Genomic DNA, 57,671 nt, shown 5'->3' with positions numbered 1-57,671 from the left:
AACCGCGACAGCACCGCGTCCAGGTAGTCGCTGGTCCGGACGAGCGTGTAGTCCACCCCCATCCGCGAGCAGCCGCGGCGAACCTCCGTCAGGTACTCTTCCAACACTTCCAGGTAGCCTTCCCGCAGCGCCTTCGGGTCGCATAGTAGGTTCGGCAGCTCCTCCATCCCCTCGAACCGCGTCATCCCGCCGAACGGGAACGTCAGTTCGTCGTCGTCCATCACGTGGAACACCATCACGTCGTGCCGCCGATGGCGGAGCATCTCCAGCCCCTTGAAGATCGGCTCGCGGTCGGTCAGCAGGTCCGAGAACAGGACGACGAGGCCCCGCGACGGCGTGCTCTCGGCGATCCGCCGCATCGCCTTCAGCACGTCCGTCTTCTCCCGCGGCCGGCTCAGGTCGAGCGTCTTCGCCACGGCGTCGATCTGGTTCTGGGCGCTGCGGGCGGGGATGACTTGGTTCACGTCCCAGCCGTAGCTGACGAGGCCGACCGAGTCCTGCTGCTTCACCGTCAGGTACGCCAGGCACGCGGCGGCGGTGCAGGCGTACTCGTACTTGTTCATCGCCCCGTTGCCGTAGACCATCGACTCGCTCGTGTCCACGACGAGCGTGCAGCGGAGGTTCGTTTCCGCCTCAAACTGCTTGAGGTAGAACCGGTCGGACCGGGACCAGACCTTCCAGTCGATGTGCCGGATGTCGTCGCCGGGGACGTACTCCCGGTGCTGGACGAACGCGACCGACTGGCCGAAGAACGGACTTTTGTGCATCCCGGAGATGAACCCGGACACGGCCTGCTTCGCCCGCAGGTCGAGCTGCGAGATGCGGGCGATGGTCCGCGGGTCCAGGAACCGCCGGGGGTCGTCGTCTTTGGCTGCCATTGTGCCCAACTGTGGAAGGCAAATCACGGGAACCCGACTTCCGAAGTCCGGCTTCGACTTCGGAAGTCCAGGGGAACCAACGCCCTGAACATTGAAAAAAAACGTCACTCCTGTGATCGACTTCCGAAGTCGAAGCCGGACTTCGGAAGTCGGGGGCTTACACCGGCGTGAACATCTTCTTGAACCGCTCGTCCCGCTCGAGTTCGCCCTCCTTGCTCGGCGTCTCCTCGAGAATTTTCGCGATCACCTTGTCCGTCGTGACGCCCTCGGACGCGGCCGTGAAGTTCGTCAGGATGCGGTGCCGCATGACCGGGTGGGCGAGTTTCTGGATGTCCTCGGTCGTGACGTGCGGCCGGCCGTAGAGCAGGGCGCGGGCCTTAGCCGACAGGATCAGGTTCTGCACCGCCCGCGGGCCGGCCCCCCAGGACAGCCACTCCTTGATGAACTTCGGCGACGAGCCTTCGCCCAGCCGCGTCTGCCGGACGAGCGCCAGGGTGTACCGGATGATGTGGTCCGACACCGGAACCTTGCGGACGAGCTGCTGGAGGTCGAGGATTTGCTCGCCGGTCAGTACCGGGGCGATCTCGTCCACCTGGGTCGAGGTCGTCCGCTTCGCGATCTCGAACTCCTCCGCGGCCGTCGGGTAGCCGACGAACACCTTGAACATGAACCGGTCGAGCTGCGCCTCGGGGAGCGGGTACGTCCCTTCCTGCTCGATCGGGTTCTGCGTCGCGAGGACGAAGAACGGGTTGGCGAGCTTGTGCCGCACCCGGCCGACGGAGACTTGCCGCTCCTGCATGGCTTCCAGGAGCGCCGCCTGCGTCCGCGGCGGGGTCCGGTTGATTTCGTCCGCCAGCACCATGTTGGCGAACAGCGGGCCGGGGCGGAACTTCAGGTCCACGCCGCCGGTGACCGGGTTCTTCTCGATGAAGTCCGTCCCGGTGATGTCCGCCGGCATCAGGTCCGGGGTGAACTGGATGCGGCTGAAGTCCAGCGACAGGCACTTCGCCAGCGACGAGATCATGAGCGTCTTCGCGAGGCCCGGCACGCCCTCCAGCATGCAGTGGCCGCGGGTGAACAGGACGATGAGCAGTTGCTCGATGACCTCGTCCTGCCCGACGATGACGCGGCCGAGCTGCCGCTTCAGGTCCTGGTAGGCCGATTGTAGCTTCTTGATGGCCGCGAGGTCGGCGGAGTCCATTTTCACTTCGGTCGGTTCGACGCTCATGGTCACGGGTTCCGGGGTTAGCGGTGGTAAATCGGGAGGACGCCCTTGTCCAACTGGAGGATGGTGAGGTTCACGGCGGTCGCGTACACCTGGCCCGCGCCCCAGCCGTGGCCGGCCCAACTGCCGTCCGCCGCCTGGTTCGCCTTCAGGTAGTCGTACATCGTGTCGCGGTACGCGGACCACTTCCACTGGTCGGCCGCCGCCGCCTTCGGGAACATCTCGGCGTACCGGTCCTCGCCGAGGACGTAGATGGCTTGGGAGAGGTAGTAGTTCTGGTACTCGTCGTGGGCGACGCGGCCGGCGGCGACGGGGATGTTTTCCTTGCAGTACTGGATCCACCGCTTCGCGTACTCGTCGTTGTACTGCCCGGCGCTGAACGCGCACGCGACGGCGGCGGCCGTGATGGCCGGCCGCTCCTGCCCGGCGGCGGCGACGCGGCCGCGGCCGAGGTTGTAGATCAGCCCGCCCCGCGGGGTCGTGCATTTGCGGAGGTACTCGACCGAGTTGTCGATCGTCTTCTTCGGCACGGCTATCCCCGCGTTCCGGGCGGCCCGCAGCCCCTGGAGCTGCGTCACGGTCGTGGACCCTTCGTCGAAGTTGTTCCCCTCGATGGCGCTAACGTACCCCCACCCGCCCTGGTCCGTCTGGGCCTTGCACGAGAAGTCCACCGCCCGCTTCAGAATCTGTTCGAGCTTCTTGCGGCGGTCCTCGTCGTCCTCCTCCCCGTACACGCTCGCCAGGAACAAGAGGCCGTACCCGTGGCAGTGGATGTACGAGTTGTGCGCCCCCCGCTTGCAGAGCAGGCCGTTCGGCTGGGCGTGCGTCGTGAACCACTGCACGGCCTTCACCAGCTGGTCGCTGTACTTCCCCTCGCGGAGGGTGCTGCCCTCCATGAGGAGCGCCATGCCCGCCACGCCGGTCATGGCGCTCGGGTACGCCCCGCCCTGGGCCTCCCAGTGGCCGTCGGCCTGCTGGGTCCGCTTCAGGTACTCGAGCGCCTTCGCCACGACCGGCTCGATGTCCGTCTTGGGCCGCGGGTCGGCGGCGGCGGCCGGGCCGACGGCCAGGGCCGCGAACGCGAGTGCGAGGGTGCGGGTCATGGGGCACCGGGTCGGGGCGGTGAAGGGGCAGGGGTCAGCGGTGGTAAATGGGAAGGACGCCCTTCTCCAGTTGCAGGATGCACAGGTTCACGGACGTGGACATTACCGGGCCGATGTAGCCGCCGGACCAGCTGCCGTCCGCGGCCTGTTGGGACTTCAGGTACTCGTACATCACGTCCCGGTACTTGCTCCACTGCCAGCGGTCGTTCGCGGCCGACTTCGGGAACATCTCGGCATACCGGTCCTCGCCGAGGACGTAGATGGCCTGTGCCAGGTAATAGCTCTGGTACTCGTCGTGCGCCAGCCGGCCGGACGCGATCGGGATGTGTTCCTTGCAGTATTGAATCCACTTCTTGGCGTACTCGTCGTTGTACTGCCCCGAGCTGAACGCGCACGCGACGGCGGCGGCCGTGATCGGCGGCCGCTCCTGGCCAGCCGCGGCGATCCCGCTGCCGGACAGGTTGTAGATGACGCCGCCGCGGGGCGTCGTGCACTTCCGCAGGTACTCGACGGCGTTGTCGATCGTCTTCTTCGGCACGGCGATGCCCGCGTTCCGGGCCGCGCGGAGGGCCTGCAGCTGCGTGATCGTCGTGGAGCCTTCGTCGAAGTTGCCCCCCTCCAGGGCGCTGACGTAGCCCCACCCGCCCTTGTCCGTCTGCGCCTTGCAGGAGAAATCGACGGCCCGCTTGATGACCTGTTCGAGCTTCTTGCGGCGGTCCTCGTCGTCCTCCTCGCCGTACACGCTCGCCAGGAACAAGAGGCCGAACCCGTGGCCGTAGATGTACCGGTCGCGCTCGGCGGCGTTGAGCGGGTTGCCGAGCAGGCCGTTGCCCTGGACGCGGTCGGTGAACCACTTCACCGCCTTCACCAGCTGGTCGCTGTACTTCCCCTCGCGGAGCGTGCTGCCCTCCATGAGCAGGGCCATGCCCGCCATGCCGGACATCGCGCCGGGGTACGCCCCACCCTGCGCCTCCCACCGGCCGTCGGACTGCTGGTTCCGCTTCAGCCACTCCAACCCCTTCTCGACGACCGGCTCGATGTCGAGCTTCTTCTTCGGGTCGTCGGCCGCGGCCGCGAGCGCCGAGAACCCCGCCGGCAGCGACAGCAGGCTCGTCAGAAAGTGGCGGCGTTTCACGCGATCTTCCTCCGCACGGAATCACCCATCCTACGTAGACGACCCACCCGGCAAACTCTCACGTCATTTTTTCGGCACGGCTACCGGCGGCGGAACCGGCGACGCCGGGCCGCTGGTCGGCGTACTCGGCACGGCGGCGTTCACCTTCCGCTCGCCGGCCGGGGCCTTCCCGTCGTCCGGGCTGATCTCCCAGTACATGTCGCCGCGGATGACCTTCGCCGTCGCGTTCTTCGGGTCCGTCACCAGCGAGTAGAAGTACCCGTTCTGGCTGAGGTTCCGGTAGTACCGCAGCCGGCCGTTCGCCTTGTCCAGGACGATGACGCGGTAGATCCACTGGCCCGTGCCGTCGTCCGACTGCATCTGCGTGCCGGCCACGAGGGCGGGCACGTCGGCGAACCGGTCGATCAACAGGTGCTGGTTCAGGAACAGCTTGTCCGTGTACCAGAGGCGGGTGCCGGACGCGCGGTCGAAGCAGTAGACCGCGCCGTTGACCGGCAGGAACTTCAGGTACATGTAGTTGTAGTTCCGCCCGGCGTTGGCGTTCCCGGCCTTGTTCAGCACGAGGTAGAACCGCTCGCCGTCGCCGAGCAGCACCGGCTTCACCAGGTCCTTCGCGTGGTCGGCCGCGTTCCCCTTGTCGATTTGCCCGGCGAACACCGGCTTGCCGGTCTTGATGGCGAGGACCTCGAACGCCCCGTCCGCCTTGATCGCCCCCGTGACTTCGGGCAGGTGCGAGTGCAACACGGCCGCGTCCGCCGGGTACCCCTTCGACCACACGTCCTGGCCGGTCAGCGGGTCGTACAGCCGGAGGTGTCGCTGCTTCTCCTTCACGTCCGTCACGAGGAGGTGGCGGCCGACGAACCGGACGAGCGCGTCGCCGGTCACGAGGCCGCTACAGTCCGGGGCGGTGTCCACCGGCTTGCCGTCCGCCGCCCGGAACGCGCGGGACCGGGTCGGCCGGTTCTCGTTATTCTTCTCGACCACGAAGACGTGCTGCGAGTCGCCGAACACGACGGAATTCGACCCGACGTTGGTGCGGGACCAGAGCTTCGCCCCGGTCATCGGGTCGAGGCCGATGAGGCCGTCCTTCCAGACGACGCAGGCGACGTTCGCCTCCAGCACGGTGGCCCGGCCGACGCCGAGCTTCGTCCCGTCCTGGCCGAGCGGGACCGTCACGTCCATCTCCGGGATCGGGTTGCCGTCGTAGTAGTTGTTCCGGTTCGGGTCGAGCTTCAGGTCGCCGAGCGGGTTGAACTCCCACAGCTGCTTCTTCTCGGCCAGGTCGAAGCAGTGGACCATGAGGCCGGTGTGGACGAGCAGCAAGTTGCCGTGCGCCTGGGCGATCCGGTGCTGCGGCACGCCGGTCTGGGCGTAGAACCGCAGCCGCGGGAACGTCGCCTTCTCCTGGTTCGTCGAGCGGTCGTACACCTTCAGCGCCCACGTCCCGTCGCCGGCGTTGTTCGGCATGAGCATGAGCCGGTGCCGCTGGTAGAACGCGTTGGTTTCCGCCCCGTCCGGCTCGACGGTGATCGTGTTGTACCCGCCGGCCGCGCCACCGCGGACCTCGTTCACCTTCACCCGGTCCGGCGTCGGGATCCGCATCGGCTCCAGGTACGGCAGGAGCCGCTTGTCGGTGAGCAGGTCGTTGAGGAAGTCGGCCCCGGTCTTGCCGTCGCGGATGGAAACGTCCGGGTACTCCTCGCCGAGCTTCGCGTACAGGGCGACGGCGTCGTCCATCATGCCGCGGCGGGTCATCAGCCGGGCGAGCGTCTCAATCGCGCGGGCGACGATCCGCTTCTCCGGCGCGGTCGCCCAGACCTTCAGGAGCAGGGCCTGCGCCTCGCGGGCGTCGTCGTCGTTGTTCGCGGCCAGCTTCTTCTCGGCGAGGGCCAGCTGCGCCTCGCGGCCGACGGCGAAGTGGTCGCCGAACGCCCGGACGAACTCCGCGAGCGCCTTCGGGTCGGCCCCCTTCTGAACGGCCGCCCACTCCTTCGCCACCCGGTCCTCGAGCGGCTTGCGGACGGCCGGGTCGGTGGCTTCCTCGATCATCGCGGAGATTTGCCCCCGCGCCCACACGTCCGGCCGGGTCTGGCCGTTCGTCTCGGACCCGATGGAGATGAGCTGCTTGTTGTCGCCGAGCTTTGAAATCTCGACGTAATGGTCGAACGCCTCGGCCAGCCGCTTCTGCTGTCGCCGGCCGTTGGCCATGAGTTCGAGGAACGTCTTTCTGCGGTTGAACCCCTCGTCGATCTGCTGTTGCTTGACCTTCGGGTCGTCGGAATCGACCTTCACCTCGGTCAGCCCCTTGTACTCGTCGAGGAACGACTCGCCGGCGGTGAAGTCCTTGCGGAGCAGTTCCGTGTAGGCCGCATACAACTTCTCGCGGAGCCGCCGCTGCGCGTCCTCCGGCGGGTTGTTCTTCGCCGCCTCCTTGAAGTCGGCGATGGCGGCGGCGATCTCGCCGTTGTCCATGCTGATCTCGCCGCGGGCGACGAGGCCGACCGGGTCCTTCGGGTTCGCCGCGAGCAGCTTGTCCATCTCCGCCTTCTTCAGCCCGGTGAGCGGGAAGACGGCCAGCTCGAGCGGCGACTGGGCGAGGAGCTGCCCCTCGTGGAAGGCGAGGTTGCCGAGCATGACCGGCGGGCCGTCGGCCTCGGCCTTCTTGCGGTACGCGGCCTTCGCCGTGACCGTCCCCTTCGCGACGTTGATCGCCCAGATTTCCGGCCGGTCGCCGTCCGGGCTGTTGGCCAACGGCAGGTAGTACACGCCGCCCTTGCTGACGACGCCGTGCCCGGCCGGCGTGCCGACGCGGAGGTCCCGCCACGCCATGACGGTGTCCTCCTTGCCGGTCGGCCCGGCCTTCTCGCGGGGCTTGCCGACGAGGTTGATCGCCCGGACGAACTCCTTCCCGACGACGACGACCTTGTCCGCGACCACGCCGCCGACGTACAGGTCGCCCGCCCGCTGGGGTTCGGTCCAGAGGAGGTCGCCGGTCCGGAGGTCGAGGCAGTCGATGCTCTTCGAGTCGAACGCGGTGAACACGACCCGGCCGTTCGAGACGACGGGGGCCGCTGCCCGGTAGTGGTCCGCGGCCAGGGCCGACAGGCCGGTGTTCGGCGGCTGCCCGCCGCGGACGAACCGGCGGCCGCCCATGTTTTCTTGCCCGGCCGCCGGCTGTTCGAGGCTGCGGTACGACCGCGCCCACAGGAGGCTACGGGACATCACGTCCACGGCCACGACGGCGCCGGCGTTCGTCGGGCAGATCATGACGCCCTCGGAGTACGCCAGGTACGAGCACTGGAACCGGCGGACGCTGTCCAGCGGGAGCTTCATGTTCGGCTCGCCGAGCCGTTGCGACCAGACGAGTTCCGGGGCCTTGTCGCTCGGCTTGCCGTTCGGAAGTTGGTAGTGCTTCACCTTGAGCGGGTCGAGGCAGGCCAGCCGCATCCGGCCGTTCTTCTCGAACAGCACGTACAGTTTGCCGTTGACCGGCAGCGGCGGCCCGACGAAGAAGGCGTTGGCCATGAGCAACAGCGGGTTGTCCGTCTTGTCCTCTTCCTCCTCGGTCATGGCCGGGACGGAGACGGCGTTGCCGAGTTGCCACGCGAGGTTGCCGGTGAGCATGTTGAGCGCGACGAGCCGGTTCCCCTCGGCGAACAGCTTGTCCACGCCCATCTGCCCGCCCGCGCCGGGGTTGACCGGCATGAACCCCATGTTCGGGTCGTACACGGCCGGCGGCGACGGGAGGGCCGTGTCGTCCACCGCGTACACGTTCTGCCCGTCGTGCGTCATCGACCCGACGAGCGGGTTGTCGAACAGGATCGTCTTGAGTTTGTGGCTGTCCTTGTACTGCTGGAACCGGGCCTTCGCGTCCGCGTTGTTGTCCGCGGACATGATGGCCGCGAGCGCCCCCTTCGCGTCGGCGTACCAGTACAGGTCGCCGGCCTTCGCCGGCTTGCCGTGGTTGGAGAACCCGTCCTTCGTGACGTAAGCGAAGATGCCGTCGTAGGTCCGCACGAACACGAGGTTCTGGGCGGACACCGGGAAGAAGCCGGGGATGGCGACGACCTGCTGGCTGCCGGTCGCCCGGACGCCCTTGACCACGTCCGTGAGGTTCTGCTGGATCCACGCCGCCCCTTCCTGGAAGTCCTCGGTGCGGGTGGTCATCGACCGGGTGTACGCCGGGTCGAGGAACGGCGCGCCGCCGTCGCCGACGCCGGTGTGCGAGGCGTTCCCCAGCCGCATCGTCACGTAGGCGTCGCCGACCTTGCCGAACAGCGTCTCCGGCGACTTCGCGAGTTCGTCCTTGAGGTCGTCGAACGAGTACGTCCGCCGGCCGATCTTGAGGCCGTCGCGGGGGTACTTCTTCTCCAGTTGGTCGGTCAGCTTCTTCACCTTATCCGCCGACTGCCCGGCCCGCTGGAGCGCGACGATGGCCTTGAACGTGGTGAGCGGGGTGAAGAACTCCTCGGCGTCCTTGCGGTCGAGCAGCCGCTCGAACGAGTACGCGCTCTCGACGTAGTTCCCGCGGTCCAGGTGTAGCCCGGCGAGCAGCAGGGCGGCCTGCGCCCCGGCCTTCGTGTGGAAGTACCGCTGCGACACCTCGGCGAGGACGGTGCGGTCGTAGTTCTTGCCGACGGCGTCGTTGAGCAGGCCGTCGGCCGTGCCGCCGAACGTGAGCTGGTAGAACTGCTTGCCTTCCTGCGGGAACCGGCCGATGAGCCGATTCGCCTCCGCCTTCGCGCTGATCCGCTGGACCTTGCCGTCTTCCGTCTTCGCCTCGTAGAAGGAGTCGCTCTTCGCGTCGAGGACCTGCTGGGCGGCGAAGCAAATCTTGTCCCAGGGGGCCTTCTCCTTCTTCTCCTTGAACTCTTCGAGGTAATCGTTGACGGCCTTGATCATGTTCTTGGCGTCGCGGTCGGACGGGAAGATCATGACTTCCAGCGGCGCGTTCTTCTCCTTCTTGGCCCCCTCCGGCGCGTCGGGCGCGGCAATCGGGGCGACCTGCCCGTGCGACGGCGCGACGGAAACCAGCGCGGCGAGGGCGGCGACCGAGAGCGAGCCGGCGAGGGTGCGGAGCGTGGCCGTGCGCATGGGAGTCATTTCCTGGAGGAACGACTGGTACGGATGATAAAGGTTCCGCCCGTTCGCCAAACAACCCGCGAGGAGAATTCGTGCCGCCGGGAAAACTCACCGCCGTCAGGGTCGGCAGAATCGCCAGAGGTTATCGAGGGGCGTGGGAACCTCACTTGCCATTATGACGAAACGCCGGGCCGTGTCTAACCCGTTCGGGCCGCGGGGCGTCCTATATTACTCAAGTGACACGACCGTTACACGCGGAATGATTCCGAACGCCTCGCAGCCGCGGCCGGTTGCCGTCGCAACGGCGAGCGTCACGGCGTGAGCGTGACGTGTCACGTGCCGGGCCGCGGCCGGATGTCGTGTCTTGTGGAACCCTGAGCGGAAGCGACCGGGGTGGAGCGCCTTCACCCCGTCGCTTCCGCTCAGGGTTCCACGAAGCCGGTCGCCGCGATTCGTAGGCACGTCACGCTCACGCCGTGACGCTCGCCGTTGATGGCCGTGGCAGTTCCCCGCACCGGGAAGCCTCTTGAAAGCAATGAGCACTCAGAACGTAACCCCGCCGACCGCCCGCGAGCCGGGCCGCCCCGTCGCCCGCCGGACCCGCACGTTCCGGCCGAACTACCTGTCGTTCGCCGGAACGTACCAGTGCAACCTGTCGTGCCCGCACTGTTGCGTGCCGATCGAGTGGACCGACCGGCTCGACATCCCGACGGCCCTCCGGTTCCTCGAACAGGCCCACGAAGCCGGGATCGAAGTCCTCGGCTTCACCGGCGGCGAGCCGTTCCTGTACCCGGAGTTCGTGATCGCGCTGACGAAGCGGGCCGCGGAGTTGGGCTTCCGGTTCGACAAGCTCATGTCCAACGGCGTCTGGCACACGGACGCGAAGCACTTGACCCGCGTGCTGACGAAGCTCCGCGAAGCCGGGTTCAGCGGCAAGCTCGGCCTGAGCGTGGACAAGTTCCACGGCATGGACATCGCCAAGCTCGCCGAGTACTGCCGGGTGGCCCGCAAGGTGTTCGCCCGCGACACGATCCTGTCGCTGAGCTACGCGAGCAAGTCGCCGGACAAGGGCCTCGAACCGATCCAGCGGCTGGCGAAGGAACTCGACGCGGTAATCGAGTGGTCGGACCTGTTGAAGCACTACCTGCTGGTCAGCGACGACTTCACGATGACGCTGAACTGGAACCATTTGGCGACGGTCGAGCGGGCCGAGGGCCTCGGCGGGGCCGACCCGTGGGACGGGACGTGGTTCCAGGAGGACTACTGCGAGGGGCCGGGGCAGGCGCTGATCGTGAACCCGAAGGGCGAGGTGAAGCCGTGCTGCGGCTTCGCCAGCGACCTGGACCAGCTCACCATCGGCAACGTCCACACGGACACGGTGGAGGAGATCATCCGCAACGCCCGGAAGCACCCCTACGTCGGCACGGTGTTCCGCAAGGGGCTGACGGCGATCCGCGACGAAATTCTGGCGCGTGACCCGGACGCCCTGCCGGGGGCGACGAGCAACCACTGTTATTTCTGCTGGTATGTCCTGACGCGTGGCCTCGCCGACGGCGTGAACGGCGGCGGCGGCAAGGTCGGGAAGTGGACCGGCGACCGGGCGAACCACACGGGGAAGTTGATTCAGTTGGGAGTCAGGAGGGCTTAGGAGGCCCGACTTCCGAAGTCCGGCTTCGACTTCGGAAGTCGAACCGGCAACGACGCCCCGTCGTTTCGTAGGGTGGGCATTGCCCACCGGTGTCGGAGGCGGTCGCCGACACCGGTGGGCAATGCCCAACTACTTGACTTGGCATCCGTCCCCGCGCGGGATCGACTTCCGAAGTCGAAGCCGGACTTCGGAAGTCTAAGTTCCTCGCCCGCCGCGTTTGGAAGCCGAACTCTGGACGCCCGCGGTCCGTTACGCAAAGCCTCCACGTCGCGTTTAGACGGAGTCGCATCTCAAATCCCCCCGCGATTCAGACGAACCCTCTTGCAATCGGAGGGTTCCCCGATGATTCAATTCCGCTGTTGGTTCTGCAACCGCTACTGGCGAAAGCCCGACGCCGAACGCTTCCGACACTTTACTTGCCCCTGCGGCGAAGAGATTCGCGTCCCCCGACGTACCGGTCGATCGTCCCAGCCGTGGTCGCTGAAGAACTGGCTCGCCCGCTCGACGGTGTACGGCAGCTTCTGCGGCACCATGGGGTTTCTCTTCGGCTACCTGTATTGCATGCGATTCGGCGCGATGATGGCCTCGCCCGTCGGCCTTTGGTTGCTCGGCCTGTTTGTCGGCGTCCCCGCGCTCGTCGGCTTCCTCGGCGGCGAACGGGCCGTCGGGTTCCTGGGCGAGGTGGCGAAATCAATGGCGCGATCGGGAAACACGGGCGGCGGGTGAACGTGACGCCCCCGTCCCGGTCGGGACGCCATCGACAAACATTTCACACTCCGGCAGCGCGTCGAGGAACTGCTTCCCATACGGCTTCGTCAGCACCCGCGGGTCGAACAGCACGACGAGGCCGCGGTCGGTCGCGGTGCGGATCAGGCGGCCGAAGCCCTGCTTCAACTTGATCGCCGCCTGCGGGACCTGGTACGCCATGAACGGGTTGCCGCCGTCCGCCTGGATCGCTTCGAGGCGGGCCTCCGTCAGCGGGCGGTCCGGCACGGCGAACGGCAGCTTCGTGATGACCACGTTCGACAGCGCCTCGCCCCGCACGTCCACCCCCTGCCAGAAGCTGTCCACGCCGAACAGCACCGCCCGCGGCGTCGTGCGGAACTGCTCCAACATCTTCCCGGCCGGCATCCCCTCGCCCTGGCAGAACAGGGCGTACCCGTGCTTCGCCGCCCACGGCCGCAGCCGGTCGGCGGCCCGGTTCAGGAACGTGTAGCTCGTGAACAGCACGAACGCCCGGCCCTCCGTCTTCGCGAGGTACTCCGGCAGCTTCGCGATGACTTGCTCCTCGAACTCCGCGCTCCGCCCGGCCGGGTCCGGCATCGTGTTTTGAAAGAGGTGCAGTTGGACCTGCTTCTTGTAGTCGAACGGGCTGCCGAGTTGCAGCGTGTCGGCGTCGTCCAGGCCGAGTCGGTGCTGGACGTGGGCGAAGCCTTCCTTCCCGCCGGCGCTGAGCGTGGCGCTCGTCAGCACGACGGCGGGAACCTTGTCGTAAAGCTGCTCCTTGAGCGCCTGCCCGACCTCGATGGGGGCGCTGGCGAGCGACACTCGCGGCCGACCCATCGTCGTCTTTACCTCAACCCAGTAGACCTGCCCGCCGAGCGACTGCGCGAGCCACTGGCGGACCGTGTTCGCGAGCGCCGCCAGCCGCGTGGAGCGGCTGGTCAGTTCGATCTTCTCGTCTTCCGCCGACAGCTTGTTCGCGATGGCGGACAGCACGGACGCGAGCTTGTCCAACTCCTCGGATAGCGCGTCCGGCACGATCCCGGCCGTCCGCACGCGGCCGTTCGTGCGGCCTTGCAGTTGGTGCCACTCGTGGACGGAGCCGAAGAACCGCTCGGCCGCCTGCCGGGCGTTGTCGAGTTGCACGAAGCTGGCCGCATCGCCGTGGGCGGCGAGGACGCCGCGGTTGCCGCGCGGCGTGAGGATTTGGTTCAACAGGTACTCGACGCCGCCCTGCGACACCTGCAAGCCCAGGTGGTCGGCCGCCACGTCTTCGAGCGTGTGGGCCTCGTCGAAGATGACGGCTTGGTAGTCCGGGAGCAGCCCCGCTCCCTGCCGCCGCAGCGCGAGGTCGCTGAAGAACAGCGCGTGGTTCACGACGAGCAGGTTCGCCCCGTACACGGCCTTGCGGGCCTTGTAATAGAAGCACTCGGCGTGGTTCGGGCAGACACGGCCGAGGCAGTTGCCGCTCTCGGACTCGACCGAATCCCAGACGCTCGGGAACGGCTGCAACGGCAGGTCGGACCGCGTGCCGTCGGCGGTCTTCCGGGACCACTTGCCGATGGTCTGGAGTTGTTGCACCGCGACCGGGTCGGCGAACAGCGTACCCATCCGCTGCTGCGCCACCTTGAGCCGCCGGAGGCTGACGTAGTTCCCGCGGCCCTTCACCAGGACCGGGCGGAAGTCGAACGGTAGCGCCTGCTGCAGGAACGGGATGTCCTTCTCGATGAGTTGGTTTTGCAGGGCGATGGTGTGCGTCGAGACGACGACGCGGTAGTCCTTGCGGTCCGCGACGGCGGCGACGGCCGGGAGCAGGTACGCGAAGCTCTTGCCGACGCCGGTGCCGGCCTCGACCATCATTTTCTGGTTCTTCTTGAGCGCGGCCGCGACCGCCTCGGCCATCTCGACCTGTTGCGGCCGGGCCTCGAAGTGCGGCATCCGAACCGCGAGGTCGCCGCCGGGGGCGAGTAATTGCGTGAGCTTCATCCGTGGATTGTGGCAAAGACGGGCGGGCGGTGTCCATAGTAGTAGGCACACTCCGTGTGCCGTCTCCTGTCGGTCGCAGCGACTTCCGAGAACTCGCCGACACGCCGAGGAGACGGCACACGGAGTGTGCCTACTACTATGCCGCGGGAAACACCACCCGGAACGTCGTCCCGTGTCGCACGGCGGACTCGATGTTGAGCTGCGCGTGGTGGTGTTCCAGTACCATCGCCACGAACGAGAGGCCCAGGCCCATGCCCGCGCTGTAGCCCTCGTACAGGGCGTTGTCCCGCTTCGTCGTGTAGTGCGGCTGGAGGCACTTCTTGCGAACCTCCTCCGTCATGCCGACGCCGTTGTCGCGGACTTCGAGAATCACGCGCCCTTCGATTCGCTTCACGATGAGGGCAATCTCGCCCTTCCACCCGGCGGCGGCGAGCAGCTTCTGCTTGCGGTCGTCGGATGGGGCGACGCGGGCGTCCTCCCGCAGGTGGTTTCGCATCTCGAACGTCGCGTCGCGGGCGTTGAAAATTAAATTCTCGATCGCCTGCTGAAGGTGCGAACTGTCGCCGGTGATGCAGACTGGTTCCGCCGGCACGTCGGCGGTCAGCTTCAGCTTCCACTTGTCCCGCCCCATGTCCGCCCAGGTGTTGACCGAGTCGCGGACCAGCGCGGCCAGGTCGAGCGTCGTTACCTCGGCGTTCGACGGGTCGCGGCGGACGGTCTTCAATATCTGTTGCAGCCGCTCGGTCACCGTTCCGAGCGTGGACCTCACCTCGTGCAGCATCCCCTCCTGCTCGTTCGACAGCCCATTGACCTCGATGCACCGCGAGAGTAGGTCGTTCGGCCGGACGAGGAGGTTCTTGATGTTGTGCGCGTAGCTGCCGGCCATGATCCCGATGCTGGCGTAGAGCTGCGACTTCATTTCGAGCGTCGTCTTCTCGGCCTCCATCGCCCGCCGTTGCAGGTCGGCGGTTTCGAGTTGCTTACCGAGGAGTTGGGCCTGAAGTTGCGACTGAATCCGGGCGGCCTCGTCCTCGCGGTGCTGGGCCTGGAGCAATTCGATCTCGCGGTGTTCCGCCTCGGCAATCGCCGTCAGCCGGGCGACCTCGCGCTGTCGTTCGCGGCGAAGGAAACGGATGACGAACAAGGCGGCCAACGCCGTAGCAGTCAATAAGAGCGCGCCGGCGAGAAGCGACATCCGCTGCCGCTCCTGTTCCAGCCGTTGCAGCTTGTTAAAGGCGTGCAGCCGGTACTCACAGCGGATCGTGGCGCGGCCGTCGCCGAACGGGGCATATTCCAACACATCCAGCCGGTCGCTGTTCTGTCGCGTGGGCTTCGGCACGGTGGACACCCACGACAGCACGTCACGGTCCGCATTCTTGGACCCGGTCGGCGGGCCGAGATCGACCTCCAGCCGGTAAATCTCTGGGAACAGCGGGAGCTGGTTCACGTAGGCCCGCGTCGGCTCGACGAGCGACCGCATGTGCTCCAGCACTTCCGCCCGCTTCGTCTCCTGGCGGCGGGGGTCGTCCGTGCCGTCCGGGTCGTCGTCGCGGATGCGGACGTACTCCTTCACCAGTTCGGGGAGCGTCTTGCGGAAGTTCCGCGACTCGTCGATCCACTCGCGGATCGTCGCCCGGTCGGCTTCCTCGGACCATGTCGCGCGGTCGTAGAGCAAACTCACGAGCCAGCCGACGAGGACGGCCCACAGCACGACGACCGGTGCGAGGCCGCCCACGTACTTCCACACGGCCCGCTTCGCCGGGAGCGCGATGGCCGCGGTCGTGGAGGGCGAGAGCGTCACGGCCGCACCCCCGTCATCGTCTGACTCAGTGCCCGCGTCCGGACGAGTTGCCACCCGCGGCGGCGGGTGGACCGCCACACTTCGAGAACGCCCTCCGGCAGCCCGGCCTCTTCCCCGTCCTTCGGAAGCACGACGCAGACGTACTCGTTCCGCCCGCCGACGCGGTTGCCGGATTCGTCGAAGATCGCCGGTTGCAGGCCGCGAATCCGCTTCGCCAGGACGTCCCCGCCGGACGCCAGCTCGCCGTCACCGAACGTGCCGCGGGCGAGCGTCTTCACCATGTCCGCGAAGTGCAGCACGTCGTCGGTGCCGTTCGGCGGCTCAAGCCGATAGCCGCCGTCCGGCGTCGGCCCCTCGTCCCACCCGACCGGGTTGTTGTGCGCGAACAGGATGAGCGGCACGGTCAGCGACCGGACCGGCCACGCGAACTCGCCGTCCCGCAGGATGGTGTTCACGCCCATGCCGTCGCCGTTGATCGCGACGACCTTCCGCCCGAGGCCCGGCGACGCCCCGGCGAGCGTCCGGATCAGCCGCCGAGCCGGGGAAGAAACCGTCGGGATGAGCAACAGCGACCGCTGCGGCGGCAGCATGTGCAGTTCCTTGAGCATCGCGTCGGCGACTTCCTCCTCCCGGCGGTTCGGGTTGTAGTATCCGCCGACGCTGAACGGGACCTGCCACCCGGAGAGCGTCGGCGTCGGCTTGGGGCCGGCCGGCGAGTACAGGAGTTCGCGGAACTGGCCGATCAGGTCGGCGGAGTACGGGTCGTCGTCCCAGTCCACGTAGAAGACGGTCGGCTTGATCGGCGGGTCGGCGGCGGCCAGCGCCCCGGACGCGACGGCGAGCTTCACGTCATCGCTGAGGAGTCGGGGCCGGAGCGTCGGCGATTCCCACACGAAGTCGAGGATCGCTTCCGCCATCTGCCGGTTGTTGAAGCAGAACCGAAACGACCGGCCTTCGTAGATGCGGAGCAGGTCCGTCGTCTGGCCGACGGCCGCGTCCTTGTCGTTCGCGTCGTCGAGGCCGGTGTAGACCTTCTCGGCCGTCGCGTTCGTGATGAAGAAGATCGGCCGCTGACCTTTCCACTCCGTCTGCCCGGCGAGGGCGAGGGCCATGTCGCGGGCGCGGTCGCTGCTGCCGCCGCCGATGACGGCCAGCGGCGCGGGTTGCCGCTCGCCGAGGAGCTTGCACCAGTACGCGGGCGGGTGGTCGCCGCTCAGCTTGTACCACCGGAACCGGAGCTTGCCGGGCCGGCCGTGCATCCCGACGACGACCTCCGGCACAGCCGTCGTCTGGTCGAGGAACGCGGCCGAGTCATCGACGGAAACGCCGGGCAGCCCGGCCGCGGCCCGGCGGACACCGGCCACGAACCGCTCCCAGTTCGCGCCGCTGGTGGTGGTGTTGAAGAACGCGATCTCGCGGTCGCCGTCCGGGACCGGCATCGGGGCGGCGTAGTTCGACGGCCCGAGGCCGGGGATGCGGACGCCGTAGACGATCAGCGCCAGCGGCAGGCAGACGACCGCGATCAGGAGCGGCCAACGGAGGCGGTTCATGGAGTATTTGTACTGACACGTCTCGGCACCCGTCATATAGCGGTGGGCTTGCCCACCGTGCGGTTTCGAGTCTTCGAGAAACCGCGTGGGCCTTCCCGTTGCCGGGACGTTCCTCCCATCGCAATCAGGCGTCCGTGGGAGGAAGGCGCACGCGGCCTCGAAGACTCGGCCGCACGGTGGGCAAGCCCGCCGCTATCTGTCAGAACTGTATGTAAATGAACGTCTTCCCGACGCCGGGGCTGAACACGACGACCGCCGCCAGGCACACCGCCGCGTTCGCGACGCGGACCACTTCCCACTCCGCCTTCAGCACCGGCAGCCGCTCGCGGAGTAACTCCCACCCGTGCCCCGCCAGCCCTAGCAGCACCAGTAGCGGCACGACCGCCGGTACGCCGCGCGTTCCGTCCGACACTCCCAGCACGCCCGCGAACATCGCCCCGCCGCCGGCCCACGAGGTCATCCGCACGAGGATCAGCGCCACGAGCAACTGCGCGAACGTCGCCGCCCACGCGAACACGGCCCACACCGCCGACCCGCGCACCCGGTCGGCCCACGGCCTTCCCCTCAGTGCCAGGTCGAACGCCCGGTGGGCGCACACGAGCAGGCCGTTGTAGACGCCGTACACGAACCACGCCCACGTCGCCCCGTGCCAGAGGCCGCACAGGACGAAGATCGCCATCAGGTTCAGGTATGTCCGCGCCGCAGAACCGCGGCTGCCGCCGAGCGGGAAGTACAGGTAGTCGCGGAGCCACGTCGAGAGCGACAGGTGCCACCGCCGCCAGAAGTCGGTGATGTTCGCGGCCAAGTACGGCAGATTGAAGTTCGCCGGCAGCTCGAACCCGAACCACTTCGCCGCGGCCAGGGCCATGTCCGTGTACCCGGAGAAGTCGCAGTAGATTTGCACCGCCCACGCCAGCGCCGCCCACCGGCACGCTGCGGGTGAGAACGCGGCCGGGTCTTCGAACGCGGCCGACACGAACAGTTGGTCGAGCTGGTCCGCGATCACGAGCTTCTTGAACAGCCCGCGGGCGAACAGGAACACACCGTCGCGAACTTGGTCCGCGGTCGGGACCGGCGGCGTGACCAGCTGCGGCAGGAACTCCACCGCCCGCACAATCGGCCCGGCCGCCATCTGCGGGAAAAACGCGACGAACAGCGCGTAGTCGAGGAAGCTGTTCACGGCCTTAATTTGCCGGCGATAAATATCGACCGTGTAGCTGATGCCCTGGAACGTGTGGAAGCTGATGCCGAGGGGCAGCAGGATGTCCCACGCCCGCGGCGGCACGTCGGCGAACAGGCCCCACACGGCCGCCCCGGTGTCCCAGACGAAGACGGTGTACTTGAATGCGAACAACAGGCCGAGGTTCGACACGACGCTGACGATGAGCCACCGCTTCCGCACTCGCTCGTCGGTCGCGGCGTCGATCCGCTTCCCGACGGCGAAATCGACACCGGTGAGCAGCAACAGCACCCACAGGTAGTACGGGCTGCACGCGGCGTAGAAGGCCCAGCTCGCGAGGAGGAGGAAGGCGTACTTCGCCGTCCGGCCGCGGAGCCGGTGGTAGCCCACGAGGACGACGACGAGGAAGATTAGGAACGCCTTGCTGCCGACCGTCACGGGCGAGCCTCCCCGACCTGTGCCCGGACGCGGTTCTCGTCCGTCGTCGGCGGGCGGCCGATTTCGTCCAGCTTCAACTTCAGCCACCGGGAGAACACCGTCGCCCCGGTCGCGTTCAGGTGGATCGTGTCCGCGAACCCGGCGTCCGTGATGCCGACGATGTCCCGGTGGGCGCGGATCACCGTCAGCCCGTGGGCCGCCTCTTCCTCGGCCAGCAACTTCCGGTATTCGGCGAACGCGGTGGCGTACTTCGCCTCCAGGTCGGCCGTCACCGGCACGTCCACCAGCACGAGTGACACCCCGTTGTCACCCGCCCAGCGGATCAGCTTGTGCAGGTACGTCCGGTGCGAGCCGGTCTTGTAGTTGTCGAGGAACTTGAACGGGGACTGCGGGCTGTTGTCCCGCTTCACGGCGTCGTACCGCTGCTCGACGAACCCCTTCGCCGGGGCGTACCCGTCGCCGGTCCGGAGCGCGTCGGCGTAGTCGCGAAGCTCCTTCGCCTCGCGGGCCGAGTCTGTCGTGTCGTCGAACTGGGACGCGGCCCACATCCGTATGCCGTGGCGGTGCCGCCACAGGGACCAGGCGCGAGAGACGCGGGCCGATAGATACTGGCGAACGACCCACGACCGTGAATCCGGCCGCGTCCGCGCCCATTCCACGGCGTCGGAGAACGTCATCAGCGACGCCGGGCCGTGCGGCTCGTGGCGACTGTCATTGAGGTCGCTGGCCGTGATCCCGTAGACGAGGAGCTTCGGCGGCGTCGGGCAGGCGAGCTTCACGGCGTGGTAAAACTCCGACGTGGTCCCGCCGGGCAGCCCGACGGCGTAGGCGTTGAGAAGCGGCTCGCCGTTCCAGTTCGCGCCGACGATCTCGCGCGGCTGAATGCCTTCGCTGACGACGGAGCCGCCGAGGACCACCACGTCCCGCCGCTCTTTCGCGCAGCCCTCCACCCGCGCAGCGTAGTCGTCCGGCGAGTACCGGTCCCACGTGCCGGCCGTCGCGATTACAACGAGATCGAGGACGACGAGGGCGAGCAGGACGCGGAGCGGGCCGCGGAAGCGGCGGGTGGCGGCGGGCATCGCGGACCATCCGTGGCGGTCGATGCGGATTCATTCCGGGCCATAGGATAAGCCGATTCCCGCGAACGGCGGAAGGGCAACCGGCGTAACAGAGTAGTAGGCACACTCCGTGTGCCGTATGCGGCCGGTCGCAGCGGCCCTGATGAACTCCGCGGCGGCCATAGTAGTAGGCACACTCCGTGTGCCGTCTGCTGTCGGCCGCAATCACTCCGTGCCGGTCTCCGCGGCCGGAAGGAAACGGCACACGGAGTGTGCCTACTACTTTGTTTCCGCCGCACCCTTGCTTCCCCCGGACGCGGGGGTAAAAAATCCGTCCTTCCCGAAGCCACCGGAGACTCTGCCGTGTTCCGATACCGCCTCTTGGCGTTCGCCCTGCTCGCCGCGAGCACCACGTTCGTGGTCGCGCAAACCCCGCCGGCCGGGGAGAAGAAGGCCGACCCGCCCAAACCGGAGGAGAAGAAGCCGGCCGAGACGAAACCGGGCACGCCGGCCCCGCCCGCCCCCGCGCCGGCCCCGGCCCCCGCGACGCCCGGCGTGAATGCGGCCAAGTTCGAGACGAAGTTCGAGAAGGACAAGGCGTTCTTCCAGGAGATGACCACGACCGTCACGCAGACGATCAAGGTCCAGGGCGGGTCCGACCTCGTGCAGACGCACGAGCAGACGTTCTTCTTTAAGTGGCTGCCGACGAACTTCGCCAACGACAAGTGGACGGTGAAGCAGACGATCGAAGGCGTGCGGATGAAGATCGACATCGCCGGGAACAAGGTGGAGTACGACTCGACGAACGCGAACGCGGCCGGCGCGGCCGGGAACCCCGGCCTGGCCGACTTCTTCTCGAAGCTCGTCGGCACCGAGTTCATCATCACGTTCGGCAAGGGCATGGTCGTCGAGAAGGTGGACGGCAAGGACGACTTCCTCAAGAAGCTCGGCGGCGTCAACCAGCAGATGGAATCGCTCCTCAAGAAGATGCTGACCGACGAGGCGATGAAGCAGATGACCGACCCGTCGTTCGGGCTGACCGCGGACAAGGAGCAGACGGTCGGTGGCAAGTGGGAGAAGAAGGCCACCATGAACCTCGGCCCCATCGGCTCCTACGACACGGTGACGACGTACACGTACACCGGCAAGAACGCGGCCGGCGTCAACGCGGCCGAGAAGGAACTGGACCGGATCGAGGTCGTGACCGTCATGACGTACAAGGCCCCGGCCGCCGACCAGGGCGAGGGCTTGCTGTTCAAGATCAAGGGCGGCGAGCTGAAGACGGAGCCGTACAAGCCGGGCGAGAAGGCGAACTTCATCTTGTACAACCCGAAGACCGGCCGCGTCGAGCAGTCGAATCTGTCGGTGAAGCTGGTCGGCAAGCTGAACGTGACGATCGGCGGCACGGACACGACGATCGACCTCTACCAGGAGCAGACGACGACCGTGAAGACGAAGGACACGAGCTTCGTCGAGAAGAAGTAAGGGGTCAGGGATAATGTGAAACCGGCGGGCTTGGCCCGCCGGTTTTTTTATAGTAGTAGGCACACTCCGTGTGCCGTCTGCTGTTGGTCGCAGCGACTCGGACGAACTCGCCGCGGCGGTGAAGGGGACGGCACACGGAGAGTGCCTACTACTATGAAAACGCTCGTCCTCGGCTCCGCCGGGCAACTCGGCCGCGACCTGACGCCGCTGCTGCCCGGAGAGGTCGTCGCCGCCACGCGGGCCGACGCCGACTTCGGCACACCCGGCAGCCTCACGGCCCTCGTGCGGCAACACTCGCCGAACCTCGTCGTGAACTGCGCCGCGTACAACCTCGTGGACAAGGCGGAGGCCGAGCCGGACGCCGCGTTCGCCGTGAACGCTTGGGGCGTGCGGGAACTGGCGACGGCCTGCCGCGAGGCGGACGCGAAACTCGTCCACGTCAGCACCGACTACGTATTCGGCCTCAACGCGGCCCGCGCCACGCCGTTCGCCGAGGACGACGCCCCCGGCCCGGTGAGCGTGTACGGACTGAGCAAACTCTGCGGCGAGTACGTCGTGCGGTCCCTGTGCCCGAAGCACCTCGTCGTCCGGACGTGCGGGCTGTACGGCGTCTGGGGCAGCGGCGGCAAGGGCGGGAACTTCGTCGAGACGATGCTCCGGGTCGCCGGGCAGGGGAAGCCGCTGCGGGTGGTCAACGACCAGCTCTGCACGCCGAGCTACACGAAGGACGTGGCCGCGACGATTGCCGCGCTGATCGCCGCGGCCGCGACCGGCCTCTTCCACACGACCAACGCCGGCGGGACGACGTGGCACGACTTGGCGGCCGAGGTTTTCCGACAGGCCGGCGTGTCGGCAAACCTTTCCCCGATTGCCACGGCCGAGCGCAACGACCCGGCGAAGCGGCCGCCGTACAGCGTGCTGTCCTGCGCGAAGCTTACGACCGTCGGCGTCCCGGCCCCGCGGCCGTGGCGGGAGGCCCTGGCCGCGTACCTGACTGAACGGGCGTCCCGTACCGACCGTATCGACGTTCGTGCGTAAATTTTTGACATCTTGTTCACTACCGAGCTTTCGCCCGCCCGGTTGTCGGGTTAGAACCCTTCGCATACGACCGCGTCGCGATTCACACCCGTTCGCCGCGGCCGTCCCTCGCCCACCCCTCTGGAGAGACGTGATGAAAGTTCTGCGAACCCTGTTCGTGGCGGCCGTGGCCCTGACCCTCGCCGGCACGCCGATCCGCGCCCAGGAGGCGGTGAAGCCCGGCCCGGAGCACCAGATGCTCAAGAAGTGGGAAGGGACGTGGGAAACCACGATGAAGATGGCCGGCATGGAGTCCAAAGGGAGTTGCACGTACAAGATGGAACTCGGCGGCCTGTGGCTGGTGAGCAACTTCGAGAGCGACCTGGGCGGGGCGAAGTTCACCGGCAAGGGCCTCGACTCCTACGACCCGGCGAAGAAGAAGTACGTGGGCATCTGGGTGGACAGCTGGTCCACCAGCCCGCTGAACATGGAGGGCACGTTCGACGCGAAGACGAAGACGCTGACGATGACCGGCGACGGCCCCGGCATGGACGGCAAGCCGACGAAGTTCAAGGCCGTCTCCGAGTGGAAGGACGAGGACACGGTGAACTTCAGCATGTACATGGGCGACGGCAAGGAGCCGGGGTTCACCATCACGTACAAGCGGAAGAAGTAAGTTACCGGCTTCCAGTGAAGTCGGGCGGTTCCGTCGGCCCATGCCGACGGGACCGCCCGACTCGACTTTTTGCAGGCTCGAAAGAACGCCGACCCTTCGCCGTTGCTGCCCCGCACGTTCCTGTCTACTCTTCCCTCATCACACCCCGCGGGACGCCTCATGCCGTCGTACCGACCGTTCGCGATCTACCACGAGCACCCCGACTGGTTCCGGCCGCTGTTCGCCGAACTCGACCGCCGCGGCATCCCGCACGTCGCCCTCGACCCGCGGGGCCACCACTACGACCCGGCCGACGACACCGCCCCCTACGGCCTCGTGTTCAACCGCATGAGTCCGTCGGCGTACCTCCGCGGCGGCGTGCAGGGGATGTTTTTCACGCTCAACTTCCTCGCGCATCTGGACCGCCTCGGCGTGCCCGTCGTCAACGGGCTGACCGCGTTCGGGTACGAAATCTCGAAGGCCCGACAGCTGACGCTCCTCGAATCGCTCGGCCTGCCGTACCCGCGGTCGCGGGTCATCAACCACCCGTCGCGGGCGGTCGCGGCGGCGACGGGGCTGCGGTTCCCGGTCGTGGTGAAGGCAAACGTCGGCGGCAGCGGGGCGGGCATCGTTCGCTTCGACACGTCGGAAGACCTGGCCCGTGCCGCGGCCGAGGACCGGCTCGACTTCGGCGTGGACCACACGGCCCTGGTGCAGGAGTACGTCCCGGCCCGCGGCGGGCACATCACGCGGGTCGAGACGCTCGGCGGCAAATTCCTCTACGCGATCAAGGTGTTCACGACGGGCGACACGTTCAACCTCTGCCCGGCCGACATCTGCCAGCGGAGCGACGGCGTCGAGCTGCAACGCTCCGCCTGCCCGATCGACGCGCCGAAGACCGGGCTGAAGGTGGAAGGCTACACCCCGCCGCCGGCGGTAGTGGCCGCGTGCGAGGCGATCGTGCAGGCGGCGGAGATCGACGTGGGCGGGATCGAGTACATGATCGACGACCGCGATGGCCGGCTGGTTTATTACGACGTGAACGCCCTGTCGAACTTCGTGGCGGACGCCAAGAACGTAATCGGGTTCGACCCGTTCGCGCGGCTGGTGGATTACTTGGAAGCGCGGGCGACGGCCCGTGGGGACGCGGCGATTTGAGCGGCCGACTTCCGAAGTCCGGCTTCGACTTCGGAAGTCCATCCACGCCGGGACGGTTCTTCCCGGCCGGCGGGTGGCTGATCTCGCTCGACTTCCGAAGTCGAAGCCGGACTTCGGAAGTCGGGTGTTTCGAGCTGCAATACGATCCGAGTGAATACTGAGGTTCCTACATGCGGTACGGCTACTGGCTCCCGGTGTTCGGCGGGTGGCTTCGCAACGTCGAAGACGAGAACATGGCCGCCACCTGGGAATACGCGAAGCGACTCGCGCAGCGCAGCGAGAAGATCGGGTACGACCTCACGCTCGTCGCGGAACTGAACCTCAACGACATCAAGGGCGAGGCCGAGCCGTCGCTCGATGCGTGGAGCACGGCCGCCGCGCTCACGGCCGTCACGGACACCCTCGAATACATGGTCGCCGTGCGGCCGACGTTCCACAACCCGGCCCTGCTCGCGAAGCAAGCCGCGAACATCGACCACATCGGCGGCGGCGGGCGGCTGTCGCTGAACGTCGTCTCCAGTTGGTGGAAGGACGAGGCCACCAAGTACGGCGTCCACTTCGAGCAGCACGACGACCGGTACGCCCGCACCGCCGAGTGGCTGGAAGTGCTCGACAACCTCTGGACGCGCGACGGGTTCGACTTCGACGGGAAGTATTACAAGCTGAAGGACTCGATCCTTCAGCCGAAGCCGGTGACGAAGCCGCGGCCGACGATCTACGCCGGCGGCGAGTCGGAGGCGGCGAAGAATCTCATCGCGAAGACGTGCGACGCCTACGTGATGCACGGCGACCCGCCGGCGCGGATCAAGGAGAAGATCGCGGACATGGCCGTGAGGCGGGAGAAGCTCGGGCTACCGCCGATGCAGTACGGCATCGCCGCGTACTCCATCGTGCGGAACACGGAGGCCGAGGCGAAGGCGGAGCTGGCCCGCATCACGGACGTGAAGCAGTCGGCCGCGGGGTACCACAACTACCAGCAGTGGCTGAGCGGCACGCAGCTCGAACAGCGGGTGTCGCTCGAAGAATACTCCGTCAGCAACCGCGGGCTGCGGTCCGGCCTCGTCGGCACGCCTCAGCAGGTCGTCGATCAGGTGGCCGCGTTCGAGGCCGCGGGCGTGAACCTGCTGCTATTGCAGTGCAGCCCGCAGTTGGAAGAGATGGAGCGATTCGCCGAGTTCGTCATCCGGAAATAAGGACCCGCCATGAAGCGACCCCTCACCCTCGCACTCCTGTTCGCGATGAGCGCACTCGGCACGGCCGCGGACAACTGGCCGCACTGGCGCGGGCCGACGGCCAACGGCGTCGCCGCGGCGAACGCCAACCCGCCGACGAAGTGGGACGAGAACACCAACGTCAAGTGGAAAGCTCCGCTGCCGGGGAAGGGGAGCGCCACGCCGATCGTGTGGGAGGATCAAGTTTTCGTCGTGACTGCGTCAAAGACCGACCGCGAGGCGACGGCGGCGGAACTGCCGAAACCGGACCCTCGGTTCAAGACGAATACAGTCCCGCCGCGGCACTTCTACAAGTTCGAGGTCCTCAGCTTCGACCGCGCGACCGGCCGCGAGAAGTGGCGGAAGACGGCGGCCGAGGCCGTGCCGCACGAGGGCCACCACGAGACGCACTCCTACGCCGCCGGGTCGCCGACGACCGACGGGAAGCGGCTCTACGTGTCGTTCGGGTCGTTCGGCATCTTCGCCTACGACCTCGCCGGGACGAAGCTGTGGGAGCGGAACCTCGGCCGCATCCACTCCCGGCTCGCCTGGGGCGAGGCGGTCACGCCGGTGATTCACGGCGACTCGCTCATTCTGAACTGGGACCAAGAGGCAGACTCGAAGCTGATCGTGCTGAACCCCGCGACCGGCGAGACGACGTGGGAAGTCAGCCGCGACGAGAAGACGAGCTGGAACACGCCGTTCGTGGTCGAGCACAACGGCCGGACGCAGGTGATCGTGAACGGGACGACCCGCGTGCGGGCCTACGACCTGGCGAACGGCGCGGTCCAGTGGGAGGTCGGCGGGATGACCACGAACGCCATCCCGTCGCCGCTGGTGGCGGACGGCGTCGCCTACGTGATGAGCGGCTACCGCGGGGCCGCGGCCGTCGCCGTGCCGCTGAGTTCGAGCGGCGAGGTTCCCGCCGACAAGCTCGTGTGGCAGTACAAGAAGGGGACGCCCTACGTGCCGTCGCCGGTGCTGTACGACGGCCGGCTCTACTTCACCCAGGCGAACACGCAGGTGCTGACGATCCTCGACGCGAAGACCGGCAAGCCGATCCTCGCCGGCGAGCGGCTGCCGAAGGTCGGCCAGTTCTACGCCTCGCCGGTCGCGGCGGCCGGGCGGCTCTACTTCCCGGACCGCACCGGGACGACGCTCGTACTCGCGGCCGGAAGTAAGGCCGAGGTGCTGGCGACGAACACGCTCGACGACAAGTTCGACGCATCGCCGGTGGTCGTCGGGAAGACGCTCTTTCTTCGTGGCGAGAAGCACCTTTACTGCATCGAAGAGAAGTGATTTCTTGTAGGGCGGGTCAAGGCTCTGCGCCGACCCGCCGGGGGCATCAGGCGCGCCGGCGGGTCGGGGCAGAGCCTTGACCCGCCCTACAAAGCCAAGGCACTTCCCCATGAACATCCTCGTCACCGCCGGGAACACGCAGACGCCGATCGACCGGGTGCGGTGCATCACCAACGTCTTCTCCGGCCGCACCGGGGCGCAGATCGCCGCCGCCGCGTTCGACCGCGGGCACGCCGTCACGTTCATCACGTCGCACCCCGAAGTGCTGGCCGCGATCCCCACTACCCGGCCGCGCGAGGCCCCCGAGTGGCAGGTGAAGACGTACCGCACGTTCGAGGACCTGGAGGCCCGCATGGCCGAGGCGATCCCCGGCGGCGGGTTCGACGCCGTCGTCCACGCGGCAGCCGTGAACGACTACCACGTCGTCGGCACGTTCGCGAAGGTCGGCGACGCGTTCATCGACGTGTCCGCCGGCAAGGTGAAGGGAAGTCACGCCGACCTGTGGCTACGGCTCACGCCCGCGCCGAAGTTGGTGGACAAGATTCGGTCCGACTGGAAGTTCGCCGGGCTACTCGTGAAGTTCAAGCTCGAAGTCGGCGTGACCGAGGCGGAACTGCTGGACATCGCCGAGAAGTCCCGCTTGCACTCGGCGGCCGACCTCATGGCCGCGAACACCCTCGACGGCATGGGCGAGTGGGCCTACGTAGGGGCCGGCGATTGCTACCGCCGGGTCGAGCGGTCGCGGCTCGCGGCGACGCTCCTCGACGCCCTCGAAGCGAAATCGAAGTAACCCGCCCGCACCTTCGGCATCCAACCGTCGCCCATTCCTCCCCGGAGCGACGACGATGATTTCCCTGCGATCCGCCTGGCTGGTCCTGTTCCTCGTCGGCTGCACGTCCGCGCCGGCCGACTCCGCCCCGAAGCCGGACCCGAAGGCCGTGCCGAAGGTCGGCGACGCGGCGAAGGACTTCGAGCTGACGGCCCTCGGCGGCGAGAAGGTGAAACTGTCCGCCGTCGCCGAGAAGGGGCCGGTCGTGCTCGTCGTACTTCGCGGCAACCCCGGCTACCAGTGCCCGATCTGCAGCGAGCAGTTCGGCAAGTTCCGCGGCAAGGGGGACGAGTTGAAGACGCGCGGCGCGACCGTGCTGTTCGTCTACCCCGGCCCGGCCGACAAGCTGAAGGAGCACGCGGACGACTTCGTGAAGGGGAAGGACTACCCGGACCACTTCCGGATTCTGCTCGACCCGGACTACACGTTCACGTCCGCCTACGGCCTGCGGTGGGAGGCGAAGAACGAGACGGCGTTCCCCTCGACGTTCGTGATCGGCAAGGACGGGAAGGTGACGTTCGCGAAGGTGAGCACCGGCCACGGCGACCGCGCGAAGGTTGCGGACGTGCTGACGGCGCTCGACGGGAAGTGAGGCGGGTAAACCCTGGGACCGCGGGCGTCCCGCCCGCCACGGCCCCGGTCACTTGAGGCCGGTCCCCGCGGCCGGGAAGGTGGGCGGGCGGGCCGCCCGCGGTCCCAGGATTGTCAGCGGTTACACCAACTCCGTCACCGCGTCGCGGTCGTCGAGGACGTACATCGGCCGGCCGCTGCCGTTCGGGAACGTCACGGCCGGGTCGATCCCAACAGCCCGGTACAGCGTGCTCAGCAGGTGCGGGACCTTGTACGGCCGGTCCTTCGGGTACTCGCCGCGGGCCGACGACGCGCCGACGGCTTGCCCGACCTTCAGTCCGCCGCCGGCCACCAGCGCGCTCATCACCGGCGACCAATGATCGCGGCCGGCGTCGCTGCCGTTGACCTTCGGCGTCCGGCCGAACTCCCCCCACACCACGACGACCGTGTCCTCCAGCATCCCGCGTTCATCCAAATCGCGGATCATGTTCGCGAGACCGCGGTCGAGCATCGGCAGCTGCTTCTTCAACTCCTTGAAGTTCGACGTGTGCGTGTCCCACCCGCCGTAGCTGAGTGTCACGCACCCGACGCCGGACTCGATCAGCCGCCGGGCCGTCAGGAACTGCTCGACGCCCTTGTACCGGTCGAGCGACCGCGGGTCTTCCTTCTTCAGGTCGAGCGCCTTCCGGACGGTCCCGCTGGCGATCATGTCGAACGCCCGCTGGGTGAAGGAATCGAGGCCCTTCATCGTGCCGCTGGCGTCCACGTCCCGGCGGGCGCTGTCGAACCGCGTCAACAGCCCCTTGCGGTCGTCCATCTTCTCGCCCGCGTGCTTGGCCCGCAGGTTCTCGCGGCCCGACCCGTCCGGCGTGAACGGCCGGTGCGCCACGCCGAGGTAGCCCGGCTCCGTGCCGATGCTCATGCCCCGCAACGAGACGTAAGCCGGCACGTCGTCCCGCCCGCCGTTCAGCTTCGACATCACCGACCCGAACGACGGGTGGCCCGCCGTGCGGTTGATCTGTTCCGGGTAGCCGGTCATGACATAGCTGTCGCTGTGCTCGTCCGTCGCCACGATCGACCGGACGACGGCGAGTTTGTCGAACATCGCCGCCTGCATCGGCATGTGCTCGGAAATTTGCACGCCCGGTACGTTCGTGTTGATCGGCTTGAACTCGCCGCGGAACTCGGCCGGGGCGTCCGGCTTCAGGTCGTACATGTCGATGTGGCTGGGGCCGCCGGGCAGGTAGACCATGATGGCCGACTTCGGTGACGCGAGCGACCGGGCCGCGGTCGGCGACGCGGCCTTCGCCCGGAGTTGGTCGGCGAGCGTCAGCCCGGCCCCGAACGCGCCGAGGGCGAGGAAGTTGCGGCGGTTGACGGTGTCGCAGTGCGGCTGGCGGGAACCCCAGAACGTGAGCATTGGAGAGAACCTCCGAGGCGGGACGGCGCGAGGGCCGCGAGTGTGGTGGGACCGACCAAGGGTTGGACGCGGGCGGCAGGCGGGACGTTCCAAGCATAGACCGACGGGCGGGCCGACGCAATCAGAAAGCCGGGAAGCGTGCGGGGCGACCGCCCTGGGATATCGGCCTTTTGCGTTTTCGAGGGGGCCGTTAGAATCAGCATATCCGCTTCATTCACACCTGCTTGAGACCGCCATGAAAGCCCTTGTACTGTTGGCTAACGGCTTCGAAGAATTGACCTTGTTCGTGCCGATGTACCGCCTCCAGGAGGAGGGGGTCCACGTCACCCTCGCCGGCCCGATGCTCCACGGCATTACCGGGCAGCACGGCTACCACGTCGAGCCGGACGCCCGCATCCACGAGTTGAACCCCAGCGACTTCGACCTGCTCCTGATCCCGGACGGCCCCGCGGCCGAGAAGCTGCGGGTGCTGGAGGCCGTCGTCGATGTCGTCCGCACGTTCGCCCAAGAGGGGAAGATCGCGGCCGTCGGGCACGGGCCGCAGTTGCTCCTCAGCGCCGGGGCGCTCGACGGCCGGACCGTCACCTGCTCGCCCGGCATCCGGGACGACGTGCGGGCCGCCGGGGCGACGTACCGGGACGAACCGGCAATCGTGGAAGGGAACTTCCTGACCGGCCGCGGGCCGGACGACTTGCCGCAGTTCACGAAGATGCTGGTGAAATTCCTGAAGGTCGCCGCCAAAGTTTGACCCGGATTCGGCGAACAACCCCGCGTCCCCTACCCGGACCCGTGGGGTTCGGGTAACCTCTACAGGAACGGCGAAACCCGCCGCCCGCCGGCGGGGTAGATCGTCTAGCGGTTGCGTGCGGACCACGGCCGCGATCCACCGAACCAGGAGAGATTCATGCGATTCGTTCGTAGTCTGGTGGCGGCCGCCGCCATCGGGATCGGCCTGACCGCGACCCCGATCCGCGCCGCCGAGGTCGAGAAGCTGATCCCGGCCGAGGCCGAGTCGTACTTCCAGATCAACCTCAAGCAAATCATCGAGTCCGACCTGTTCAAGAAGTACGCCCTGGCCAACCTGAAGCAGGCGATGGAGGGGAACGAGGCCCAGAAGGCGCTCAAGGACCTCGGCCTCGACCCGCTCAAGGACGTGGACACGATCACCGGCGGGTTCTGGGGCGACGACCCGCAGAACATGAAGGCGCTCGTCGTCGTCCGCGGCAAGTTCGACCCGGCGAAGCTGTTCGAGGCCGCCGAGGCCGCCGCCAAGAAGGACGGGGACAAGGTGTCGATCGTCAAGGACGGCGACTACACGCTGGTCAAGTTCACCGCGAACAACCGGCCGGAGCCGTTCTTCGCCAGCGTCGTGGATAACACTACGCTCGTCGGCGGGACGGACAAGAAGATCGTGACGGCCGCGATGAAGGCGTCCGACGACAAGTCGAAGTCGGCGATGAAGAAGGAGCTGGCCGCGCTCGTCGCGAAGATGGACGGCAAGGCGTCGATGTTCGGCGTCGGCGTGAGCAACGGCAAGGTCGGCGACATTCCGGCCATCCCCGGCATCGACGACCCGGAGAAGCTGAAGAAGCAGCTGGAGAAGATGGAAAGCTCGTCGATGACGCTGAAGGTGACCGGCGACGTGGCGCTGGACATCCAGATGACGATGAAGGACGCGGCCGCGGCCGACGACTTCGGGGCGACGGTGGACGACCTGCTCGGCAAGGCGAAGGCGCTGCTGCCGCTGATCGGCGGTCAGGCCCCGCAGATGAAGCCGATCATCACGGACGTGACGAAGTCGCTGAAGAGCAAGGTGGAGAAGACGGACATCGTGATCTCGGTGAAGCTGACCGGCGGGGCCATCGGCAAGGCCGCCGGCTCGGACGACTGAGCCGTGACCGCCGCAATCGTTGACTCGCCGCCCGCCGCCAGGCGGGCGGTTTTTTTCACCGCGACCGGTCGAGAGGGGTTGAGCTTTCCCGCGGGCGTCGGTATAAATTCCCCACGGAATACCCGGTAGTGTAACGGTAGCACAAGAGATTTTGGTTCTCTTTGTCAAGGTTCGAATCCTTGCCGGGTAACTCGAACAACCCCCGCCGCCGCGGGGGTTGTGTCGTTGAATCGACTCCCCACATCCTCTCGCCCACGCGGCCGGTCCGCCGGCATCCCGTCTTGACACTTTCTTAACGCCCCGGCCCCCACTCTTGACGCCGCCCTGATCCGCTTCCTGCGATACTTACTGTGTCTCGCGGAGGTCGCACGCATGGATTTCGTCTGGCTGGCCATCGTCACCGCCTTCTTCGCCGGGTCGGCCCTGTTGGTCCGGCTCCTGGCCTCGCTCCCAGGGGAGGGGTAGCCGTGGACGGCTTCGTGCTGCTCGCCCTGGTCACGGCCGTCGCAATGGCCGCGTACTTGATCGTCGCCCTGATGAAACCGGAGTGGTTCTCATGACCGCCAACGGCCTCTTTCAAATCGGCCTCGCCGTCGGGTTGATCCTGGCTTGCGTGCGACCGCTGGGTTGGTACCTGGCGCGGGTGTACGCCCGGCCGACGCACGGCCGCCTCGAACGGCTCCTCTACCGCCTCGCCGGCATCGACCCGGCCGCGGAGATGACGTGGCCGCGGTACGCCGGGGCGCTCCTCGCGTTGAGCTTCGTCAGCGTGCTGGCGGTGTACGGCCTCCAGCGGGCGCAGGCGGCGCTTCCGCTCAACCCGCAGGGGCAGGCGGCGGTCTCGCCGGACTCGTCGTTCAACACGGCCGTCAGCTTCGCCAGCAACACCAACTGGCAGGGGTACGGCGGCGAGAGCACGATGAGCTACCTGACGCAGATGGCGGCGCTGGCGGTGCAGAACTTCGCGTCCGCCGCGGCCGGGATGGCCGTGCTGGTGGCCCTGATCCGCGGGTTCGCCCGCCGCGGCGCGGACACGATCGGCAACTTCTGGGTCGATCTGGTCCGCGGGACGGTGTACGTCCTGCTCCCGCTGTCGCTCGTGCTCGCCCTCGTGCTCGTGTCGCAGGGCGTGCCGCAGACGTTCTCCGCGTACCACGAGGTGCAACTCGTCGAGCCGGCCGCCGACGCGGACGGGAAGCCCGTGACGACGCAAACGGTCGCCGTCGGCCCGGTCGCGTCGCAGGTGGCGATCAAGCAACTCGGCACCAACGGCGGCGGGTTCTTCAACACGAACTCCGCCCACCCGCTGGAGAACCCGACGCCGCTGTCGAACCTGCTGCAACTCGTCGCGATCCTGCTCATCCCCGCCGCCCTGTGCTGGACGTTCGGCGACATGGTCGGCGACCGTCGGCAGGGGTGGGCGATCCTCGCGGCCATGTTCGTAATTCTCCTCCCGCTGCTCGGCCTCACGGTCTGGGCCGAAGACCGGCCGAACCCGGCGCTCGCCGCCCTCGGCGTCGATCAGGCGGCCGGGAACATGGAGGGCAAGGAGGTTCGTTTCGGCGTGCCGAACTCGGCCCTGTGGGCGGTCGCCACGACCGCCGCGTCGAACGGGTCGGTGAACTCCATGCACGACTCGTACACCCCGCTCGGCGGGCTGGCCCCGCTGTGGCTGATGCAGCTCGGCGAGGTCGTGTTCGGCGGCGTCGGGTCCGGGCTGTACGGGATGCTCGTGTTCGCCCTGGTGGCCGTGTTCCTCGCCGGGCTGATGGTCGGCCGCACGCCGGAGTACCTGGGCAAGAAGATCGGCGCGTTCGAGGTCAAGATGGCCTCGCTCGTCATCCTCCTGCCGTGCGCGATGGTGCTGATCGGCACGGCGGTCGGCGTCGCGTTCGAGGACGGCAAGAAAGGCGTGCTGAACACCGGGCCACACGGGTTCAGTGAAATTTTGTACGCCTACTCGTCGGCGGCCAACAACAACGGGTCGGCGTTCGCCGGGCTGAGCGCGAACACGCCGTTCTACAACGGCACGCTCGGGCTGGCGATGCTCGTCGGCCGGTTCGGGGTGATGCTCCCCGTCCTCGCCGTCGCCGGGTCGCTGGCGCGGAAGAAGTACACCCCGCCGGGGCCGGGCACGCTGCCCACGCACACCCGGTTGTTCGTGTTCCTGCTCGTGGCCGTGGTCGTCGTCGTGGGGGCGCTGAGCTTCCTCCCGACGCTCGCCCTCGGGCCGGTCGTCGAACACCTGATGCCGCGCTAGTTCCCGGAGCCATCGAACACCCATGAACACCCGAACCGAAACGCCGCGTTTGTTCCGCGCCGACATCGTGCGGGCCGCCGTCGTGGCCGCGGTGACGAAGCTCGACCCGCGGACGCAGCTCCGCAACCCGGTCATGTTCGCCGTCTACCTCGGCAGCATCCTCACCACCCTCCTGTGGGTGCAGGCGGTGCGGGGCGGCGGCGGCGAGTCGGCCGGGTTCGTCCTCGGCATCGCCGCCTGGCTGTGGGCGACCGTGCTGTTCGCGAACTTCGCCGAGGCCGTCGCCGAGGGGCACGGGAAGGCGCAGGCCGCGTCCCTGCGGAAGTCCCGCACGAGCGTCACGGCCCGGCGGCTGACCGACGTGAAATCCCGCGAGGCGACCGACGTGCCGGCCGCGGACCTGCGGGTCGGCGACCTGGTGTACGTGCCGGCCGGGGACGTGATCCCGGCCGACGGCGACGTGGTCGAGGGCGTCGCGTCCGTGGACGAGAGCGCCGTCACCGGCGAGAGCGCCCCGGTCGTGCGGGAGAGCGGCGGCGACCGCAGCGCCGTCACCGGCGGCACGCGGGTCATCTCCGACTGGCTCGTCGTCCGGGTCGCGACGCTGCCGGGGCAGAGCTTCCTCGACCGCATGATCGCGATGGTCGAGGGGGCGAAGCGGCAGAAGACGCCGAACGAGATCGCGCTCGCGATCCTGCTCGCCGCCCTCACCCTCGTCTTCCTGCTCGTCATGGTGACGCTGCTGCCGTTCTCGGCCTACGCCGTCGAAACGGCCGGCCGGGGGCGGACGGTCACCGTCACGGTGCTGGTCGCGCTCTTCGTCTGCCTCGCCCCGACCACCATCGGCGCGCTGCTGTCGGCCATCGGCATCGCCGGGATGAACCGGCTCAGCCGGTCGAACGTCGTCGCCATGTCCGGCCGGGCGGTCGAGGCGGCCGGGGACGTGGACGTGCTGTTGCTCGACAAGACGGGGACGATCACCCTCGGCAACCGGCAGGCGACGCGGTTCGTCCCGGCCGACGGGGTGAAGCCGGAGGAGCTGGCGGAGGCGGCGCACCTCGCGTCGCTGGCCGACGAGACGCCGGAAGGCCGCAGCATCGCCGTGCTGGCGAAGCAGCAGTTCGGGCTGCGGGGCCGCGACCTGGAGCAGGTCAGGCCGCACTTCGTCCCGTTCTCGGCGAAGACGCGGATGAGCGGCGTGGACCTGGACGGCCGTGTCGTCCGCAAGGGGTCGGCCGACGCCGTCGAGGCCCACGTCCGCGCGCTCGGCGGGGCCGTCCCGGACACGGTGCGGGACGCGGTGCGGGCGATCGCCCAGGCCGGCGGCACGCCGCTCGTGGTCAGCCGGGACGCCCGCGTCCTCGGCGTGATCGAACTCAAGGACATCGTGAAGGGCGGGATCAAGGAGCGGTTCGCGGAGCTGCGGCGGATGGGGATCAAGACGGTGATGATTACCGGCGACAACCCGCTGACCGCGGCCGCCATCGCCGCCGAGGCCGGGGTGGACGACTACCTCGCCGAGGCGACGCCGGAGGCGAAGCTGGCGCTCATCCGCGAGTACCAGCAGGGCGGCCGCCTCGTGGCGATGACCGGGGACGGCACGAACGACGCCCCGGCCCTGGCTCAGGCGGACGTGGCCGTCGCCATGAACACCGGCACGCAGGCGGCGAAGGAGGCCGGGAACATGGTGGACCTCGACAGCAACCCGACGAAGCTGATCGAGATCGTCCACGTCGGCAAGCAGTTGCTCATGACCCGCGGGGCGCTGACGACGTTCAGCATCGCGAACGACGTGGCGAAGTACGCGGCGATCATCCCGGCCGCGTTCGTCGCCACGTACCCGGAGCTGAAGGCGCTCGACGTGCTGAACCTGTCGTCCCCGGCGAACGCGATCCTGGCGGCGGTGATCTTCAACGCCCTCGTCATCGTCGCGCTGGTGCCGCTCGCCCTGAAGGGCGTCCGCTACCGGCCGGTGGCGGCGGCCGAGCTGCTCCGCACGAACCTGCTCGTGTACGGCCTCGGCGGGCTGGTCGTGCCGTTCGTCGGGATCAAGGCCCTCGACCTGCTCCTGTCGTTGTTCACCGGCTAACCGGAGGGGATACCCATGTGGAACCACTTACGAACCGCGCTCGTCGTCCTCGGGGTCATGACCCTGCTCACCGGCGTCGCGTACCCGCTCGCCGTCACGCTGCTCGCGCAGGCCCTGTTCCCCGGCCCGGCGGCCGGGAGCGTCGTCACCCGCGACGGCACGGCGCTCGGGTCGGCGCTCGTCGGCCAGCCGTTCTCGAAGCCGGAGTACTTCTGGGGCCGGCTCTCGGCGACCGGGCCTGTCCCGTACAACGCGGCCGCGTCGTCGGGGTCCAACTTCGGCCCCCGCCACCCGGACCTGGCGAAGAACGCGAAGGACCGCATCGACGCGTTGAAATCGGCCGACCCGACGGTCGAAAGCGTGCCGGTCGATCTCGCGACCGCCTCCGGCAGCGGCCTCGACCCGCACGTCAGCCCGGCCGCCGCCGAGGTGCAGGTCCGCCGCGTCGCCGCCGCCCGTAAACTGACCGAGGAGCAAGTCCGTTCGCTCGTGCAATCCCACACCGAATCGCGACAGTTCGGGTTGCTCGGGGAGCCGCGGGTGAACGTGTTGGCACTGAACCTCGCCCTGGACGCGATCCCCCGATGACCCCGCCGCGGCCCGATCCCGACGCCTTGCTGGCCCAACTCCGGGCGGAAGACGGCCGCCGGGCGCGGGGCAAGTTGAAGGTGTTCTTCGGCTACGCCGCCGGGGTCGGGAAGACCTACGCCATGCTCGAAGCCGCCCGCCGCGAGCGGGCCGCCGGGCGGGAGGTCGTCGTCGGGTACGTCGAGCCGCACGGCCGGCCGGAAACCGAAACCCTTCTCCAGGGACTGGAAAGCCTGCCGACCCGACGGGTCGAGTACAACGGCGTCGTGCTAGGGGAGTTCGACGTGGACGCCGCCCGGACCCGCCGCCCGGACCTGCTGTTGGTCGATGAACTCGCGCACACCAACGCCGAGGGCAGCCGCCACGCCAAGCGGTGGCAGGACGTGACGGAGTTGCTCGACGCCGGGATCGACGTGTGGACGACGCTCAACGTCCAGCACATCGAGAGCTTGAACACCGTCATCGGCCAGATCACCGGCGTTACCGTGCGGGAGACGGTCCCGGACCGCGTCTTCGAGACGGCCGACGAGCTGGAACTCGCCGACCTGCCGCCGGACGACCTGCTCGGGCGGTTGCGGGCCGGGAAGGTGTACCGGCCGGAGCAAGCCGAGCGGGCCGTCCAGAACTTCTTCCAGAAGGCGAACCTTGTCGCCCTCCGGGAACTGTCCCTGCGGCAAGCCGCGAAGCGGGTTCACACCGAGGTCGAGACGGCCCGCCGCCGGTCGGCGGCGGACCGCCCGTGGGCGACGGCGGACAAGCTGCTCGTGTGCGTCGGTCCCAGCCCGACGACCGCCCGCGTGATCCGCACGGCCAAGCAGCTGGCCGACGCGCTCGACGCCCCGTGGCTGGCGGTTTGCGTCGAGCAGCCCGGCATCGCCGCGAACCCGGCCGCCGCCCAGCAGGTCGCCGACCACCTGCGGCTGGCCGAGCGGCTGGGGGCCGAGACGGTGACGCTCACCGGGACGGGGGTGGCGGCGACCGTCCTCGACTACGCGCGCACGCACAACGTCACGAAACTGTTCGTCGGCAAGACCCGCGCCCCCCGGTGGCGGCGATGGCTCCGCACGGGCGTCGTCGAGCAGCTCCTGGCCGGCAGCGGCGACATCGACGTGTACCTGATTCAAGGGAGTGAAGAAGGCCGGGGTGCGATCCGTGTCCCCGAGGAGCGGTCATCGTTCTCTTGCTCCGGTTATCTCATCGCCACCGGGGCCGTGGTCGGGGCGTCGGTGGTGGCGGCGGGGTTCGCCCGCCTGCGAGTCGCCGAGGCGAACGTCGTCATGGCCTTCCTGGCGGCGGTCGCCGCGGTCGCCTTCCGATACGGCCGCGGCCCGGCGGTATGGGCCAGCGTGATTTCGGTGCTCGTGTTCGACGTGTTCTTCGTCCCGCCCGTCCACTCGCTGACGGTGAACGACACGCAATACCTGTTCACGTTCGCCGTCATGCTCGTGATCGGGCTGCTCATCAGCGCCCTGACGGCCCGGCTCCGCGCGCAACTCGAACTCGGCCGCCAGCGGGAGCGCCGCACCCTGGCCCTGCACCGCCTCGGCAAGCAACTCAGCGCGCTGGCCGGGGACGCGTTCCTCGTCGCCGCCGCCGGGCAGCACCTGCGGGAGACGCTCGGCGGCGACGTGGCGATCTACCTCGCCCCGGCCGCCGCCGCCGCCAAATCACCGCCCGCCGTTGTTTTTGGAAACGACACGGTCGTCGCCAGCCACCCGATCAGCGGGCCGGCCGCCCACTGGGTCATGACGCACGACCGGATCGCCGGCCGGGGCACGGACACGCTGCCGAACGCCGTCGCCCTGTTCGTGCCGCTGACCGGCTCGCAATCGACGTTCGGGGCGATCGCCGTCCGGGTCGAACCGGCGGACCGCCTCCTCCAGCCCGACCAGCGGCAGTGGCTCGAAAACTGCGCCAGCCAGTTGGCCCTGGCCCTGGAGCGGGACCGCATGGCCGTGAGCGCGGCCGACGCCCGGCTGCGGGCCGAAACGGAGCAGGTCCGCAACACGCTCCTGAGCGGCGTGTCGCACGACCTGAAGACGCCGCTCGCCGCCATCGCCGGGGCCAGCAGCACGCTCCTGCAACTCGACCCGACCGCCGCCGGCACGCGGCGGGAGCTGCTCGACACCATTTCCGACGAGGCCGTCCGGCTGAACCGGTTGCTGGAGAATATCCTGCAAATCGCCCGGTTAGACGCCGGGGCCGTCGCCCCGAACAAGCAGTGGCACGTCCTGGAGGACATCGTCGGCTCGGCCCTGCGGCGGACGCAACCGCTCCTCAACGATCACCGGGTCGAAGTCCGGTTGCCGTCGGAGATGACGCTCTTATTCGTGGACGGGCTGCTGATGGAGCAAGTCTTCGCCAACCTGCTGGAGAACGCCGCCCGGTACACGCCGGCCGGGTCGCACGTCGTCATCTCGGCGAGCGCCGTGGGGCGGGAGTTCGTCGTCACCGTGGCGGACGACGGCCCCGGCCTGCCGCCCGGCTCGGCCGACGTGATCTTCGACCGCTTCTACCGTGGCCCCACCGGCCCGGACGCCGGGCGGGGGAGCGGGCTGGGGCTGGCGATCTGCCGGGCGATCGTCGGCCTGCACGGCGGGACGATTCGGGCCGCCACCCGCCCGGCGGGCGGGGCCGCGTTCACGATCCGGTTGCCGCTGACCGGCGACCCGCCCCGGCTGCCGGTAGAGTAACGGTCATGCCGACCACCGAACCGCTCGTGCTGGTCATCGAGGACGAGACGCCGATCCGCCGGTTCCTTCGCGCGTCGTTGACCGAGGCGGGGTATCGCGTCGAGGAGGCCACGTCCGGGGAAGAGGGCGTCAAGAAGGCGGCGGCCCGGCCGCCCGACTTCGTGATCCTCGACCTCGGGCTGCCGGGGGCGGACGGCCATGACGTGCTCCGGCGGCTGCGGGAGTGGCTGACGGCCCCGATCATCATCCTGTCCGCGCGGGAGCAGGAGAAGGAGAAGGTTGAGGCGCTGGACGCCGGGGCCGACGACTACCTGACTAAGCCGTTCGGCCTGGGCGAGTTACTAGCGCGGATGCGGACGGCCCTCCGGCACGCCCGGCCCCAGACCGCCGACGGGACGGCCCTGCAGGTCGGCGACCTGCGGATCGACCTGGCCGCCCGCGTCGTGACGCGGGCGGGCGAGCCCGTCCACCTGACGCCGCTGGAGTACAAGCTGCTCGTGCTGCTCATGCGGAACGCCGGGAAGGTGTTGACACACCGGCAGTTGCTCCGGGACGTGTGGGGGCCGCACGACGTTCACGAGCACCACTACCTGCGGGTGTTCGTCGCCACCCTCCGGCGGAAGGTCGAGCCCGACCCGACCCGGCCCCGGTACATCCTCACCGAGCAGGGGGTGGGCTACCGCTTCGCCGGCGGGTGACCGACTCCGATTGCACTCCCTTCCCGCCCTTGCTATAGCCGGCCCGTCTGCGCACTCACCCCACGTTCGGGAGCGGTTCGGCATGAGGCCGGGGCTGTGGCTACTCGCGTTCTGCTCGCTCGCCGGTTGCGCCGGGTCGTCGCGGGACCGGTTGCGCACGCTCGACCCCGTTTCGGAAGAGCGCGGCTCCCGCCAGACCCGCGGGTTCGCCGACGCCTTCGACACGAAGTCCGCCGCCCGCGTCGAGGTCACGCCGACGCGGAAGACGCTCAAGCTCGGCAAGGACCAGCTTCTCATCGCCACCGTGTACGACCGGGACGGCAACCCGCGGAGCCGCCGCAAGGTCGAGTGGACCATCGACGGGCCGGGCAAGATCGTCGCCACGGACGAGGGCGGGTTCCTGCCGAACCGCGGGCGGAAGGTCGATTCCAAGTACGCCGTCGTTTACACGAACACGTTCGGCCAGACCGTCAAACGCGACGACCCGCGGGACGACTTCGAGGTGCGGGCCGGGCAGACGTACTGCGTCGTCACCGGCACGGAGCCGGGCGTCACGACCGTGACGGCGTACTCGCCGGAGGTCGTGGACGAGGACAAGGGCCGGGCCGCCGCCACGCTGACGTGGACCGACGGCGACGCGCCCCCCCCGCGCGAGACCTCGACGAGCGACACGACGCCGCGACGGGACGCCGCCAACCTTGCGAGCCGGACCAATGCGCCGCAGGCCGCGCAGGTCAGCCTGGACGTGAAGATGCCGCGGGCCGTCGGGCTGAACCAGGACGTAGCGATCACGATCGCGCTGGCGAACGGCGGCCGCGCGGACAGCGAGCCGGTCACGCTACGGGCGACGATCCCCGACCACGCCGAGTTCGTGCGGGCGGAGCCGGCGGCGATCCGCCGCAGCGGGAACACCCTCACCTGGGCGTTCGAGACGGTCGCCGGCCTGTCGAACCAGGATGTCGCGCTCACCCTGCGGCCGACGCGGAAGGCGGCTCTGAACGTGACGGCCACCGCGGAGACGGCCGACGGGCTACGGGCCGAGAAGAAGGCGAGCACCGAAGTGGACACGGCCGGGCTGGCGGTGACGGTGGACGCGCCGAAGTTCGCCGGGACCGGCGAGGACGTGCCCGTCCGCGTGACGGTGAAGAACACCGGGAACGTCCCGGTCGAGAACGCCGTCGCGTGGGTCGATCTTCCTGATTTGAAGACGAACCCGATTGAAAAGAGCGTCGGCCGGATCGGCGCGAAGGAGTCGAAGATGGTGTCGATCCCCGTGCCGGTCGAGAAGGCGGGGAAGTGCGCCGTCCGCGTGACGGTCACCGCCGACGGCGGCCTCGCCGAGCGCGGCGACGCGACCGTGACCGTCGGCCGGGCCGAGCTGGACGTGACCGTCAACACGCCGGAGACGATCCCCATCGGGCAGGACAACCTGTTCGAGTTCAAGGTGACGAACCGCGGCGACGCCGGGCTGACGGACGTGAAGGTGGAAGCGGCGCTGCCCCGCGGCATCACCGCCGGCGTCGCGACGGAGAACGGCCGCGTCACGACCGCCGGCGGCGCGAACTGGGCCGTCGGCTCGCTCGCGCCGGGCGAGTCGAAGGTCGTCCGGCTCAACACGACGAGCGAGCGGCAAGCCGAGAAGCTGGCCGTCACCGCGACCGCCGACGGGGAACTGGAGTCTGGCACACGGGTCAAGGCGAAGGACGCGAAGGCGGTCGTGTCAATCGTCGGCCGGCCGGTGCTGACGCTCGAGTTGTCCGACCCGGTCGGGCCGATCAACGTGGGCGGGCGGGCCGTCTACCGTGTGACCGTCCGCAATCGCGGCAACTCGTCGGCCCGCGACGTATCACTTGTGGCGACCGCGACCGACGAACTGTCTCCGAAGCGCGGCAGCGGCCCGAACCGCACGACCGCGACGGTGGCCGACCACAAGTTCGCGTTCCCGCTCGTCAGCGAGCTGCCGGCCGGGTCGACGGCAAGCTTCACATTGGAGACAGAGGCGACGAAGGGTGGTAGCGCTCGCGTGTCGGTCGAGGTAAAGAGCCGCGAACTCACGACCGCCGTGAAGGAAGAACAGGCGACGCACATCGTCGGCAAGCGGTGACCCCGACTTCCGAAGTCCGGCTTCGACTTCGGAAGTCGAGATCGTCTAGGAGCGTTCCACTCCCCCTTGCCTCGGTGGCTGGTCCCGTTCGACTTCCGAAGTCGAAGCCCGACTTCGGAAGTCAAGGTCATCGCCACAACTTCCTCTCCCTTCTACATCTCCGATCTTGAGACGCAATCTCACGGAATTCGCACTATTCGACTACCATTCCCCACCTTACAAATCGAATAATGGCAGTGCGGATTCGGTCCGCCCGGTCGTACCTTGTCGCAGGGGAGTAACGCCATGACGCTCTTGAGTCGGAAGGCCGACTATGCGTTGCTCATCCTGTCGCACCTGTACCACAACCCGACCGGCGGGAACGCTCGCACGATCGCCGAGAAGTTCGGACTGAGCCGGCCGTTCGTCGCGAACATCCTGAAGGAACTCACCCACGCCGGGTACGTGACCAGCCACCGCGGGGTGAAGGGCGGGTACGCCCTCCTCCGCCCGGCGTCGTCGGTCACGCTCGCCGAGCTGCTCGAATCCATCGAGGAAGGGTTCAAGCTAACGGTTTGCAACGGGCACGCGGATGCGGTTCAAGACGACGAGGCGTGTTCCGTGTCGCACGTCTGCCCGATGAAGGGGCCGGTCGCGGAGATTCACCACCGGCTCATGGGCGTCCTCCGCGGCGTGACGCTGGAGGAGTTGTTCGCCCCGAACCTGAGCGTGCCGAGCAGCCCGACGATGCACCCGCTCACGATGAGTCACTAACCGCGGGCGAACCCGCGGCCACAAATAGGAACGAGACATGAAGCTGCCGATCTACATGGACAACAACTCGACGACCCGCGTGGACCCCCGCGTCGTCGAAGCGATGCTGCCGTTCTTCACCGAGGAGTTCGGGAACGCCGCCAGCCGCAGCCACCCCTACGGGTGGAAGGCGGAAGCGGCCGTGGACGAGGCCCGCGAGCAGATCGCCGCCCTGATCGGCGCGACCGAGAAGGAAATCATCTTCACCAGCGGCGCGACCGAGAGCAACAACCTCGCCCTCAAGGGCGTGGCGGCGATGTACAAGAAGAAGGGGAACCACATCGTCACGGTCCCCACCGAGCACAAGTGCGTCCTCGACACGTGCAAGCGGCTCGAACGCGAGGGCTGCCAGGTGACGTACCTGGACGTGGACAAGTACGGCCGCGTCACGGCCGAACAAGTCCGCAACGCGATCACGGACAAGACGATCGTGGTCAGCGTCATGTTCGCGAACAACGAGATCGGCACGATCCAACCCATCGCCGAGATCGGCAAGGTGTGCAAGGAGAAGGGCGTTCTATTCCACACGGACGCGGTGCAGGCCGTCGGCAAGGTCCCGGTGGACGTGGAGGCGATGGGCATCGACCTGCTCAGCCTGACGGCCCACAAGCTGTACGGGCCGAAGGGCATCGGGGCGCTGTACGTCCGCAAGAAGAACCCCCGCGTGCGGCTGGAGCCGATCATCGACGGCGGCGGCCACGAGCGGGGCATGCGGTCCGGCACCCTGCCGGTCCCGCTCATCGTCGGGTTCGGCGAGGCTTGCGCGATCACGAAGAAGGAGATGCTGGAGGAGAGCAAGCGGACGTTCGCCCTCCGCGAGCGGCTGCGGAAGGGGATCATGGACCAACTTCCCGAGACGTACCTGAACGGCCACCCGACGGAGCGGCTGCCGGGGAACGCGAACATCAGCTTCGCCTACGTCGAGGGCGAGGGGATGATGATGGGCATCAAGGACGTGGCCGTGAGCAGCGGGTCGGCATGCACGAGCGCGAGCCTGGAGCCGAGCTACGTGCTGCGGTCCCTCGGCGTCGGCGACGAGTTGGCGCACAGCAGCATCCGGTTCGGCATCGGCCGGTTCAACACGCAGGAGGAAGTGGACTTCGTGGTGGACCTCGTCGTCCGCGAGGTGAAGCGGCTCCGCGAGATGTCCCCGCTGTACGAGATGGCCCAGCAGGGGATCGACCTCAAGAGCATCGAGTGGGCGGCACACTAAACTTTCAAGTCAGGTGACACATGCCGACGACGGTTACCAGCTTGGAAGATCGCGTCGATCATTTGGAAAACAAGATCGACGCGATGAAGACTGAGGTTCACCAGATGACGGCCGAGTTCGCCGCGTTCAAGGGGCGAATCGACACGGTGGTCGCGCTCGTCCGGTGGATCGGCGTGTTCGTGGCCGGGCTAGCCGTCACGGTAATCTTCAGTGTGATTTCGTTCGCCCACTCCGCCGGCAAATTGGAAGCGAACGTGGACCGGCTCAAAGAGACCGTCCAACAGCAAGAAAGACTCTACCAGACGCAGAGCGATGCGATCCGAACTCTTCAAATCGAGTTGAAGGAGATTTCGGTCAAGCTCGGCGGGATCGAAGAGAAGCTAAAAAAGTTGCCGTGACGCGATTGCGACTCTAACCGACAGGAGCATCCCATGCCATATAGCGACAAGATTCTCGAGCACTACAACAACCCCCGCAACGTCGGCAGCCTCGACACGAAGGACGCCACCGTCGGCACCGGCCTCGTCGGCGCGCCGGAGTGCGGCGACGTGCTCAAGCTCCAGATCAAGGTCAACAAGCTCACCGGCGTCATCGAGGACGCCCGGTTCAAGACGTTCGGCTGCGGGTCGGCCATCGCCTCCAGCAGCCTCGCCACCGAGTGGCTCAAGGGCAAGACCGTGGACGAGGCCCTCGAAATCAAGAACACCGCCATCGTCGAGGAGTTGGCCCTGCCGCCGGTGAAGGTCCACTGCTCCGTCCTGGCCGAGGACGCGATCAAGGCGGCCATCAAGAACTACCAAGAGAAGCAGGACGCGGCCGCCGAGAAGGCGGAACCGGCTACCGTCGGCGGCTGACGCCGTGTATGATTCCCTCATCGAACCGGTATCCTCTGACACACTAACCGAAAGGTTCACATGTCCACCGAAACCCTGGAACTCGGCACGAAGACCTCGACGAAGGCCGCCCCGATCGTCCTGACGGAGAAGGCCGCGGGCGAAGTGAAGCGGATCGCCGCCGACCAGGCCGCGGACTCGCCGCTGTACCTCCGCGTCCGCGTCGTCGGCGGCGGCTGCTCCGGGTTCCAGCACAAGCTCGACCTCGACGAGAACGTCAACGAGAAGCTCGACGAGGTGTACGAACTCCTCGGCGTGAAGATCGTCGTGGACAAGCGGTCCGCCCTCTACCTGGACGGCGTGACCGTGGACTTCCACGACGACCTGAACAAGCGGGGCTTCAGCGTCTCGAACCCGCACGCGAAGACGACCTGCGGCTGCGGCAGCTCGTTCTCCATGTAAGTGACGTCATGCCAGACTACTTCGAGCGCCTCGGCCTGCCGAGGCGCTTTTCCGTTGACGAGGCCGCGGTCGAGCGGCAGTACCTGTCGCAGTCCCGGCAACTGCACCCGGACTTCCACGGCGGGGCGACGGCCGGCGAGCAGCAAGCCGCGATCGCGCTCACGGCCTCGCTGAACCAGGCCTACGTCACCCTGAAGGACCCGTACCGCCGGGCCGAGTACCTGCTCTCGCTCCTCGGCGGGCCGACGGCCGGGCAGGAGAAGGGGCAGGACCAGGCGTTCCTGATGGAGATGATGGAAACCCGCGAGCGGATGGACGACGTCCGCGCCGCCGGCGGCGATTTGAGCGAACTCGAGGCCGACCTGGTGCGTCAATACGAGGACGTGCTCGCCGACGTGGGCGGACTGTTCGCGAAGCCGGACCCGCAGCCGGCGGACCTGTTGGCGATCCGCAAGCAACTGAACGCGGCGAAGACGATCCAGAGCCTGCTCCGCGACCTGCGGGGCACGCCGGACCGGAGCTGACCGGGCGGCTATAATCTCGACACGGGCGTGTAACTCAGCGGTTAGAGTGCCTCCCTTACAAGGAGGAAGTCGGGGGTTCGAGTCCCTCCTCGCCCACTTCACTTTTTGTCTCGAAATCTGAGCGAAGACGTTAGCTTTTCGACGGTCGAGGACGAGACCATCCTCAGCTTCTGCCTGTCCACGTGCGAGGGTGCTGCGTGTGCAAACTTACTCTTGTGTTGACGCGGGTGCGGCGGAGATGACGGAGGCGGAGTGGTTGTTGTGGAATCACCCCGAGCCGCTCATCGACTTCCTAGACCTGCACGGGCGAGCGGGCGACAGGAAGTTAACCTTGCTCGGTCTCGGCTGTTGCCACCTCGTCGAGGATCGCATCCAAAATGCGGCGTGTCGGGCTGCGATTGCGGCGACCGGAGCCTTGCTCGAACGGACTGTCACCGAGCAAGAGCATCGGATCCTATTTGAACGCGCGGCGGCCGCGTATCGCGATTGCTTCGATTGCTACTCGTTGGGCCACGTCGAAACGCGGGCATGCTCTCTGGCGGCCGCCGCTGCCTTCCAGCCGACCTGTCATCAAACCGAGTATTGGGAAGTGAGGATGCGGCGGACGGGGGAAGAGCAGTACGTTCCGTCGAAACAGGCACGCGAAGTGGCCTGCCTCGCTAGCCTCCTCGCGTCGGCGGGGGTCGCAGATATGCGCGAGGGCATGAGAGTGGAACTCGATGCCGAGGCTCAACAAGCCGACCTCACCCGGTGCGTCTTCGGCAACCCCTTCCGCCCCGTCACCTTCTTCCCCTCATGGCTCACGCCCACGGCCGTCGGCCTCGCCCGCGGCATCTACGACGCCCGGGCGTTCGACCGGCTGCCGATCCTCGCGGACGCGCTCCAGGACGCCGGGTGCGAGGATCAGCAGTTGCTCGCGCACTGCCGCGGCGGCGGGCCGCACGTCCGCGGGTGCTGGGTCGTGGACGGCGTCCTCGGAAAGAGTTAACCTCCGAAGGCGAAGGGCGGCAAAGATATTGAACAAGTTTCGGTCAGATCGTCCTGCTCGTCGTAGGTTCTTGCTTGTATCACGACCCCAATCCGAGTAACATCGAATGGGTTCGATCGGCCCGCGTCATGCGGGATTTTCGCCGACCGAACTGCAAGGACGGGCCACCACTTTCCCCACGGCGCGGCCGCCCTTTCCCCAGCACCGAGGCCGCCATGAGCGTCACCGCCGAACGCCCCGCGTTTGACAATTACCTGTCCGACCTCCGCGCCCCGCTCCTCTCCGCCCGCGAGGAGAAGGACTTGGCCGCCCGCGTCGCCGCCGGGGACGTGGAGGCCCGCGACGAGATGGTCCGGGCGAACCTCCGGCTGGTGGTGAACATCGCCCGGAAGTTCACCGGCCGCGGCGTCCCGCTCGACGACCTCGTGTCCGAGGGGAACCTCGGGCTGATGCGGGCGGTCGAGGGGTACGACCCGGACATGAACACGCGGTTCAGCACCTACGCGGCGTACTGGATCAACCAGAGCATCCGCCGCGGGATCGTCAACACCGGGAAGACGGTCCGCGTGCCGTCCTACGTCGCGCAGTTGCTCGGCCGGTGGCGGATCGCGGCGAACCGCCTGGCCGAGGAGCTGGGGCGGCCCGCCTCGCGGGAGGAGGTCGCGGGGCGGCTGGGGATCACCCGGCGGCAGGCGGCGGCCGTCGTCGAGGCGATGCGGGGGTCGCAGGCGGGGACGGTCGCGGCCGACGAGGGGCAGGGGATGGAGGAACTGGTGGCCGACCCGCGTGAAGGGGAGCCGGGGGCGGCGATGATGCACGCGTCGGACCTGGCCCGGATGAAGGACCTCATGGCACGGCTGAGCCAGCGGGAGTCGCTCGTGCTGCGGATGCGGTACGGGCTGGGGGAGGAGCCGACGAGCCTGAAGGCGATCGGCGAGCACCTCGGGTTGACCCGCGAGCGGGTGCGGCAGATCGAGACCGAGGCGCTGGAGAAACTCGGGACCGGGTTCGCGGATTGAGGGCGGAACGACCCGCACGTCCGACACCGTCGCGGCCGGTCCTGCCGGCTGTCGCAATTCTCCCGGCCGCCGCCCGGCCTTCGGTCCCGCCGACTCTCCTCCGGCCGGAACCACCGCCCCGGATTTGACGATGACGATAGATTGGGTACGCCCTCGCCCCGTGAAGGAATCACCCCGATGAGTTGCCACCGCTTGGTTCTCGCCTGCCTGTTGATCGCGTTCGCCGGGATGCAATCCGTCGCCGCCGGGGAAAAATACTTCCTGCTCATGTTCGGGGCGCAGCAGTTCCCCAAAGACCCGGACTACGCCCACACGTTCGCCACCTTCGTCCGGCAGACGGATTGTGCCGAGGGCCGCCGGCTGGAAGTGCGGACGATCAGCTGGCTGCCGTTGCAGTTGCCGCCGCGGATCCTCCGGCTGCGGCCGGAGACGGGCCGGAACTACGAGTTGCACGAGACGATGCGCGGCCTCCTCGCCCTGAAGGAGCGGGTGTCGATGTGGGGGCCGTATGAGATCGAGCCGGAGTTGTACGAGTTGGCGGGCAAGCAAATCGACCGGCTAAATAGCGGGGCGATCCGGTACAAGGCGTTCGACGCCTTCTACGGCAACAACAACGTCACGAACTGCATTCACGCGGTCGCTGGGCTGACGGAGCGCGGCCGGCTGCGGGTCTTCACCCCCGCCTGGGGGGACTCGGCCAGCTACTTCGTGCTGAACAAGCTGCTGCCGTGGGTCGTCGATCCGTTGACGACGCACGACCACCTCGTCGGCGAGATGGGGCTGGACGCGTACCCCATCGCGTACCGCAAGCCGTTCGAGCGGCACCTCCTACCGCCGGCCACGGGGTTGCGGTTGCTCGTCCACGACGCGCTCCCCGAACCGACCTACGGCCCGCCGGCGGTCCGCGGCCGCGCCGGGCGATGACCGCGGCGATTGCGCGACCGGTTGCGCATGCTGAGAATGCGCGGTGTTACCGCCGGCCGGCCCGGGGGATTTTCCGCCGGATTCCCCGTACATTCGGGCGGGCCGGGCCTTTGGCATCCGGATTGCAAATTCGTTCCTCACTTCGATCGCGGGACTGGCCCACATGATCGAACACTTTGGAGGACGGACCATGGCCAACCCACAAGAACGCGGGAAGAATAACTTCAACGGCGGCAGCGAATCGACCGCCACGGGCGTCGTCGGCGCGGTGAAGGACGCCGCCCAGGGCGTCGCGGACACCGCGTCGAACATCGGCAACAAGGTTTCGAGCTACGCGGACGACGCCTACAAGGGCGCGAAGGACGCGGGCCAGAAGGTTCAAGAGTGGACCGGCGATGCCTACGACGCCGCGGCGGAACGGGTCGGGGACTTCGGCAACGAGGTCGCGAGCCTGGTGCGGAAGCACCCGGTTCCGAGCATCCTGATCGGCTTCGGCGTCGGGTTCCTGCTCGGCCGGGCCGCCAAGATGATCTGAGTAAGGTGCTGATCTGAGAGGGTACTCTCAGCGTCGCCACGGCGAGCGTACTTCGGTACGCTCGCCGTTTTTCGTGTCAGGACTCTGCGCCAGTGTGGCATCGAATCTGCCCTACCTACTGTCGTGGCACCGGTCGCGGTGCGAATCGCTCCTCTAACCCGTGGTGTGTCATGGCCATGCTCAGCCAACCGGCCTTCGGGCCGAAACTCTCGATCGGCCTCATCATCGTCGGCGCGCTGATGGACGTGTGGGCCTTGGTGTGGCGGTTCACGCTCGCCCCTGAGCCGCTCACGCCGACGGCCCGGTTCTGGTACTTCGGGTTCCTGCTCACCGGGTTCACGTTCCTGCTCGTCGGGTTCTTCCTCGGGCAGATCGGCCGGGCGGCGCGGAACGCGGAGCTGCCGCCGCCGGAGGCGACCGCGGCGGAAGCGGCCATTCAACAGACCGGGGCCGCGAACCCGCCGCCGGTCGCGCCGGCGATGCCGGGCGCGATCCCGAACGGCGTCGTGGCGAATCAGCTCCCCACGACACCCGCGGCCGCCCCGGTCGCCAACGCGCGGCCCGTTGTTATCAACGGGCGATGAGCCGAACCCGGAAACGAAAAACCCGCCGGAGGACCGGCGGGTTTTTTCGTGACCGGCTCGTGGTCAGATTCGCACGTTCTTGATCCGGGTCATCAACGAATCTTTTTCCTTGTTCGATGTCGGGTAGTAGCACGCCGGCACGTCGTGACAGCACCGACGAGAACAGCAGCCGACCGACGAAACGGTTATCACCGCGACGAGCAGTGCGAGAAGACGAGTCATGGGACACCTCCGCGAAGGAATTATCGACCGGAGACGTTGCAGCCGTTGCGCCGGGCGAAGGTTCATCATCGTGAATAGACACGGCCGCGTGTGAAAATGGGTCGGCCTTGCGGGTTGGGTTGCTTCCCGCGAATCGCCCGGCTCACTATCTGAACATCACCGCCCACCCTCGCGAGCCGCGTCATGCGTTTCACGTCCGTCCTCTTGCTCGTCGTGCTGGCCCTGCCGACCCGCGCCGCCGACCCCGAATACGACCTCGTCCTCCGCGGCGGCAAGGTCGTGGACGGCACGGGCAACCCGTGGGTCCACGCCGACGTCGCCATCCGCGGCGACAAGATCGCCGTCGTCGGCCGCGTCCCGGCCGGGGCCGGCAAGCGGGAGATCGACGCGACGGGCCTCGTCGTCGCCCCCGGCTTCATCGACATCCACTCGCACTCCGACCTGTTGCTGCTCGAAGACGGCAAAGCCCCGAGCAAGGTCCGCCAGGGCGTCACCACCGAAGTCCTCGGCGAGGGCAACTCCGTCGCGCCGTCGAACCGGTTCCCGGCGCTCGGCGACTACTTCCAGGCCACGCGCAAGGCCGGCATCGCGGTGAACGTCGCCACCTACGTCGGCCTCGACAACGTCTGGCAGTCCGCGATGGGCACGTCCCACGCCCGGCCGACGCCGGCGCAGTTCGACACGATGAAGGCGTTCCTCGACGCCGCGATGAAGGACGGCGCGTTCGGCCTGTCGAGCATGTTGGCGATGCCGCCCGGCTCGCTCGCCACGACGGACGACATCGCCGCGCTGTGCAAGGTCGTGGCAAAGCACGGCGGCCTCTTCTCGACGCACAACCGCAACGAGGGGACGGACGTTCTCGCGGCCGTGACGGAGGCCATCACCATCGGCGAGAAGGCCGGCGTGCCGGTGGACGTGATCCACCTGAAGATCGCCGACCAGAAGCTGTGGGGCCGGATGAACGAACTCGTCGCGCTGATCGACGCGGCCCGCAAGCGCGGCGTGAACGTGCAGGCCAACGTCTACCCGTACACGCGGGGCAACAACAACCTCGCGAGCATCATCCCGCCGTGGGCGCACGAGGGCGGCACGGCGAAGTTCCTCGACCGGCTCAAGGACTCGTCCCTCCGCCCGCGGCTGAAGAAGGAAATCACGGACGGCCTCCCCGGCTGGTACAACCATTACACGGCCGTCGGCGGCGACTGGTCGCGAATGCTCGTCAGCGGCAAGGGCAGCTACGAGGGGCTGACGATGGACCGCGTCATCGCGGCGAAGTCGAAGGGCGTTTCACCAACTCCGGACGCGCTGGACGTCCTCTTCGACCTGCTGATCGCGGAGGGCGGCTCCGTGCCGACGGTGTACGAGCACCACACGGAGAAGGACATGACGCTGGCGCTGCGGCAGCCGTGGTGCTCGGTCGGCTCGGACGGCTCGGCCTACGCGACGGACGGCCCGCTCCGCCGCGGCAACCCGCACCCCCGCAACTTCGGCACGTTCCCGCGAGTTCTCGGCGTCTACGTCCGCGAGAAGGGCGTGCTGACGCTGGAGGACGCGGTGCGGAAGATGACGAGTCTGAACGCGGCAAAGCTCGGCCTCGCCGACCGCGGCCTACTGCGGCCCGGCCTGTTCGCGGACGTGACGGCGTTCGCGGCCGACCGGGTGATCGACCGGTCCACCTACCAGAAGCCGTTCCAGTATTCGGAGGGGATCGAGTACGTGATCGTGAACGGCCAGCTCGTGCTCGACCAGGGGAAGCCGACCGCTGCACGGCCGGGGCTGCCGCTGAAGCGGCCAACGGGACGGTGATCGGCTAGAAGTGCTTGCCCTTCTCGCGGCCGGCGCTCCGCTTCTGGCGGGCGCGGTCGGCCGCGTTCCGCTGGAGCGTGCCCAACGCCCGCTGCACCTCCGAGACGACCGCGCGGCACTCCTGGTAGACCGCGTTGCCCTGTGCCAACAGGACCTGCCGGTCCTTTTGCAGGTGCTCCAACTGTTCCCGCTCCCAGTTCACCCGCGGGAACGGGACGCGCGGCTCGATGTGGCCCTTGTAGAGTTCCCCGAGCCGCTTCCGCTCTGGCACGCCCAGCGACCACGTGGCCCGGTGGACGAGCTCCCGCGCCTTCGGCAGGGCGTAGTGGACGCGGCTCTTGGCCTTGTTCCACTGGGCCACGTCCGCTTGCAGGGCGTGGACCTTCTCCTCGACGCCGAGCGACTTCCGGAACTCCGCCTCCATCTCGGCCCGCAACCCTTCCATGCTCATGCGGACGGATTCGATGCCGGCCTCCAGGCCCAGGATCGTCTTCCAAAGGAGGTCGAGGGCCTGCCACTTTTCCGGCGGGAGGTCTTGCCTGTCATCCTCGTCGCCGGCGGCCGCACGAGCGGCCGGCTTCAACCGGGCGTACACCGTGAGGTGGTCGTCGTCCGGCGGCGGGGCCGGCAGGGGGTGGGTCAGTTCGGGAATGGAATCGTCCCCGAGCCGCCACGACTCGACCTGGTCGTGAGAGATGGTCGCGGCTTCGAGAAGCATTTCGACCGTCATCCGGCGGCTCGCGTCTGCGTCTTCGAGCCGATTTCGCGGGACGAGAAAGACGACCGTGACCCCCTCGCCCTCCGTCATGGACCACGCCTCGGCGACGTCCTCGCCCCCGTGCTTCAGCGTGACCCAATCCGTTGACGGGAGTTGCTCTGCGAAGCTCACACCACACCCCCCGAGAGCGAGAACTTACACCGTCGAACGACCCTGTTTATCTGCCCGGCGGTCGCAGGGAGCAACAACTACGGGAAAGCCTACATGTTCGCCGGGTCAGGTGACCCGCCTGATTCGACTTCTGCGTCCCGGCGGGCCTGTGCAGCGTAGACCCACTGCTCGAAGTCCGGGTGGCGGGCCTGCGCCCGTCGCACCAACTCGGCCCCGGTAGCGGGTGGGCGTATACCGAACTCCGACGCCAGCCAAACACGCAACCGTTCGGCCGTACCCGGCTCGGGCGGCGGTGCGGACAGGTCGCAAAACCCCAACTCGTTATACCCAATGGCCAGTAGGTGGAGGAAGTCGCGGACGTTGTCGGCCAAGACCATCAGGTTGTCGCCTTCCGAGCCAAGATGCACGACGGGGGCGGCCGCGGTATCCGGCCCGGCGTGCAGCCACAGCACCAGAATTGAACCGTCCGGGCCGGACCCGAACCCAGCGAGTTGCCGCCACGCCTCGCTCCCATCGCCGAACCACGCCTTTAGCGCAGCCCCCTCGGGCCGGAGCCGGTGGTAGCCGCTCAGCGGGTAGTCGGTGCGGTCCAGGTAGTCACAGAGCGCCCGCAACTCAGGCGGCATGGCGACGCCTGGCGGGAACTCGGCCGCAATCTTCCCAGCCCGACTCATTCGTTGAGTCTCCGCCGCCGAACGACCCCGCTCACCTGCCCCCGGCGGCTTTGGGCCTGTGTCAGGTGCAGCACCTGGTTCGGCATCTGGGCTACACGCCGGCTACCGCCACTCGATGTCCCCGGTAGCGAAGTCCACCTTGGGGGCGCTGATCTCGCTGGCGGCTCCGGCCGGGTCTACAACCGACCAGCCGTCGTAGTGGCCGGGCTGATACGGCGAGTCATCGGGGAGATCGCTGTCAGAGTCGGCGGCGCGGGTCAGCTCCTCGATCGACGCCCGCAGGTCCGGCGGCCACTCGCCTGGAGCCAGCCGGCCGCACACCCACGGCCAGCCGCAGAGCCGTGCCTCGGTGATGCGGCCGAGCGGTTGCCCGTTCCAGTACAGCGTCAGCCACTCAGGCGCTACCACCCGCAAGCCCTCCGGCCGCCGACCCGGATTTATCCCAGTCCCCAGATTGGCATAAATCCAAGTCGGGTTCGCTCCGCTACAGCCGGGCGCGACGCCCCCCAGCCTAGCGACCCGAACGAACAAGGTCAAAACCCAATCTTCGGACCATAACGATATTCGTCGCAACGGCCGTCAACTCGGCATGATGAAGGACCCGCAGTCGTCGCACGACGGGGCGAATGGACGCTCACGAACCCTGGGGTAGAATGCACCCGCCCCGATCCCCACAGTGCGGAGGCCCGATGGCCGGCGATTCCACGCAGTCCCTGCGGCCGCTCGTGGAGCGGATGCGGCAAGGCGACGCGACCGCCCGCCGGGACCTCCTCGACCGGGCGTGCGGCCGGCTGCACCGGCTCGCCGGGCACATCCTCGCCGGGTCGTTCCCGGCCGTCGCCCGCCGGCACGAACTCGACAGCGTCGTCCACGAGACGTGGCTGCGGCTCGCCCAGGCCCTCGACTCCGTCAAGCCGGAGTCGGTCGAACACTTCTTCCGGCTCGCCGCGCAAAAGGTCCGGCACGTCCTGCTCGACCTCGTGGACCGCGAGCGGCGCGGGTTGGGGCACGAGGCCGTCGGGCTGAGCGGGTCGCAGCCGGACCTCGCCCTCGGCGGCCGCACCCACGACCCGGCGAAGCTGGCCGTCTGGACCGAGTTCCACGCGAAGGCCGCGACCCTGCCGGACGACGAGCGGGCCGTGTTCGAGATGCACTACTACCTCGATTTGCCGCAGGCGGAGATCGCGTCGCTGCTCGACCTGCACCCGCGGAAGGTCAGCCGCCTGTGGATCGCGGCGACGGACAAGCTGGCGGACGGCGTCGTGGACCCGATCGGGTGAAGGGGTGACGGGTGGACACGCAATTCGAGAACACGATCGCCCAACCGCCGCCCCGGTGCGGCGCGGGCGTCGATTCCACGCAGCTCTACGACCTGCTCGCCGAGTGGGAGGAGCGGCGGCAGAACGGCGACGACGCGACGCCGGAGCAGCTCTGCCCGAACGATCCGGCCATGCAGGACGAGCTTCGGAAGCGGATCAAGCGGCAGCGGAACGTCCGGGCTATGATCGAGCCGACCGAGCCTGTGGACATGTCGCCGCCGTTACCGGCGATCGACGGGTACGACATCCTCAGCGTCGTCGGCAACGGCGGCATGGGGATCGTCTACCAGGCCACGCAGGTCCGGCTGGGGCGGGTCGTCGCTTTGAAGATGATCCTCGCGGCCGGCGCGACGCCGCGGGACCTGGCCCGGTTCCAGGAGGAGGCGCGGGCCGTCGCGGCGCTGCAACACCCGAACATCGTGCAGGTGTTCGAGACCGGCGAGGCCGGCGGGCGGCCGTACCTGGCGCTCGAGTTCGTCCGCGGCGGCAGCCTGGCGCAGCACCTCAAGGGGCAGCCGGCCGCGCCGCGCCGGGCCGCGGAGTTGGCCGTGGTACTCGCGCGGGCGGTGCAGCACGCGCACGAGAATGGCATCGTCCACCGGGACTTGAAGCCGGCGAACATCCTGCTCGACCCGGACGGCACGCCGAAGGTCGCGGACTTCGGGCTGGCGAAGCGTCTGAACGACGACAGCGGGTTCACGCAGACGGGCACGGTCGTCGGGTCGCCGAGCTACATGCCGCCGGAGCAGGCCGTCGGCGACGTGAAGGCCGTCGGCCCGCACTCGGACATCTACTCGCTCGGCGCGATCTTGTACGAACTGCTCACCGGCCGCCCGCCGTTCCGCGGCGAGACGATCCTGCAAACGATCCAACAGGTCAGCGAACACCCGCCCGTTCCGCCGGCGGCGTTACAGCCCGGCGTGCCGCGGGATTTGGAAGTGATCTGCCTGAAGTGCCTGGAGAAGCTACCGGGCGAGCGCTACCGGACGGCCGCGGCGCTGGCGGACGACCTGGGGCGGTTCCTGGCCGGCGAGCCGATCCACGCGAAGCCGCCGTCGGTCTTCGGGGCGATGGCCCGGAACATCCGCCGCGGGAACTTCCACCCCGGTTTCCGCCGGTTCTCGAACTGGCTGCTGTGCCTCGCCCCGGTTTCGCCGATCTTTCACCTGAGCGTGTACTTCACGTTCCGCGACCACCCGCAGTACCCGGTGCTGATGACGGCCGCGACGATGTCGATGCTCATCTTCGTGCAGCTCGTCCTGTTCGTGGGCAGCAGCTTCACGCTCCGGCAGGCCCCGTCCAGCCAGCGGCGGCACTTCACGACCGTCTGGAGCGCGCTGACCGTCGGCGTCGTGCTGTACTGGTTCCTGCTGTGGGCCGTGGTCCCGCACGACCGGCTGGACCTGATGTTCCTGGCGTACCCGCTGTGGATGTTGCAACTCGGGCTGACGTACCTGGCGTTCGCGGCCGAGGCCGGCGGGCTGTACGTGCAGGGGAGCATCTTCCTGACGCTCGGGATGCTGTCCGTCCTGGTGCTGCCGTGGATGCCGCTCATCGTCGGGTTCCTGATGTTCACGAACATGACGATCAGCGGCCTGCTCCTCCGCCACGGGTTGGGGCTGAGCGCGGCGCGGCCGTAGGGCGGCGCGTTTCGCGCGTGGACTTGCGGAAATCGGCCGAGGTTCATTACACTGTCCCCACGCGACGCCCACCCCCGAGCGGAAAGGACTCCCGTGGCCGCCACCCTTCGCCTACGCCGGCCGGACGAACAGTTCGCCGCGTTCCTGGACGCCGTACGGGAAACCGCCGACCGCGGCCGCGCCGCGCTGCTGGCCCAACAGAAGCCGGACGGCCACTGGGTCGGAGAACTCGAAGGCGACACGATCCTCGAATCCGAATTCATCCTGCTGCTCGCGTTCCTGGGGAAGGAGACCGAGCCGCGGGTGCGGAAGCTCGCGAACTACCTGCTCGCGAAGCAACTGCCGGACGGCGGGTGGCCGAACTACCCCGGCGGCCCGGCCGAGGTCAGCGTCTCGGTGAAGGCGTACTTCGCGCTCAAGATCGCCGGCCACGCCCCGGACGAGCCGCCGATGCGGCAGGCCGCGGACGCGATCCGCAAGCTCGGCGGGGCGGCGGCGACGAACAGCTTCACCCGCTTCTACCTCGCGCTGCTCGGCCAGATTCCTTACGAGAACTGCCCGACCGTACCGGTCGAGATGGTACTTCTGCCGCGGTGGTTCTACTTCAACATCTACGCAATGTCGGCGTGGAGCCGCACCATCGTCGTGCCGCTGGCCGTGGTGAACGCGTACCGCCCGCTCCGCGACCTGCCGGAGTCGCTCGGCATCCGCGAACTGTTCCTCGAAGACCCGGCCACGCCGTGGAAACCGGCCGTCAAGCCGCGGCGGTTCTCGTGGGCGAACTTCTTCCTGAAGGTCGATTCGTGCCTGAAGTTCGCGGGGCGAACCGGGTTCACGCCGTTCCGCCGGCGGGCGCTGCGGAAGGCCGTGGCGTGGATGCGGGAGCGGTTCCGCGACAGCGACGGCCTCGGCGCGATCTTCCCGCCGATGGTCTACACCGTTGTCGTGCTCAACTGCCTCGGCGTGCCGGAGACAGACCCCGAGTTCCAGTGGGCGATGAAGCAACTGGACGATCTGCAAATCGAAGGAGGCGACACGCTCCGCCTTCAGCCGTGCCTGTCGCCGGTGTGGGACACGGCCCTGTCGCTCATCGGCGTGACCGACGCGGGGCAGCCGCCCGACTCGCCAGAGAGTACCGGGGCCGTGGCGTGGCTGCTGGACAAGGAAGTGCGGACGCCCGGCGACTGGGTTCGCACGGCGAAGCGGTGCGAGCCGGGCGGCTGGTTCTTCGAGTACCGGAACGCCTTCTACCCCGACACCGACGACACGTCGATGGTGCTGATCGCGCTGGCGAAGGTTCGCGAACAGGCTCGACTTCCGAAGTCCGGCTTCGACTTCGGAAGTCCGACCGGCAACGACACGGTGCAAGTCGCGAGTCTTCGCGTGGGGCCGACTTCCGAAGTCGAAGCCGGACTTCGGAAGTCCGAGCCGGCGGCCGCCCGCGCGGTCAACTGGCTGCTCGCCATGCAGAAC

Annotated in this window: 48 protein-coding genes, 2 tRNA genes and 1 pseudogene (1 of these 51 only partly in view); 36 read left to right on the top strand and 15 right to left on the bottom strand. The window is 68.0% G+C overall.

The window, feature by feature from the left end:
• The 5 genes from AC5JJ2_RS03895 to AC5JJ2_RS03875 form a co-directional block, all read right to left on the bottom strand.
• Positions 1-878, bottom strand: partial view of a DUF58 domain-containing protein gene (locus AC5JJ2_RS03895; RefSeq protein ID WP_495856645.1) — the 5' portion only. It extends 46 nt beyond the left edge of the window; only the first 878 of its 924 coding nucleotides appear in the window; its start codon is at positions 876-878; its stop codon lies off the left edge, out of view.
• A 157-nt stretch (positions 879-1,035) separates the two neighbouring features.
• Entirely contained in the window at positions 1,036-2,079 is a 1,044-nt protein-coding gene (locus AC5JJ2_RS03890; protein ID WP_495856644.1) for an AAA family ATPase, read from the bottom strand.
• Between the two features lie 44 nt (positions 2,080-2,123).
• Positions 2,124-3,206 (bottom strand): prenyltransferase/squalene oxidase repeat-containing protein, encoded by a 1,083-nt coding sequence (locus AC5JJ2_RS03885; protein WP_495856643.1) that lies wholly within the window; start codon positions 3,204-3,206, stop codon positions 2,124-2,126.
• A 34-nt stretch (positions 3,207-3,240) separates the two neighbouring features.
• Positions 3,241-4,341, bottom strand: coding sequence for a prenyltransferase/squalene oxidase repeat-containing protein (locus tag AC5JJ2_RS03880; RefSeq protein WP_495856642.1), 1,101 nt, complete (start codon positions 4,339-4,341; stop codon positions 3,241-3,243).
• A gap of 63 nt (positions 4,342-4,404) precedes the next feature.
• A complete protein-coding gene (locus AC5JJ2_RS03875) occupies positions 4,405-9,435 on the bottom strand; it encodes an outer membrane protein assembly factor BamB family protein (RefSeq protein ID WP_495856641.1) in 5,031 nt (1,676 codons plus the stop codon).
• Positions 9,436-9,958: 523 nt separating this feature from the next.
• On the opposite strand from AC5JJ2_RS03875, the gene AC5JJ2_RS03870 reads away from it, so the two are divergent.
• Both AC5JJ2_RS03870 and AC5JJ2_RS03865 read left to right on the top strand, forming a co-directional pair.
• Positions 9,959-11,071, top strand: a complete 1,113-nt coding sequence (locus tag AC5JJ2_RS03870; RefSeq protein WP_495856640.1) for a radical SAM protein — start codon at positions 9,959-9,961, stop codon at positions 11,069-11,071.
• Between the two features lie 342 nt (positions 11,072-11,413).
• Positions 11,414-11,797 carry a hypothetical protein gene (locus tag AC5JJ2_RS03865; RefSeq protein ID WP_495856639.1) on the top strand — a complete coding sequence of 128 codons (384 nt, stop codon included), beginning with the start codon at positions 11,414-11,416 and terminating at the stop codon, positions 11,795-11,797.
• Here AC5JJ2_RS03865 and AC5JJ2_RS03860 read toward each other — a convergent pair.
• The 5 genes from AC5JJ2_RS03860 to AC5JJ2_RS03840 form a co-directional block, all read right to left on the bottom strand.
• Positions 11,762-13,780, bottom strand: a complete 2,019-nt coding sequence (locus AC5JJ2_RS03860; RefSeq protein WP_495856638.1) for an ATP-dependent DNA helicase — start codon at positions 13,778-13,780, stop codon at positions 11,762-11,764. The two genes, AC5JJ2_RS03865 and AC5JJ2_RS03860, sit on opposite strands and share 36 nt — an antisense overlap.
• A 136-nt stretch (positions 13,781-13,916) precedes the next feature.
• Positions 13,917-15,581 (bottom strand): sensor histidine kinase, encoded by a 1,665-nt coding sequence (locus AC5JJ2_RS03855; protein ID WP_495856637.1) that lies wholly within the window; start codon positions 15,579-15,581, stop codon positions 13,917-13,919.
• Positions 15,578-17,131 carry a hypothetical protein gene (locus AC5JJ2_RS03850; protein ID WP_495856636.1) on the bottom strand — a complete coding sequence of 518 codons (1,554 nt, stop codon included), beginning with the start codon at positions 17,129-17,131 and terminating at the stop codon, positions 15,578-15,580. The genes AC5JJ2_RS03855 and AC5JJ2_RS03850 overlap by 4 nt, the downstream gene beginning before the upstream one ends.
• Positions 17,132-17,330: 199 nt before the next feature.
• On the bottom strand, positions 17,331-18,749 hold the full coding sequence (locus AC5JJ2_RS03845; protein ID WP_495856635.1) for an MBOAT family O-acyltransferase: 1,419 nt from the start codon (positions 18,747-18,749) through the stop codon (positions 17,331-17,333).
• Positions 18,746-19,828, bottom strand: a complete 1,083-nt coding sequence (locus tag AC5JJ2_RS03840) for a hypothetical protein (protein WP_495856634.1) — start codon at positions 19,826-19,828, stop codon at positions 18,746-18,748. Before AC5JJ2_RS03840 ends, AC5JJ2_RS03845 begins: the two co-directional genes overlap by 4 nt.
• 342 nt (positions 19,829-20,170) lie before the next feature.
• Between AC5JJ2_RS03840 and AC5JJ2_RS03835 the strand changes: the two genes are divergently transcribed.
• From AC5JJ2_RS03835 to AC5JJ2_RS03800, 8 genes are all read left to right on the top strand, one after another.
• A complete protein-coding gene (locus AC5JJ2_RS03835) occupies positions 20,171-21,292 on the top strand; it encodes a DUF6263 family protein (protein ID WP_495856633.1) in 1,122 nt (373 codons plus the stop codon).
• A gap of 153 nt (positions 21,293-21,445) precedes the next feature.
• Positions 21,446-22,330: a dTDP-4-dehydrorhamnose reductase gene (gene rfbD / locus AC5JJ2_RS03830; RefSeq protein WP_495856632.1), complete on the top strand. Its 885-nt coding sequence runs from the start codon at positions 21,446-21,448 to the stop codon at positions 22,328-22,330.
• A 133-nt stretch (positions 22,331-22,463) separates the two neighbouring features.
• Complete coding sequence (locus AC5JJ2_RS03825) at positions 22,464-22,985, top strand: DUF1579 domain-containing protein (RefSeq protein WP_495856631.1); 522 nt, start codon at positions 22,464-22,466, stop codon at positions 22,983-22,985.
• Between the two features lie 159 nt (positions 22,986-23,144).
• Positions 23,145-24,122 carry an ATP-grasp domain-containing protein gene (locus tag AC5JJ2_RS03820; protein ID WP_495856630.1) on the top strand — a complete coding sequence of 326 codons (978 nt, stop codon included), beginning with the start codon at positions 23,145-23,147 and terminating at the stop codon, positions 24,120-24,122.
• A 170-nt stretch (positions 24,123-24,292) separates the two neighbouring features.
• A complete protein-coding gene (locus tag AC5JJ2_RS03815) occupies positions 24,293-25,315 on the top strand; it encodes an LLM class flavin-dependent oxidoreductase (RefSeq protein WP_495856629.1) in 1,023 nt (340 codons plus the stop codon).
• 9 nt (positions 25,316-25,324) lie between these two features.
• The gene (locus AC5JJ2_RS03810; RefSeq protein WP_495856628.1) at positions 25,325-26,632 is read left to right on the top strand and encodes an outer membrane protein assembly factor BamB family protein; all 1,308 of its coding nucleotides are present in this window, start codon (positions 25,325-25,327) and stop codon (positions 26,630-26,632) included.
• 109 nt (positions 26,633-26,741) lie between these two features.
• Complete coding sequence (locus AC5JJ2_RS03805) at positions 26,742-27,422, top strand: phosphopantothenoylcysteine decarboxylase domain-containing protein (protein WP_495856627.1); 681 nt, start codon at positions 26,742-26,744, stop codon at positions 27,420-27,422.
• A gap of 55 nt (positions 27,423-27,477) precedes the next feature.
• Positions 27,478-28,053, top strand: coding sequence for a peroxiredoxin family protein (locus AC5JJ2_RS03800; RefSeq protein ID WP_495856626.1), 576 nt, complete (start codon positions 27,478-27,480; stop codon positions 28,051-28,053).
• 120 nt (positions 28,054-28,173) lie between these two features.
• On the opposite strand, the gene AC5JJ2_RS03795 is transcribed toward AC5JJ2_RS03800, so the two are convergent.
• Entirely contained in the window at positions 28,174-29,451 is a 1,278-nt protein-coding gene (locus AC5JJ2_RS03795; RefSeq protein ID WP_495856625.1) for a DUF1501 domain-containing protein, read from the bottom strand.
• Positions 29,452-29,686: 235 nt separating this feature from the next.
• Between AC5JJ2_RS03795 and AC5JJ2_RS03790 the strand changes: the two genes are divergently transcribed.
• From AC5JJ2_RS03790 to AC5JJ2_RS03685, 22 genes are all read left to right on the top strand, one after another.
• On the top strand, positions 29,687-30,199 hold the full coding sequence (locus AC5JJ2_RS03790) for a type 1 glutamine amidotransferase domain-containing protein (RefSeq protein ID WP_495856624.1): 513 nt from the start codon (positions 29,687-29,689) through the stop codon (positions 30,197-30,199).
• Between the two features lie 156 nt (positions 30,200-30,355).
• The gene (locus AC5JJ2_RS03785) at positions 30,356-31,342 is read left to right on the top strand and encodes a hypothetical protein (protein ID WP_495856623.1); all 987 of its coding nucleotides are present in this window, start codon (positions 30,356-30,358) and stop codon (positions 31,340-31,342) included.
• Positions 31,343-31,461: 119 nt separating this feature from the next.
• Positions 31,462-31,532: transfer RNA gene (locus AC5JJ2_RS03780), tRNA-Gln, on the top strand.
• 277 nt (positions 31,533-31,809) lie between these two features.
• Complete coding sequence (locus AC5JJ2_RS03775; RefSeq protein ID WP_495856622.1) at positions 31,810-31,902, top strand: potassium-transporting ATPase subunit F; 93 nt, start codon at positions 31,810-31,812, stop codon at positions 31,900-31,902.
• Positions 31,899-33,602, top strand: coding sequence for a potassium-transporting ATPase subunit KdpA (gene kdpA / locus AC5JJ2_RS03770; RefSeq protein ID WP_495856621.1), 1,704 nt, complete (start codon positions 31,899-31,901; stop codon positions 33,600-33,602). The genes AC5JJ2_RS03775 and kdpA overlap by 4 nt, the downstream gene beginning before the upstream one ends.
• Before the next feature lie 22 nt (positions 33,603-33,624).
• On the top strand, positions 33,625-35,691 hold the full coding sequence (kdpB, locus tag AC5JJ2_RS03765; protein WP_495856620.1) for a potassium-transporting ATPase subunit KdpB: 2,067 nt from the start codon (positions 33,625-33,627) through the stop codon (positions 35,689-35,691).
• 15 nt (positions 35,692-35,706) lie between these two features.
• Positions 35,707-36,279, top strand: coding sequence for a potassium-transporting ATPase subunit KdpC (gene kdpC, locus AC5JJ2_RS03760; RefSeq protein WP_495856619.1), 573 nt, complete (start codon positions 35,707-35,709; stop codon positions 36,277-36,279).
• Positions 36,276-38,972 (top strand): DUF4118 domain-containing protein, encoded by a 2,697-nt coding sequence (locus AC5JJ2_RS03755; RefSeq protein ID WP_495856618.1) that lies wholly within the window; start codon positions 36,276-36,278, stop codon positions 38,970-38,972. Before kdpC ends, AC5JJ2_RS03755 begins: the two co-directional genes overlap by 4 nt.
• A 5-nt stretch (positions 38,973-38,977) precedes the next feature.
• On the top strand, positions 38,978-39,670 hold the full coding sequence (locus AC5JJ2_RS03750) for a response regulator (RefSeq protein WP_495856617.1): 693 nt from the start codon (positions 38,978-38,980) through the stop codon (positions 39,668-39,670).
• Between the two features lie 82 nt (positions 39,671-39,752).
• Positions 39,753-41,774 carry a hypothetical protein gene (locus AC5JJ2_RS03745; RefSeq protein WP_495856616.1) on the top strand — a complete coding sequence of 674 codons (2,022 nt, stop codon included), beginning with the start codon at positions 39,753-39,755 and terminating at the stop codon, positions 41,772-41,774.
• Between the two features lie 285 nt (positions 41,775-42,059).
• Positions 42,060-42,527: an RrF2 family transcriptional regulator gene (locus AC5JJ2_RS03740; RefSeq protein WP_495856615.1), complete on the top strand. Its 468-nt coding sequence runs from the start codon at positions 42,060-42,062 to the stop codon at positions 42,525-42,527.
• Positions 42,528-42,564: 37 nt separating this feature from the next.
• The gene (locus AC5JJ2_RS03735) at positions 42,565-43,779 is read left to right on the top strand and encodes an IscS subfamily cysteine desulfurase (protein ID WP_495856614.1); all 1,215 of its coding nucleotides are present in this window, start codon (positions 42,565-42,567) and stop codon (positions 43,777-43,779) included.
• A gap of 20 nt (positions 43,780-43,799) precedes the next feature.
• Positions 43,800-44,177, top strand: coding sequence for a hypothetical protein (locus AC5JJ2_RS03730; protein ID WP_495856613.1), 378 nt, complete (start codon positions 43,800-43,802; stop codon positions 44,175-44,177).
• Between the two features lie 33 nt (positions 44,178-44,210).
• Positions 44,211-44,633 carry a Fe-S cluster assembly scaffold IscU gene (iscU, locus tag AC5JJ2_RS03725; protein WP_495856612.1) on the top strand — a complete coding sequence of 141 codons (423 nt, stop codon included), beginning with the start codon at positions 44,211-44,213 and terminating at the stop codon, positions 44,631-44,633.
• Between the two features lie 60 nt (positions 44,634-44,693).
• Positions 44,694-45,074, top strand: coding sequence for a HesB/IscA family protein (locus tag AC5JJ2_RS03720; RefSeq protein WP_495856611.1), 381 nt, complete (start codon positions 44,694-44,696; stop codon positions 45,072-45,074).
• Positions 45,075-45,082: 8 nt separating this feature from the next.
• On the top strand, positions 45,083-45,598 hold the full coding sequence (hscB, locus tag AC5JJ2_RS03715; protein ID WP_495856610.1) for a Fe-S protein assembly co-chaperone HscB: 516 nt from the start codon (positions 45,083-45,085) through the stop codon (positions 45,596-45,598).
• 23 nt (positions 45,599-45,621) lie between these two features.
• Positions 45,622-45,694, top strand: a tRNA-Val gene (locus AC5JJ2_RS03710).
• 613 nt (positions 45,695-46,307) lie between these two features.
• Entirely contained in the window at positions 46,308-46,586 is a 279-nt protein-coding gene (locus AC5JJ2_RS03705) for a hypothetical protein (protein ID WP_495856609.1), read from the top strand.
• Positions 46,587-46,801: 215 nt separating this feature from the next.
• Positions 46,802-47,605 (top strand): sigma-70 family RNA polymerase sigma factor, encoded by an 804-nt coding sequence (locus AC5JJ2_RS03700; RefSeq protein ID WP_495856608.1) that lies wholly within the window; start codon positions 46,802-46,804, stop codon positions 47,603-47,605.
• 177 nt (positions 47,606-47,782) lie between these two features.
• Entirely contained in the window at positions 47,783-48,529 is a 747-nt protein-coding gene (locus AC5JJ2_RS03695) for a hypothetical protein (RefSeq protein ID WP_495856607.1), read from the top strand.
• A 190-nt stretch (positions 48,530-48,719) separates the two neighbouring features.
• Positions 48,720-49,064 carry an ElaB/YgaM/YqjD family protein gene (locus tag AC5JJ2_RS03690; RefSeq protein ID WP_495856606.1) on the top strand — a complete coding sequence of 115 codons (345 nt, stop codon included), beginning with the start codon at positions 48,720-48,722 and terminating at the stop codon, positions 49,062-49,064.
• A gap of 170 nt (positions 49,065-49,234) precedes the next feature.
• Complete coding sequence (locus AC5JJ2_RS03685; RefSeq protein WP_495856605.1) at positions 49,235-49,648, top strand: hypothetical protein; 414 nt, start codon at positions 49,235-49,237, stop codon at positions 49,646-49,648.
• Positions 49,649-49,711: 63 nt separating this feature from the next.
• On the opposite strand, the gene AC5JJ2_RS03680 is transcribed toward AC5JJ2_RS03685, so the two are convergent.
• Positions 49,712-49,870, bottom strand: coding sequence for a hypothetical protein (locus AC5JJ2_RS03680; protein ID WP_495856604.1), 159 nt, complete (start codon positions 49,868-49,870; stop codon positions 49,712-49,714).
• Between the two features lie 183 nt (positions 49,871-50,053).
• On the opposite strand from AC5JJ2_RS03680, the gene AC5JJ2_RS03675 reads away from it, so the two are divergent.
• Positions 50,054-51,676: an N-acyl-D-amino-acid deacylase family protein gene (locus AC5JJ2_RS03675; protein WP_495856603.1), complete on the top strand. Its 1,623-nt coding sequence runs from the start codon at positions 50,054-50,056 to the stop codon at positions 51,674-51,676.
• 4 nt (positions 51,677-51,680) lie between these two features.
• Here the strand turns inward: AC5JJ2_RS03675 and AC5JJ2_RS03670 are convergent, their stop codons facing one another.
• From AC5JJ2_RS03670 to AC5JJ2_RS03660, 3 genes are all read right to left on the bottom strand, one after another.
• Complete coding sequence (locus AC5JJ2_RS03670; RefSeq protein WP_495856602.1) at positions 51,681-52,565, bottom strand: hypothetical protein; 885 nt, start codon at positions 52,563-52,565, stop codon at positions 51,681-51,683.
• An 89-nt stretch (positions 52,566-52,654) separates the two neighbouring features.
• Complete coding sequence (locus AC5JJ2_RS03665) at positions 52,655-53,239, bottom strand: hypothetical protein (protein ID WP_495856601.1); 585 nt, start codon at positions 53,237-53,239, stop codon at positions 52,655-52,657.
• Between the two features lie 102 nt (positions 53,240-53,341).
• Positions 53,342-53,647 carry a hypothetical protein gene (locus tag AC5JJ2_RS03660; RefSeq protein WP_495856600.1) on the bottom strand — a complete coding sequence of 102 codons (306 nt, stop codon included), beginning with the start codon at positions 53,645-53,647 and terminating at the stop codon, positions 53,342-53,344.
• Positions 53,648-53,928: 281 nt separating this feature from the next.
• Between AC5JJ2_RS03660 and AC5JJ2_RS03655 the strand changes: the two genes are divergently transcribed.
• The 3 genes and pseudogenes from AC5JJ2_RS03655 to AC5JJ2_RS03645 all read left to right on the top strand — a co-directional run.
• The gene (locus AC5JJ2_RS03655; protein ID WP_495856599.1) at positions 53,929-54,519 is read left to right on the top strand and encodes an RNA polymerase sigma factor; all 591 of its coding nucleotides are present in this window, start codon (positions 53,929-53,931) and stop codon (positions 54,517-54,519) included.
• Positions 54,520-54,530: 11 nt separating this feature from the next.
• Positions 54,531-56,198, top strand: coding sequence for a serine/threonine-protein kinase (locus AC5JJ2_RS03650; protein ID WP_495856598.1), 1,668 nt, complete (start codon positions 54,531-54,533; stop codon positions 56,196-56,198).
• A 93-nt stretch (positions 56,199-56,291) separates the two neighbouring features.
• Positions 56,292-57,671 (top strand): annotated as a pseudogene (locus tag AC5JJ2_RS03645) (squalene--hopene cyclase); the annotation flags it as partial.

Source organism: Limnoglobus sp. (assembly GCF_059499385.1).
The sequence above is the reverse complement of the archived record's forward strand: the minus strand, read 5'-3'. Positions and strand labels throughout refer to the sequence as shown.

Coding starts and splice junctions, on each gene's coding strand:
- AC5JJ2_RS03735 (WP_495856614.1), top strand. CDS start 42,565: ATGAAGCTGCCGATCTACATGGACAACAACTCGACGACCCGCGTGGAC.
- AC5JJ2_RS03665 (WP_495856601.1), bottom strand. CDS start 53,239: ATGAGTCGGGCTGGGAAGATTGCGGCCGAGTTCCCGCCAGGCGTCGCC.
- AC5JJ2_RS03860 (WP_495856638.1), bottom strand. CDS start 13,780: ATGAAGCTCACGCAATTACTCGCCCCCGGCGGCGACCTCGCGGTTCGG.
- AC5JJ2_RS03805 (WP_495856627.1), top strand. CDS start 26,742: ATGAACATCCTCGTCACCGCCGGGAACACGCAGACGCCGATCGACCGG.
- AC5JJ2_RS03745 (WP_495856616.1), top strand. CDS start 39,753: ATGAGGCCGGGGCTGTGGCTACTCGCGTTCTGCTCGCTCGCCGGTTGC.
- iscU (WP_495856612.1), top strand. CDS start 44,211: ATGCCATATAGCGACAAGATTCTCGAGCACTACAACAACCCCCGCAAC.
- AC5JJ2_RS03870 (WP_495856640.1), top strand. CDS start 9,959: ATGAGCACTCAGAACGTAACCCCGCCGACCGCCCGCGAGCCGGGCCGC.
- AC5JJ2_RS03825 (WP_495856631.1), top strand. CDS start 22,464: ATGAAAGTTCTGCGAACCCTGTTCGTGGCGGCCGTGGCCCTGACCCTC.
- AC5JJ2_RS03890 (WP_495856644.1), bottom strand. CDS start 2,079: ATGGACTCCGCCGACCTCGCGGCCATCAAGAAGCTACAATCGGCCTAC.
- AC5JJ2_RS03840 (WP_495856634.1), bottom strand. CDS start 19,828: ATGCCCGCCGCCACCCGCCGCTTCCGCGGCCCGCTCCGCGTCCTGCTC.
- AC5JJ2_RS03680 (WP_495856604.1), bottom strand. CDS start 49,870: ATGACTCGTCTTCTCGCACTGCTCGTCGCGGTGATAACCGTTTCGTCG.
- AC5JJ2_RS03850 (WP_495856636.1), bottom strand. CDS start 17,131: ATGAACCGCCTCCGTTGGCCGCTCCTGATCGCGGTCGTCTGCCTGCCG.
- AC5JJ2_RS03885 (WP_495856643.1), bottom strand. CDS start 3,206: ATGACCCGCACCCTCGCACTCGCGTTCGCGGCCCTGGCCGTCGGCCCG.
- AC5JJ2_RS03795 (WP_495856625.1), bottom strand. CDS start 29,451: ATGCTCACGTTCTGGGGTTCCCGCCAGCCGCACTGCGACACCGTCAAC.
- AC5JJ2_RS03810 (WP_495856628.1), top strand. CDS start 25,325: ATGAAGCGACCCCTCACCCTCGCACTCCTGTTCGCGATGAGCGCACTC.
- AC5JJ2_RS03875 (WP_495856641.1), bottom strand. CDS start 9,435: ATGCGCACGGCCACGCTCCGCACCCTCGCCGGCTCGCTCTCGGTCGCC.
- kdpC (WP_495856619.1), top strand. CDS start 35,707: ATGTGGAACCACTTACGAACCGCGCTCGTCGTCCTCGGGGTCATGACC.
- AC5JJ2_RS03815 (WP_495856629.1), top strand. CDS start 24,293: ATGCGGTACGGCTACTGGCTCCCGGTGTTCGGCGGGTGGCTTCGCAAC.
- kdpB (WP_495856620.1), top strand. CDS start 33,625: ATGAACACCCGAACCGAAACGCCGCGTTTGTTCCGCGCCGACATCGTG.
- AC5JJ2_RS03750 (WP_495856617.1), top strand. CDS start 38,978: ATGCCGACCACCGAACCGCTCGTGCTGGTCATCGAGGACGAGACGCCG.
- AC5JJ2_RS03755 (WP_495856618.1), top strand. CDS start 36,276: ATGACCCCGCCGCGGCCCGATCCCGACGCCTTGCTGGCCCAACTCCGG.
- kdpA (WP_495856621.1), top strand. CDS start 31,899: ATGACCGCCAACGGCCTCTTTCAAATCGGCCTCGCCGTCGGGTTGATC.
- AC5JJ2_RS03700 (WP_495856608.1), top strand. CDS start 46,802: ATGAGCGTCACCGCCGAACGCCCCGCGTTTGACAATTACCTGTCCGAC.
- hscB (WP_495856610.1), top strand. CDS start 45,083: ATGCCAGACTACTTCGAGCGCCTCGGCCTGCCGAGGCGCTTTTCCGTT.
- AC5JJ2_RS03730 (WP_495856613.1), top strand. CDS start 43,800: ATGCCGACGACGGTTACCAGCTTGGAAGATCGCGTCGATCATTTGGAA.
- AC5JJ2_RS03720 (WP_495856611.1), top strand. CDS start 44,694: ATGTCCACCGAAACCCTGGAACTCGGCACGAAGACCTCGACGAAGGCC.
- AC5JJ2_RS03800 (WP_495856626.1), top strand. CDS start 27,478: ATGATTTCCCTGCGATCCGCCTGGCTGGTCCTGTTCCTCGTCGGCTGC.
- AC5JJ2_RS03690 (WP_495856606.1), top strand. CDS start 48,720: ATGGCCAACCCACAAGAACGCGGGAAGAATAACTTCAACGGCGGCAGC.
- rfbD (WP_495856632.1), top strand. CDS start 21,446: ATGAAAACGCTCGTCCTCGGCTCCGCCGGGCAACTCGGCCGCGACCTG.
- AC5JJ2_RS03695 (WP_495856607.1), top strand. CDS start 47,783: ATGAGTTGCCACCGCTTGGTTCTCGCCTGCCTGTTGATCGCGTTCGCC.
- AC5JJ2_RS03740 (WP_495856615.1), top strand. CDS start 42,060: ATGACGCTCTTGAGTCGGAAGGCCGACTATGCGTTGCTCATCCTGTCG.
- AC5JJ2_RS03685 (WP_495856605.1), top strand. CDS start 49,235: ATGGCCATGCTCAGCCAACCGGCCTTCGGGCCGAAACTCTCGATCGGC.
- AC5JJ2_RS03820 (WP_495856630.1), top strand. CDS start 23,145: ATGCCGTCGTACCGACCGTTCGCGATCTACCACGAGCACCCCGACTGG.
- AC5JJ2_RS03655 (WP_495856599.1), top strand. CDS start 53,929: ATGGCCGGCGATTCCACGCAGTCCCTGCGGCCGCTCGTGGAGCGGATG.
- AC5JJ2_RS03790 (WP_495856624.1), top strand. CDS start 29,687: ATGAAAGCCCTTGTACTGTTGGCTAACGGCTTCGAAGAATTGACCTTG.
- AC5JJ2_RS03675 (WP_495856603.1), top strand. CDS start 50,054: ATGCGTTTCACGTCCGTCCTCTTGCTCGTCGTGCTGGCCCTGCCGACC.
- AC5JJ2_RS03865 (WP_495856639.1), top strand. CDS start 11,414: ATGATTCAATTCCGCTGTTGGTTCTGCAACCGCTACTGGCGAAAGCCC.
- AC5JJ2_RS03785 (WP_495856623.1), top strand. CDS start 30,356: ATGCGATTCGTTCGTAGTCTGGTGGCGGCCGCCGCCATCGGGATCGGC.